This window comes from Rhodococcus sp. P4_F5 (assembly GCF_056401315.1).
Genome location: NZ_JBFUJP010000010.1, coordinates 7,501 through 65,171 on the forward strand (window position 1 = coordinate 7,501; position 57,671 = coordinate 65,171).

The 57,671-nt window shown below is 69.2% G+C and carries 51 protein-coding genes (1 of these 51 running past the window's edge); 10 read left to right on the forward strand and 41 right to left on the reverse strand.

Translation table 11 applies throughout. The features are described from left to right. Nucleotides 1-41 precede the first annotated feature (41 nt). Together AC1DU4_RS06995 and eccCa are read right to left on the reverse strand one after the other, a co-directional pair. Entirely contained in the window at nt 42-1,532 is a 1,491-nt protein-coding gene (locus AC1DU4_RS06995) for a type VII secretion-associated protein (RefSeq protein ID WP_477838356.1), read from the reverse strand. Then, a complete protein-coding gene (eccCa, locus tag AC1DU4_RS07000) occupies nt 1,514-5,509 on the reverse strand; it encodes a type VII secretion protein EccCa (protein WP_477838358.1) in 3,996 nt (1,331 codons plus the stop codon). The genes AC1DU4_RS06995 and eccCa overlap by 19 nt, the downstream gene beginning before the upstream one ends. A gap of 197 nt (nt 5,510-5,706) precedes the next feature. On the opposite strand from eccCa, the gene eccD reads away from it, so the two are divergent. Both eccD and mycP read left to right on the forward strand, forming a co-directional pair. After that, nucleotides 5,707-7,191, forward strand: a complete 1,485-nt coding sequence (eccD, locus tag AC1DU4_RS07005; RefSeq protein ID WP_477838360.1) for a type VII secretion integral membrane protein EccD — start codon at nt 5,707-5,709, stop codon at nt 7,189-7,191. Beyond that, nucleotides 7,188-8,570 carry a type VII secretion-associated serine protease mycosin gene (gene mycP / locus AC1DU4_RS07010; RefSeq protein WP_477838362.1) on the forward strand — a complete coding sequence of 461 codons (1,383 nt, stop codon included), beginning with the start codon at nt 7,188-7,190 and terminating at the stop codon, nt 8,568-8,570. The genes eccD and mycP overlap by 4 nt, the downstream gene beginning before the upstream one ends. Here the strand turns inward: mycP and eccB are convergent. Next, nucleotides 8,537-10,003 (reverse strand): type VII secretion protein EccB, encoded by a 1,467-nt coding sequence (gene eccB / locus AC1DU4_RS07015; protein WP_477838364.1) that lies wholly within the window; start codon nt 10,001-10,003, stop codon nt 8,537-8,539. The two genes, mycP and eccB, sit on opposite strands and share 34 nt — an antisense overlap. Nucleotides 10,004-10,129: 126 nt before the next feature. Between eccB and eccE the strand changes: the two genes are divergently transcribed. Beyond that, nucleotides 10,130-11,806 carry a type VII secretion protein EccE gene (gene eccE, locus AC1DU4_RS07020; RefSeq protein WP_477838365.1) on the forward strand — a complete coding sequence of 559 codons (1,677 nt, stop codon included), beginning with the start codon at nt 10,130-10,132 and terminating at the stop codon, nt 11,804-11,806. A gap of 11 nt (nt 11,807-11,817) precedes the next feature. On the opposite strand, the gene AC1DU4_RS07025 is transcribed toward eccE, so the two are convergent. The 3 genes from AC1DU4_RS07025 to AC1DU4_RS07035 form a co-directional block, all read right to left on the reverse strand. Next, complete coding sequence (locus AC1DU4_RS07025; protein WP_477838367.1) at nt 11,818-12,381, reverse strand: NADPH-dependent FMN reductase; 564 nt, start codon at nt 12,379-12,381, stop codon at nt 11,818-11,820. 103 nt (nt 12,382-12,484) lie between these two features. Continuing rightward, nucleotides 12,485-13,399 (reverse strand): Ig-like domain-containing protein, encoded by a 915-nt coding sequence (locus AC1DU4_RS07030; protein WP_477838369.1) that lies wholly within the window; start codon nt 13,397-13,399, stop codon nt 12,485-12,487. 168 nt (nt 13,400-13,567) lie between these two features. Continuing rightward, nucleotides 13,568-14,143 carry a TetR/AcrR family transcriptional regulator gene (locus AC1DU4_RS07035; protein ID WP_477838371.1) on the reverse strand — a complete coding sequence of 192 codons (576 nt, stop codon included), beginning with the start codon at nt 14,141-14,143 and terminating at the stop codon, nt 13,568-13,570. Between the two features lie 57 nt (nt 14,144-14,200). On the opposite strand from AC1DU4_RS07035, the gene AC1DU4_RS07040 reads away from it, so the two are divergent. Next, nucleotides 14,201-15,343, forward strand: a complete 1,143-nt coding sequence (locus AC1DU4_RS07040; RefSeq protein WP_477838373.1) for an acyl-CoA dehydrogenase family protein — start codon at nt 14,201-14,203, stop codon at nt 15,341-15,343. A gap of 172 nt (nt 15,344-15,515) precedes the next feature. Next, nucleotides 15,516-15,881 (forward strand): PAS domain S-box protein, encoded by a 366-nt coding sequence (locus tag AC1DU4_RS07045; protein WP_477838375.1) that lies wholly within the window; start codon nt 15,516-15,518, stop codon nt 15,879-15,881. A gap of 40 nt (nt 15,882-15,921) precedes the next feature. Here AC1DU4_RS07045 and truA read toward each other — a convergent pair whose 3' ends face one another. The 8 genes from truA to infA form a co-directional block, all read right to left on the reverse strand. After that, nucleotides 15,922-16,776, reverse strand: a complete 855-nt coding sequence (gene truA / locus AC1DU4_RS07050) for a tRNA pseudouridine(38-40) synthase TruA (RefSeq protein WP_477838451.1) — start codon at nt 16,774-16,776, stop codon at nt 15,922-15,924. Between the two features lie 23 nt (nt 16,777-16,799). Further along, a complete protein-coding gene (gene rplQ, locus AC1DU4_RS07055) occupies nt 16,800-17,303 on the reverse strand; it encodes a 50S ribosomal protein L17 (protein ID WP_477838377.1) in 504 nt (167 codons plus the stop codon). 35 nt (nt 17,304-17,338) lie between these two features. Then, nucleotides 17,339-18,403 carry a DNA-directed RNA polymerase subunit alpha gene (locus AC1DU4_RS07060; protein ID WP_072845916.1) on the reverse strand — a complete coding sequence of 355 codons (1,065 nt, stop codon included), beginning with the start codon at nt 18,401-18,403 and terminating at the stop codon, nt 17,339-17,341. 115 nt (nt 18,404-18,518) lie between these two features. Beyond that, entirely contained in the window at nt 18,519-19,124 is a 606-nt protein-coding gene (gene rpsD, locus AC1DU4_RS07065) for a 30S ribosomal protein S4 (protein WP_477838380.1), read from the reverse strand. Nucleotides 19,125-19,145: 21 nt separating this feature from the next. Continuing rightward, nucleotides 19,146-19,559, reverse strand: a complete 414-nt coding sequence (rpsK, locus tag AC1DU4_RS07070; RefSeq protein ID WP_072845918.1) for a 30S ribosomal protein S11 — start codon at nt 19,557-19,559, stop codon at nt 19,146-19,148. After that, a complete protein-coding gene (gene rpsM / locus AC1DU4_RS07075) occupies nt 19,559-19,933 on the reverse strand; it encodes a 30S ribosomal protein S13 (RefSeq protein WP_477838382.1) in 375 nt (124 codons plus the stop codon). Before rpsM ends, rpsK begins: the two co-directional genes overlap by 1 nt. Nucleotides 19,934-20,159: 226 nt before the next feature. Next, nucleotides 20,160-20,273, reverse strand: a complete 114-nt coding sequence (gene rpmJ, locus AC1DU4_RS07080; protein ID WP_003938068.1) for a 50S ribosomal protein L36 — start codon at nt 20,271-20,273, stop codon at nt 20,160-20,162. 80 nt (nt 20,274-20,353) lie between these two features. Next, nucleotides 20,354-20,575, reverse strand: coding sequence for a translation initiation factor IF-1 (gene infA / locus AC1DU4_RS07085; RefSeq protein WP_003418601.1), 222 nt, complete (start codon nt 20,573-20,575; stop codon nt 20,354-20,356). Nucleotides 20,576-20,776: 201 nt separating this feature from the next. Between infA and dtd the strand changes: the two genes are divergently transcribed. Continuing rightward, nucleotides 20,777-21,208, forward strand: a complete 432-nt coding sequence (dtd, locus tag AC1DU4_RS07090; protein ID WP_072845920.1) for a D-aminoacyl-tRNA deacylase — start codon at nt 20,777-20,779, stop codon at nt 21,206-21,208. A gap of 32 nt (nt 21,209-21,240) precedes the next feature. Here dtd and AC1DU4_RS07095 read toward each other — a convergent pair whose 3' ends face one another. The 25 genes from AC1DU4_RS07095 to rpsJ all read right to left on the reverse strand — a co-directional run bounded on the left by AC1DU4_RS07095 (nt 21,241) and on the right by rpsJ (nt 34,523). Then, the gene (locus tag AC1DU4_RS07095; RefSeq protein ID WP_477838391.1) at nt 21,241-21,552 is read right to left on the reverse strand and encodes a hypothetical protein; all 312 of its coding nucleotides are present in this window, start codon (nt 21,550-21,552) and stop codon (nt 21,241-21,243) included. Nucleotides 21,553-21,750: 198 nt separating this feature from the next. Further along, nucleotides 21,751-22,545, reverse strand: a complete 795-nt coding sequence (gene map / locus AC1DU4_RS07100) for a type I methionyl aminopeptidase (protein WP_072845922.1) — start codon at nt 22,543-22,545, stop codon at nt 21,751-21,753. 61 nt (nt 22,546-22,606) lie between these two features. After that, nucleotides 22,607-23,152 (reverse strand): adenylate kinase, encoded by a 546-nt coding sequence (locus AC1DU4_RS07105; protein WP_072845923.1) that lies wholly within the window; start codon nt 23,150-23,152, stop codon nt 22,607-22,609. Continuing rightward, complete coding sequence (gene secY, locus AC1DU4_RS07110) at nt 23,149-24,462, reverse strand: preprotein translocase subunit SecY (RefSeq protein WP_477838393.1); 1,314 nt, start codon at nt 24,460-24,462, stop codon at nt 23,149-23,151. The genes AC1DU4_RS07105 and secY overlap by 4 nt, the downstream gene beginning before the upstream one ends. 248 nt (nt 24,463-24,710) lie before the next feature. Next, a complete protein-coding gene (gene rplO, locus AC1DU4_RS07115) occupies nt 24,711-25,154 on the reverse strand; it encodes a 50S ribosomal protein L15 (protein ID WP_072845925.1) in 444 nt (147 codons plus the stop codon). Nucleotides 25,155-25,156: 2 nt separating this feature from the next. Beyond that, complete coding sequence (gene rpmD / locus AC1DU4_RS07120; RefSeq protein WP_072845926.1) at nt 25,157-25,336, reverse strand: 50S ribosomal protein L30; 180 nt, start codon at nt 25,334-25,336, stop codon at nt 25,157-25,159. After that, nucleotides 25,336-25,992: a 30S ribosomal protein S5 gene (gene rpsE, locus AC1DU4_RS07125; protein WP_072845927.1), complete on the reverse strand. Its 657-nt coding sequence runs from the start codon at nt 25,990-25,992 to the stop codon at nt 25,336-25,338. Before rpsE ends, rpmD begins: the two co-directional genes overlap by 1 nt. A gap of 31 nt (nt 25,993-26,023) precedes the next feature. Continuing rightward, nucleotides 26,024-26,431, reverse strand: coding sequence for a 50S ribosomal protein L18 (gene rplR, locus AC1DU4_RS07130; RefSeq protein ID WP_072845928.1), 408 nt, complete (start codon nt 26,429-26,431; stop codon nt 26,024-26,026). A 1-nt stretch (nt 26,432) separates the two neighbouring features. Next, the gene (gene rplF / locus AC1DU4_RS07135) at nt 26,433-26,972 is read right to left on the reverse strand and encodes a 50S ribosomal protein L6 (RefSeq protein ID WP_477838397.1); all 540 of its coding nucleotides are present in this window, start codon (nt 26,970-26,972) and stop codon (nt 26,433-26,435) included. A gap of 14 nt (nt 26,973-26,986) precedes the next feature. Continuing rightward, a complete protein-coding gene (rpsH, locus tag AC1DU4_RS07140; protein ID WP_072845930.1) occupies nt 26,987-27,385 on the reverse strand; it encodes a 30S ribosomal protein S8 in 399 nt (132 codons plus the stop codon). Nucleotides 27,386-27,538: 153 nt separating this feature from the next. Next, nucleotides 27,539-27,724 (reverse strand): type Z 30S ribosomal protein S14, encoded by a 186-nt coding sequence (locus tag AC1DU4_RS07145; protein WP_072845931.1) that lies wholly within the window; start codon nt 27,722-27,724, stop codon nt 27,539-27,541. A 3-nt stretch (nt 27,725-27,727) separates the two neighbouring features. After that, nucleotides 27,728-28,294 (reverse strand): 50S ribosomal protein L5, encoded by a 567-nt coding sequence (gene rplE / locus AC1DU4_RS07150; RefSeq protein WP_072845932.1) that lies wholly within the window; start codon nt 28,292-28,294, stop codon nt 27,728-27,730. A gap of 1 nt (nt 28,295) precedes the next feature. Next, nucleotides 28,296-28,610: a 50S ribosomal protein L24 gene (gene rplX, locus AC1DU4_RS07155; protein ID WP_072845933.1), complete on the reverse strand. Its 315-nt coding sequence runs from the start codon at nt 28,608-28,610 to the stop codon at nt 28,296-28,298. Next, complete coding sequence (gene rplN / locus AC1DU4_RS07160) at nt 28,610-28,978, reverse strand: 50S ribosomal protein L14 (protein ID WP_072845934.1); 369 nt, start codon at nt 28,976-28,978, stop codon at nt 28,610-28,612. Before rplN ends, rplX begins: the two co-directional genes overlap by 1 nt. Before the next feature lie 256 nt (nt 28,979-29,234). Further along, a complete protein-coding gene (gene rpsQ / locus AC1DU4_RS07165; RefSeq protein ID WP_072845935.1) occupies nt 29,235-29,522 on the reverse strand; it encodes a 30S ribosomal protein S17 in 288 nt (95 codons plus the stop codon). Continuing rightward, entirely contained in the window at nt 29,519-29,755 is a 237-nt protein-coding gene (gene rpmC, locus AC1DU4_RS07170; RefSeq protein ID WP_072845936.1) for a 50S ribosomal protein L29, read from the reverse strand. The genes rpsQ and rpmC overlap by 4 nt, the downstream gene beginning before the upstream one ends. Continuing rightward, complete coding sequence (rplP, locus tag AC1DU4_RS07175; RefSeq protein ID WP_072845937.1) at nt 29,755-30,171, reverse strand: 50S ribosomal protein L16; 417 nt, start codon at nt 30,169-30,171, stop codon at nt 29,755-29,757. Before rplP ends, rpmC begins: the two co-directional genes overlap by 1 nt. Before the next feature lie 4 nt (nt 30,172-30,175). Beyond that, complete coding sequence (gene rpsC, locus AC1DU4_RS07180) at nt 30,176-30,982, reverse strand: 30S ribosomal protein S3 (RefSeq protein ID WP_477838401.1); 807 nt, start codon at nt 30,980-30,982, stop codon at nt 30,176-30,178. Continuing rightward, a complete protein-coding gene (gene rplV, locus AC1DU4_RS07185) occupies nt 30,982-31,386 on the reverse strand; it encodes a 50S ribosomal protein L22 (RefSeq protein WP_072845939.1) in 405 nt (134 codons plus the stop codon). The genes rpsC and rplV overlap by 1 nt, the downstream gene beginning before the upstream one ends. Then, nucleotides 31,383-31,664, reverse strand: a complete 282-nt coding sequence (gene rpsS, locus AC1DU4_RS07190; protein WP_003940820.1) for a 30S ribosomal protein S19 — start codon at nt 31,662-31,664, stop codon at nt 31,383-31,385. The genes rplV and rpsS overlap by 4 nt, the downstream gene beginning before the upstream one ends. A gap of 18 nt (nt 31,665-31,682) precedes the next feature. Next, nucleotides 31,683-32,522, reverse strand: coding sequence for a 50S ribosomal protein L2 (gene rplB / locus AC1DU4_RS07195; protein WP_072845940.1), 840 nt, complete (start codon nt 32,520-32,522; stop codon nt 31,683-31,685). Between the two features lie 39 nt (nt 32,523-32,561). Further along, nucleotides 32,562-32,867, reverse strand: coding sequence for a 50S ribosomal protein L23 (gene rplW, locus AC1DU4_RS07200; RefSeq protein WP_072845941.1), 306 nt, complete (start codon nt 32,865-32,867; stop codon nt 32,562-32,564). Next, nucleotides 32,864-33,544, reverse strand: coding sequence for a 50S ribosomal protein L4 (rplD, locus tag AC1DU4_RS07205; protein ID WP_072845942.1), 681 nt, complete (start codon nt 33,542-33,544; stop codon nt 32,864-32,866). Before rplD ends, rplW begins: the two co-directional genes overlap by 4 nt. After that, on the reverse strand, nt 33,541-34,197 hold the full coding sequence (gene rplC / locus AC1DU4_RS07210) for a 50S ribosomal protein L3 (protein ID WP_072845943.1): 657 nt from the start codon (nt 34,195-34,197) through the stop codon (nt 33,541-33,543). The genes rplD and rplC overlap by 4 nt, the downstream gene beginning before the upstream one ends. A gap of 20 nt (nt 34,198-34,217) precedes the next feature. Next, complete coding sequence (gene rpsJ, locus AC1DU4_RS07215; protein WP_003938093.1) at nt 34,218-34,523, reverse strand: 30S ribosomal protein S10; 306 nt, start codon at nt 34,521-34,523, stop codon at nt 34,218-34,220. A 522-nt stretch (nt 34,524-35,045) separates the two neighbouring features. Here rpsJ and AC1DU4_RS07220 point away from each other — a divergent pair. Then, nucleotides 35,046-35,534, forward strand: coding sequence for a hotdog fold domain-containing protein (locus AC1DU4_RS07220; RefSeq protein WP_477838405.1), 489 nt, complete (start codon nt 35,046-35,048; stop codon nt 35,532-35,534). A gap of 24 nt (nt 35,535-35,558) precedes the next feature. Here AC1DU4_RS07220 and AC1DU4_RS07225 read toward each other — a convergent pair whose 3' ends face one another. Then, a complete protein-coding gene (locus tag AC1DU4_RS07225) occupies nt 35,559-36,350 on the reverse strand; it encodes an oxygenase MpaB family protein (RefSeq protein WP_477838407.1) in 792 nt (263 codons plus the stop codon). A gap of 533 nt (nt 36,351-36,883) precedes the next feature. Here AC1DU4_RS07225 and AC1DU4_RS07230 point away from each other — a divergent pair. The 3 genes from AC1DU4_RS07230 (at nt 36,884) to AC1DU4_RS07240 (ending at nt 39,569) form a co-directional block, all read left to right on the forward strand. Next, nucleotides 36,884-37,852, forward strand: coding sequence for an ATP-binding cassette domain-containing protein (locus AC1DU4_RS07230; RefSeq protein ID WP_477838409.1), 969 nt, complete (start codon nt 36,884-36,886; stop codon nt 37,850-37,852). 110 nt (nt 37,853-37,962) lie between these two features. Next, nucleotides 37,963-38,706, forward strand: coding sequence for an ABC transporter permease (locus AC1DU4_RS07235; RefSeq protein WP_477838411.1), 744 nt, complete (start codon nt 37,963-37,965; stop codon nt 38,704-38,706). Then, nucleotides 38,703-39,569: an ABC transporter permease gene (locus AC1DU4_RS07240; RefSeq protein WP_477838413.1), complete on the forward strand. Its 867-nt coding sequence runs from the start codon at nt 38,703-38,705 to the stop codon at nt 39,567-39,569. The genes AC1DU4_RS07235 and AC1DU4_RS07240 overlap by 4 nt, the downstream gene beginning before the upstream one ends. Before the next feature lie 479 nt (nt 39,570-40,048). On the opposite strand, the gene AC1DU4_RS07245 is transcribed toward AC1DU4_RS07240, so the two are convergent. Beyond that, nucleotides 40,049-57,671, reverse strand: the 3' portion of a protein-coding gene (locus AC1DU4_RS07245; protein WP_477838415.1) for a non-ribosomal peptide synthase/polyketide synthase. Its footprint extends 8,765 nt past the window's final position; only the last 17,623 of its 26,388 coding nucleotides appear in the window; the start codon falls outside the window, past its right edge; its stop codon occupies nt 40,049-40,051.

Below are 57,671 nucleotides of genomic sequence, written 5' to 3' on the forward strand. Positions count from 1 at the left end.
TCCGCCCGACCCCGGGCAATTTCCCCAGGAACCGACCCTCCTCATCCGAGCGTCACCGAGGTCGACCGAATCGCCTGGTCGCAGGCCCCCGCGAGGTCCTCCCAGCGGTCGGCGAGCGACTGGCAGCCGACGCTCACCTGCAGGCCGTCCGCGACGTACACGTGCCACCGCACCTCCGAGTCCGGGTCGGGGATCTCCCGGTACGTCAATGCCTCTCGCCCGTCCGCCGGCGCCCGTTCGAGGGACCGGAACACCCCGGGCCGCTCGGCGATGCGCTGCCGCAACGTCCGCGCCACCGCGTCCAGATCCGCACCGGGCGTGAGTTCCTTCTGCACCAACAGGATTCGCGCCGGACCGCCGTCGTCACGCACCAGCTCGAGCCGGTCCGGACGGCGGCCGGCCACGCGCTCACCCCAGCCCGGCGGCACGGCCAGTTCGACCCGGCCCACCGCCCCGCGCTCGGTCGTCGGGGCAACCTGCTGGGCCACGGGGGGTTCGGCGACAACGGATTCGGCCGGACCGGCGGCCGGCGCCGGCCACGCCGCCGTGGAACCCGCCGTCGCAGTCCCGTCCTGCGAGTGGAGGACGCCGGCACCCACCACGGCCAGTCCCGTGATCGCGGCCACCGCAGCCAACGCCGCGGCCACCCTCCGGCGACCGGGACTGCCACCGCGCGACGGAGCCGGGTCTGCCGGCTCCCGCCGGGCAGCCTCGGGTAGCGCCGTCGGCAGCGTCGCCGACACGAGCGCCAAGGCACCCGCGACCACCTCGGCGCCGGAGACCTCGGTCGCCACTGTCGCGGTGCGCCCACCCGATTCCAGGGCGCGCAGCAGGACCTGCCCCGTCCCGGCGGGCACTTCACCGGTCACCAGCACCCGCGCCGGCCAGCGCGGGCACGCGGCGACCAGTGCCGCCACCCACTCCCCCGCCCGCCCGGGCTCACCCGTCGCCGTGGCACTGTCCGTCGGGCCCCCTTCCCCTCCACCGAGACACAGGTCCGCCGACCCCCACTCGCCGAGGTGGACGCAGTCCGGGGACCCCGACACGCTGGCCGTCGAGGCGAGCAAGCCCACTTCGAGGACCGCCACCTCGCTGTCGGCACCCGCCGCCCGGCGCACCGCGTCCGGCACCGAGACCAGGGTGACCTCCCGTCCCACGGTGCGACCGGCCGCGGACAGCGCTCCGCGCCGACCGCGCCCCCAGTTCGCGGGGTGGGTGAGGACCACGAGGTCCGCGTGTCGGTCCAGTCCGCAACCAGCCGCCGCGTGCGTGACCAGTCCGGCCAGCACCTCCGTCATCGGGAAGACGCCCTCACCGAGCGCGAGGTAGCGGTCGTCCAGGTACCGGATCGGGTGTCGCTCGAACACCGCCGACTCCGACAGGCCGAGCCCCATGCCGAACACCAGTCCCGCAGCGGATGCGGACACCGTTGCGGGGCAGAAGAATTCCGCCGCGCCGGATCGCGCCCACAGGGCCGACTCGGTGAGGTGAATCGCCAGCACCCGCGCCGCCGTCACATCGGGTCCAGCCACGCGACCTGTATGAGGGAGGTGGCGGACCGGGTGACGAACGTGCCGCGACCGGCAGGCATCTCGCTCGCCCGGACCGCGCCGACCAGCGCGCCCTCGTCGCGGCTGCCGCTCATCACCACCCCGATGGGCACCAGTTCCCGCAACCGGGCGAGCACCGGCTCGTACAGTGCGCGGGCGGCTCCACCGGTCCGCCGGGCGACCAGCAGGTGCAGACCGATGTCCCGCGCATGCGGCAGGTAGTCCAGCAGCGGCGCCAACGGGTTTCCGCTGGAGGTGGCCACGAGGTCGTAGTCGTCGACGACGACGTAGATCTCCGGGCCGCTCCACCAGGAACGTTCCCGCAGCTGCCGCTGGGTCACCTCCGGACCCGGCATGCGTCCGGCCAGGATCCCGGCGAGCTCGGTGATCATCGTGGAGAGCGTTGCCGCCGATGCGGCGTACCCCGCGAGGTGGTCACCCTCGACGGCGCCGAGCATGGTCCGCCGGTAGTCGGCCACGATGATCTTCGCCTGCCCCGGGGTGTTCGACTCGACGATGCCCGCACAGATCCCGCGGAGCAGGGTCGTCTTGCCGCTCGCGCCGTCCCCGAACACCAGCAGGTGCGGCTGGTCGGCGAGGTCGACGTAGGCCGGGGCCAGGTCCGCCTCGCCGATGCCGATCGGGACCCGTCGGCGCGGCGCCTCCCGGTCGGCCGGGGGCCACTGGGCTGCGGCCAGCATCGCCGTCCGCGCACACCGCTCCGGCAGCATCCGGACCGGCGGGGCCGTCTCTCCGGCCGCCGCCGCGACCACCCGCGCCACCGTGTCCGCGACCCCTGCGGTGAGGTCGACACTGCGCGGGACGCCGTCCACCCGGGGCAACGCCGTCAGCAGGTGCAGGCCGTCGCGGGTCATACCCCGTCCCGGCCTGCCCTCCGGTACTCGGGATGCCTTGGCCCGTCCCATGTCCGAGTCCGACGGGTCGCCGAGCCGGAGCTCGATCCTGGTCCCCAGCTGGTCCTTGAGGGCCGGACGGATCTCGCCCCAGCGGGAGGCCGTGACCACCACGTGGACGCCGAAGGACAGGCCCTGGCCGGCGAGCGCACCGATCTGAGCCTCCAGCGGCTCGAAGTCCTGCCGGATGCCCGGCCAGCCGTCGATCACCAGGAACACGTCGCCGAAGGGGTCCGCCGCGACCGCGTCGGCGTCGGACCCGCCAGCTCCACGCAGCCGCCGGAACTCGGCCATCGAGTCGATGCCGAGCTCGCGGAACCGCTGTTCGCGCCGCCGGAGCACGGTGCTCACCTCCGCGACGGTACGCCGGACCCGGTCCACGTCGAGGCGGTTGGCGACCGAGCCGACGTGCGGCACCCCGGCCAGCCCCGCCAGCGTGCCGCCGCCGAAGTCGAGGCAGTAGAACTGCACCTGCCGCGGCGAATGTGTCAGTGCCAGTGACAGGATCAGCGTTCGCAGCGCGGTGGACTTTCCGGACTGCGGACCCCCGACCACGGCGACATTGCCATGCGAACCCGACAGGTCCACCACCAGTGGGGCGCGGCGCTGGTCGAAGGGGCGGTCCACCACGCCGACCGTCGCCCGCAGGCCCGCCGGCGTGGACGCGGGTTCGAGCGGCCCCGGCAGGATCTGGTCAAGTGTCGGCGGATCGGTCAGCGGCGGCAGCCACACCTCGTGCGCCGCGGGACCGCAGCCTCGGACCCCCTCGACGACGGCCTCGAGCACCGTCCGCCCGGATTCCTCGGCCGGTATCGGCTCTGGAGGCGGCTGCGCGGGCCGCTCGATCAGCCAGGCCGCCAACGGAACCGGAGCCGCGGTGAACGGTCGCGGCAGCAGGTCCGTCGCCGCCGACGACTCCCCGAGCGGAGCCCCGGGGCGGCCGGCCGGGCACGGGCCCGAGACGTACGCGGCAGCGAAGCGCACGATCTCCGCCGAGTCGCACTTGAGATAGCCCGAGCCCGGCGTCGCGGGCAAGTGGTATGCATCCGGCACGCCGAGCACGGTCCGGGACTCGTTGGCGGAGAACGTCTTGAGACCGATGCGGTACGACAGGTGGCTGTCGAGTCCGCGGAGCTTGCCCTCCTCCAGTCGCTGGCTCGCGAGCAGCAGGTGCATGTGCAGCGAGCGGCCCAACCGGCCGATCGCCACGAACAGGTCCGCGAACTCCGGTTGCTGACTGAGCAGTTCGGAGAACTCGTCGACGACGATGAACAACGCGGGCAGCGGAGCCAGGTCCGCGCCCGCGGCCCGGGCCTTCTCGTAGTCGGACACGTTGGCGAAATTGCCCGCCGAACGCAGCAGTTCCTGGCGGCGGTTCATCTCGCCCGCCAGGGCGTCACGCATCCGGTCGACCATCGCCAGTTCCTCGGCCAGGTTGGTGATCACCGCCGCGACGTGTGGCGCCCGGTCGAGGCCCAGAAAGGTCGCACCGCCCTTGAAGTCGACCAGCACCAGATTCAGCGCCGCGGGTGAGTGGGTGGCGATCAGTCCCAGCACCAGGGTGCGGAGGAACTCTGACTTCCCGGATCCGGTTGCCCCGATACACAACCCGTGCGGACCCATCCCGTTCTCGGCAGCCTCCTTGAGGTCGATCTCCACCGTCGAGCCGTCGGCCCCGACCCCGATCGGCACCCGCAGCCTCTCGCGGGGCGGGCGGGGAGCCCATGCGATCTGGGGGTCGAAGGCCGCCACGTCTGAGATCCCGAGCAGTTGCTGCCAACTCGCGGTCGGCGGGCCGTCCTCGGCGTCGGACTCGGTGCCCGCCGCCGCGACAGCCCGGTACGGGGCAAGTCGCCTCGCCGCCGTCTCGGCCTGCTCGACGCTGCGCCGGTCGGCGACGGCAAAGGTCTCCACCCCGGATCCGGTTCGGGCGCCGAGAGACACTTCGCCGGGTGAGGCGCGGTCCAGGACCAGTTCGATCCCGCGGGCGGCCACCAGCGACGGGCAGAATCCCGTCAGGTCCACCACCGTGACCGAGTCCAACCCGTCGGCAAACCGGCTCTCGCCGTCGAGGACGCCGCCGTCGACCACGACCACCAGTTGGACGACACCCGCCACCGCCGGCGCACCACGGGAGTACCCGGCACGCATCGAGAACTGCGAGTACAGCGTGGCGTCGAGTTCCGTCAGCGAGCCGAACACCATCCGGCTCACGCCGGCGCCGTCGACCACCTCCGGGTTCGCGGCGTGCGGGAGCCACTTGGCCCACTCCCACTCGGTTGCGGTGTCCGGCCCGCACAGGATCGCGACCCTGACCTGGTCGGGACCGTGAAAAGTACACAGCTGCAGCAGCATCGAGCGAACCAGGTCACGACCGGCGGACCTGTCGCCGCTCACGCCGAGGGCCGCGAAGCCACGCAGGGACACCGACGTCGGCAGCGCGGGCACCACGGAGTGGGTGCGGACGAACCGGCGCAGCGACACGGCCGCGACCGGCTCGAGGTCCTCCACCGGCCCGGTCTCGGGGGCGATCAGCCTGGTGGCCAGTCGCTGGCTGCCCGCCCCGACGCGGACATGGCAGTAGTCGACGTCGTTGACCCGGCGCTCCCACATCCGGTCGGTGCCGGCCAGCGTCCACAGCAGGTCCGGGTCGGGGTGAGTCCACTCGAGCGCACGGCACTGCTGGTTGCCGGTGTCGTAGACGTCGCGCCGCAACTGGTCCAGGTACCGCAGGTAGTCCTTGCGGTCCTCGTCGATCTCCGCCGACCTGGTGCCACCGCCGCGGCCGCCACCGAGCATGCCCAGCATCGAGACGACCATCATCACCGGGAACAGCAGCGACATCGGGTTCGCCGCCATCCCCGAGGTGAACATCAGCGCCACCATGCCGAGCACGGCGACGACCATCACCAGCGGCAGCATCTTGGCGAGCAGGTTCCCGGGCACCACCTTCGGGACCTCGGGAGGCGACTGCAGGCTGAGTTCGCCGCCGGGAACGCGCGGCACCTCCCGCCGCGCCTTGCGTACGAAACGCACAGTGCTCACGCGCGTTCACCCCCATGGTCGTCGCGTTGCCCCGACGCCCGTCCCGCCCCCCGGGACGATGCATCGACGACGAACGGTAACCGATCGAATTCCCACAACGCGGCGAACCGTCGAATCCGGTTGTCGTAGAGTGCGTCCGTGTTCCGTCGAGGAACGCCGCAGGTGGGGACCTGCGTGGCAGGGGGGAACTTCCGGGGATGAACAACATTGACGTGGCCGGGCGGCCGACGAACGGGTCCGGCACCGCGCAGTCCGACCTGTGCCGGCTGTCGGTGCGCACCGAACACACTCAGGTCGACCTCGCGGTGCCGCACGCCGTGTCGGTGGCGATGATCGTCCCCGGCATCGTCGACCTGATCGACCAGCACGCCCCGTTCGGACAACACTGCACCGCAGACCTTTTCGGCGTCGGCGAGGGCCGCACGGAGGCAATCCAGTGGGCGTTGTCCCGGCTGGGTCAGGCGCCCCTGGATGCCGCGCGGACCCTCGCCGAGCACGGGGTGYGCGACGGCGAACTCCTCGTCCTGACGCCCACGGAGCGCGCCGCGCCACCGCCACTGTTCGACGATCTCATGCACAACGTCGCGGCCGCCGACGCGGACCGCCACCGGCGATGGGGGCCGGGGCCGGCGCGGGCCATGGGCGCGGTGGTCGCCGCCGCGGCCGCCGTCGTCGGTTCCGCGACGCTGTTGACGGCGAGGTCCACCGCCGACAGCGTCGCCGGGGCCCTGGCCGCGCTGGTGGTCGCGGTGCTCGCGCTCACCGCGGGCGCCCTGGTCAGCCGGGTGTACCGGGACCGGTACGCCGCGACCGCACTCGTCGGGTGCGCGCTGCCGCTTGCCTTCACCGCCGGCGCGCTGATGGTGCCCGGCCACCTCGGGGCCGCCCACCTGTTCCTCGGGTCGGTGGCCTGCGGGGTCTTCGCGGTGCTGGCCGTCCGGGCCGGCGGGGTGGGACTCGCGTTGTGCACCGCGACCGCGACGGGCGCGGTCCTGGCGGGCGCGGCGGCTGCCGCCGGGATGCTGACCGACCAGCCCCGCCACGTGATCGGCGCGGTGCTCGGTGCTGCGGCCCTCGCCGGACTGGCGATCGCGCCACGCCTGTCGATTCTGCTGGCGGCGCTGCCGCTACCACCGGTCCCCTCGCCCGGGACGCCGTTGGACCCGGACGAGCCCGACTCGGACGCGGGTGGTGTGCCCGCCGCGTTCGAGGGCCTGCAGACCCGTGCCCGGCGGGCGCACCGGCACCTCACCGGTCTGGTCTCCGCGATGGCCCTGACGACAGTCGCCGGCGCGCTGATGTCCGCGCGACTGTTCGCCGACGACGGGATCTACTGGCCCGGAACGATGTTCGCATCCGTCTGTGCGGTGGTGCTGATGCTGCGCGGACGCGGCCACTCCAGTCTCGCCCCGGCCGCCGCCCTCATCGGGTCGGGCGCCGCGACGCTCGCGCTGCTCGTCACCGGCGCGGCGGTCGCCGGCACCGGCCCGTCGCTCGCCCTGTTCGCGCTGGCGGTGCTCGGCGCGGGTGCCGCACTCACGCTCGGCATGCTCGCCCCCGAACACGCCTTCTCGCCGGTGACGCGCCGCAGCGTCGAGATCGTCGACTACGCGGCCATCGCGGCGGTGGTCCCGTTGGCCTGCTGGGTGTCCGGCCTGTTCGCGACGATGCGCGGGCTGTGACCGCCCGCGTCCGCCGACTCGCGACCGTCGCCGCGGTCGCCGGGGCGGTCGCGCTCGGTCCCGGCACCGCGGGCGCCGTACTGCCACCCGTTGTCGACCCGGGCCGACTGCCACCGAACTCGGCACCCACCGCGCCCGCGACCGAGCTCCGCGACCCCTGCACGGCAACCTCCGCGGTGGCCGACCTGGCGCAGGTCCCCGTCCCGCAACGCGCCCTCGACCTGGAATCCGTGTGGCCGTTGACAACCGGTCGCGGGCAGCTCGTCGCCGTCATCGACACCGGCGTATCACCGCACCAACGGCTGCCAGGTCTGGTCCCCGGCGGCGACTATGTCTCCACCGGAGACGGCACCGAGGACTGCGACGCCCACGRCACACTGGTCGCCGGGATCGTCGCGGCGACCCACGACGCCGCGACCGGGTTCGCCGGTGTGGCCCCGGACGCCCGCATCCTGAGTATCCGCCAGTCCAGCAACCTCTACCGGGAGACCGGCGGCGCCCGAGATGCCGAGGGCCGCAATGCCCGCGGCGTCGGCACCATCGGCACCCTCGCGAGCGCGATCCGACGCGCCGCGGACCTGGGTGCCACCGTCATCAACATCTCGGAGGTCGCCTGCCTGCCCGCGGGCTCGGGGGACGGCGGAGTCCTCGGGGCCGCGGTGGACTACGCGGCGCGGGTCAAGGACGCCGTGATCGTCGCGGCCGCGGGAAACCTCGACACCGAGGCATGCCGGGCGTCGAACCCGCCGCCGGATCCCGCCCGGCCGCACGCAGACCCGTGGGAGGCGGTCACCACGGTCGCCACCCCCGCCTGGTACGACGACCAGGTCCTCGCCGTCGGCTCAGTCGACCCGGGCGGGGCCGCGTCTGCCTTCACCGTGCCGGGCCCCTGGGTGGACGTCGCGGCGCCGGGCACCGGCATCGCCTCGCTGGACCCACGCCGGACGGGACCCGAGGGGGTCACCGACTCCACCGACGGCGGCGCGGTGCAGGGCACCAGTTTTGCCGCACCGTATGTCGCGGGCACCGCCGCGCTGGTCCGGGCCCGCGATCCGCATCTCACCGCGCGGCAGGTGATGGACCGGATCGAGGCCACCGCCCACGCGCCCGCCACCGGCTGGGACCCGTACATCGGTCACGGCGTGGTCGACCCGATGGCCGCGGTGACCGCGGAGAAGACACTGACCCCGACCGGGCGCGAGCCGCGGTCGAGAGCGGTGGCGGCCCCCGATGCGCCGCCGCCTCCCGACCACCGCGCACGCGACGCCTCGATGATCGGCGCGACCGCGGTGGGCGCGTCGCTCGGGATCGGGCTGCTCGCGTCGCTGCCGCTCCGCCGCGTCCGTCAGCGAGCGGGGTCGGGTACCACCACCGGGTGATCGTCCGGCGCCACCCCGTCATGAGCGAGGAACGCGGCCTCTCGCCCCAGCGTGGGCCCCGGCGCCAGCAGCGACAGGATGGGCCACGGTACCGGCGCGCCGGGGGCGGTCAGACCGAGAGCCTTTGCCGCGTCGTCGTTCTCGACTCCGTAGCGCACCCCGGTGTCGGCCACGAAGAACAGTGCGCCACGGCGCTCACTGGACGCCGCGATGCCCGTGGAGTGGACCAGACCACCGTTGCCCGGACGCAGGTAGACGGCATCGGCCTTGTCCCCGGCGCCGTCGGCCTGGGCCAGCATGACGGGACGAGCACCGTCGGGCAGCGGCAGCGTGTTCCCGGCGATCACGCTGACCGTCGCGCGCAGCCCGCCCGGCGCCGCGGCGGCGCCCGGCACCGGATTCCACGACAGGCAGCTGACGGGACTGCCGGCCACCCCGACCAACTCCGGCGGCATCGACGGAAAGGTCGACACGGCAAGGTCGTTCGCCTCCGGCAACCTGGACACGACGTCGGGAGTGACCGAGTCCGTGCCAGCGGCGCCCTGCGAATCGGAGTACCGGATGAGGCCGGCGGTGGCCTGACTGATCCGTTGCAGCCCGCCGCGCAACAGGACGTAGAACCGGGTCTCCTGCGCGTCCTGCACCTGCACGACCGATCCGATGGTCTTGCCCGGCAGCGAGTACGGCGGCTGCTCCCCCGCACCCTCGATGACGGGCGGCGTCAGCCCCGGCGCCTCCGGGATGGCCTCGAGCAACCCTGCGCTGACCGGCCGCGGCTCGATCCCGTCGAGACCGAAGGCCAACGCGACCGCGTGATCCGCCGGGTCGATCCGGGCCCGGGTACCGGCGTGGACAAGGAACGTACCGTCGCCTGCGCGCACCAGCAGTGCCTGCGAGTCGGTGAGCGTGGACACCTGCTCGCCGAGCACCGGGTCACCGGCCAGCACCGCGGTGCTCACGGCCCTGTTGCCGCCGGCGGCGACGGCGTCGCAGACCGTCCAGGCGACCGCGTCCCCGTCCGGAAGTGCCGACGGCGCACCGGGAATGCCCATCAGGGCGCCCCGTGGCCGGCTGCCGAGCTCGGATTCCTTCACGATCGCCGGGGTCGCGGCGCTGCCGGTGACCAGTCGTGCGGACGCCAGGTTGAGGACGGGGTGCAGCACGTCCTCGACCACGACGAACATGGCGCCCGAGTCCTTGCCGACGACAATCGAGGCGTCGCCGATCTTGTCCTGCGGCCGGATCAGCGCGAGTGCGGCACACCCGGCCAGTCCCAGTACCGCGAGGACGGCCCCCACCGTCATCGCCCTCGACTGGGATCGCATCGGGTCGTGCAGCATTCGCACGTCCCGACGCACCAGCGCGTGCTCCATCCGTCGCACCAGAAAGCGGTATCCGCTCACCTGGACACGCGTAGTCGGCTGTGCGGCCATGGTCCCTCCCCCGTAACGGCGCACATTACGGGGGCACACAGTACAGTGGCCGTCGGCCGGTGCATGGGGGAATGCCCGGCCGTGGGGAACACATCGCATGGGGATGCGTGGTGGGGGGAATCGGGGATGATCGTGTTTCGACGCTTGGGGCGACGTCGGCCGGTGCAGCCGGACATGACGGTCCGGGTACTGGTGTGCGCTCAGTTGCTGGGGGTGGCTGCGGCTTTGGCGGCCGCGGTGACCGGGCTGCGCTGGTGGCAGTCTCTGCTGCTGGGCGCCGCGGCCGCGGCCGCCGCGATGACGCCGTTCCGGGGACGCAGCCTRCTGTCGTGGTGCGCCGCCGCCTGCGCCTTCCCGATGCGGCGGGTCCGGACGGCGGTCTCCGCCACGAACTTCCGGTCCCCTGGCGGTCCCGTCGTCGGGCTCGGATGGGACCTCGACCCGTCCGGCCGAGGAGCCGCCGTCGCCGCGGTCGTCGAGATGCTGCCGCCCCCGGGAAGCCACACCGAGATGTCCCGGAAGGGTTGCGAGCCGTCTCACCGGCTGCCGGTGGCCGCCATCGCGGAATCGTTGAACCACCACGACCTCTGTCTCAGCGGCATCGACATCGTCAGCCACGGCGCCCGGGTGTGTGAGGGCACTACCGCCGCCGATGTGTACGACCAGTTGATCGGACCGCTCCCGGCTACCGCTCGCCGCACGGTCTGGTTGGTGCTCCGGTTCGACGCCGCCGCCGAGTCAGAGGCGGTGGCCCGTCGGGGCGGTGGCGCGACGGGCGCCGCGCGAGCGGCATCCGTCGCCGCCCGCCGGATGGTCCGCACCCTGGAGGCCGCGGGCTGCCCGGCACGAGTCCTCGACGCCGCCGAGATCGACGCGGCGGCAATGCAGGTCACCCGTGGCGTGCGGCCCTGGTCTTTCGCCCGCGCCTGGAGCCAGGTACCCCTGCCCGGCGCCTGCAACACCGGCTACGGAATCAACCCACGGGCACTGTCCGAGGACCTGCTGACCGAACTCTGGGCACAGCCCGGCCTCGGCACCACCGTCGCGCTACGGCTGCGCCCGGGCCGCCGGCCGGGCGCGGTGCGGATCGGCGCGTCGTGCCGGCTGACCACCCGGACCCGCCCCGACCGGCTCGAGACGCCGGGGCTGGTGACCATGTCGGGCCGGCACGCCGACGCACTCGCGTCGGTCCTGCCCGCCGCGCCCGACCATCTCGACTCGCTGACCGGCTTCGCAGAAATCGACGCGAACCGCCTCGATGCCCTGGTGCTGCCGACCGCGGGGTGCGGGCAGCTGATCGGGTCCGCCGACGACGGGCGGGCGGTCGCCACCCGCATCGTCGGTCCGGAGATCGGCGCGGTCGAGGTGATCGGCGAGCTGTACCTCGCCCGACAGCTGGTCCTGCGCGCGATCGCCACCGGCGCACGGGTACTCGTCTGCTCGGCYCGCCCGCAGGACTGGGCTCGACTGGTCGACGCCATCGCCGGTCCGGACCGGGTACGCCTGACCAACGAGACGCGGATCGACCCGCGTTTCACCGCGGTGCTCTTCGACGGCATCGAGCCGGTCGAGCTCGGTCCCGGCGTCACCGCGATCCGACTGCTGGAACGGCCAGGGCCCCCGACGCTCGCGCCGCCGGACGTCACCGTCGTCCAGCCCGGATCGCGGGGAGATCGAATCGTGTTACGGACCAAGGAGACTCGTCGTGAGCTGACCCTGGTCACCATTGCGGAGGAGACCGCGTTCCTGGGGAGCCCGCAACCCGCAGCGGCGGTGCCCGGTGCCCTCGTTCCCGCGTCCTGAGCCCGGCCGCGTCAGCCCGGGTACGGCCGGGCCGCGCGCGCCGACCGCGCGGCGTCCGCCCACCAGGCCAGCTGGTCGAGCAGTCGGGCGGCGCCGTCGATCGCCGCGCCGTCCTCGGTCTCCCCGTCCGGGCCGAACCTCTTGCGGGCCTGGTGAAAACTCACCGTCTGCCGGATCGTGACCATGTGCACCTCGGCCACCACCTGACGCAGTTGCTCGGTCGCGCGTAACCCGCCGGACAGGCCGCCGTACGAGACGAACCCGACCGGCTTCGCCCGCCACTCCTGCTTGGCGCTGTCCACCGCGTTCTTGAGGGCAGCCGGGTAGCCGTGGTTGTACTCCGGCGTCACCATCACGAACGCCTCCGCCGAGGCGATCCGCTCGCGGAACCGGTCCGACTCGGCGGTGGCCGAGAGATCCTGCGGCAACTCGACGTCGGCGAGATCCAGGACCTCGGTGTCGAAGGCCGGATGATCCCGAGCCCGCCGGACGAACCACTCGGCGACGACGGGGGCGAATCTGCCCTCCCGGACACTGCCGACGATCACTTCCAGCCGAATAGGTTCTGTCACCACACCCCATCGAACCACGGGACGGGCGACGGCCGGACACGACGAGGCCCCCTGCCCGGGCGGGTCAGGGAGCCTCGTCACGACCTGGCGCTACGCGATGGTGCTGTTACGAACCGAACAACCGGCCCAGCGAACCGGCGGACCCGGTGCCGCCGTCGCCGTCGCCATCGCCGTCGTCAGCCACGGACACCTGCGTGGTCAGTGTCGGCGAGACGGACGCGGCGTGCCGGTCCGAGCCGGAGAAGCGGGCCGAGATCCGGTGGGCGCCCACCGAGTCGAAGCTGTGCGAGAGCGTTGCCTTGCCGTCGACGACGCCGACCGGCTCACCGAGCGGGACCTCGCCGTCGGTGAACTGCACGGTGCCGCCGGCGGGCGTCGGGGCCACCGTGGCCATGAGGTCGACCGCGGAGCCCACGGTTGCGGCGCCGGGCACCTCCAACCCGGTGGTGGTGGCGATGTCCCGCGCCTCGACGGTGACGTTCACACCGATGGGGTTGAAGGTCGTCGCCCCGAGCCAGGTGCCCACCTGGAACGAGAGCCCACTGTCGAACGTCCCGGCCCGCGCGGCATCCGGAACCTTGTAGGTGACCTCGAACGTCACGTCCTTGTTCTCGCTCAGCCAACGGTCCGAGACCAGCCACGAACCCGACACGGACAGACTGTTGTTCGCATTGTCCAACGACGGCGTCACCGGGTACGTCGACGAGCCCGAGGTCAGCCCCGAGGCCGTGACCTTCGCACTGCCGGCCACGTACTCGAACCCGGCCGGATGCACGTCGGTGATGTTCTCGAGGTACCGGTCCACGGCACTGGTCACCTCGAACACCGTCTTGTACGTCACCGTGGCGCCGCGCTCCGCGCTGCCCGGCGAGACACTCTTGGTGACCTTGACGTTGTCGGTTGTCTTGGTCGCCGAGGTCGGCGCCGCGGACGCGGCCCCGCTGCCGGCGACGAGTCCGACTGCCACCACCGCAGCGGCGCTGACGACCGCCGCTACCCGGCGAATCACGGTTTGGGGCATGGGGGTTCCTCCATGGTTCAGACGGGGCCTGCCGCACGAAGGTCGCATCGCGACGGCTGCTGCCGGGCGGCGCGGCGAGCGACAACTGCCAGTGTTCATACAGTTATACAGTTGCAAACATCGTTTCCCCTGTTCAGGGTTCACTCGCCGTCAGATTGCAAGACCCTGTCAGATCGCAAGACCGTGGGTGACCAGCGCGGCCAGCTCCTCGTACGCCTGCGCGTCGCCGAGTCCGGTCGACTCGGCGACCTGCCTGCGCTGGATCCGCACCATCGTCGACGCCGTCACCTCGGCGACGAACGCCGCGTGGACGTCCCGGAACTCGCCGGCCCGGACCCCCTCGGTGATGAGGTCCTGCACTCGACCCGCCGCGTAGCGGGTGTTCTGCTCGTAGACCTCCCTGGCGGCCACGTTCGCGGCGAGGTCCTCCATGAACTGCGTCGACGCCGGGCGCAGCTGCTCGCCGACCGCTTCCAGGTAGGTCCGAATGCGGTCTCGGGCGCCGCTCGCCCCGGCTAGTCGCTCCTCCACCCGCTCGGTCGCACCTCGGAAGAAGTGGACGGTCGCGGCGCGGACGAGCTGTTCCTTGCTGGCCGCCAGTCCGTAGAGCGTGGACTTCGAGCACTGCAGCCTGGTCGCCAACTCGTCGAGGGTGAGGTGGGCGAAACCCTCCGCCAACAGCAGCTCGACGAGCTGGTCGAGCAGCTGAGCCTTGCGGGCCGCGCCACGCACCTGGGTTGCCATACATATAACAGTACTGCAGTATCGATGCCAGTACCGTTACTGACCCGAGGAGAGCGCATGCCCGTCGAACGACTGCTGCCCAGCCAGGAAGCTCACGACCTGATCGAGCTGACCCGCGACGTAGCAGACAAGGTGCTGCGCCCCAAGGTCGACGCACACGAGAAGTCCGAGACCTTCCCCGATGGCGTGTTCCCCGCACTCGGTCGCGCGGGGCTGCTGAGCCTGCCGTATCCCGAGGAGTTCGGCGGCGGCGGCCAGCCCTACGAGGTGTACCTCCAGGTACTCGAGGAGCTGGCGGCGCGCTGGGCGGCCGTGGCCGTGGCAACCAGCGTCCACAGCCTGTCCTGCTTCGCGCTCGCCACTCACGGCACCACCGAGCAGCAGGCCAAGTGGCTGCCGGACATGTTGAGCGGCAACACCATCGGCGCCTACAGCCTCTCCGAGCCGCAGGCCGGCTCCGACGCGGCCGCGCTCACCTGCAAGGCCACCGCCGTCGACGGCGGGTTCCGGATCAACGGCTCGAAAGCGTGGATCACCAACGGCGGTCGCGCCGACTTCTACACGCTCTTCGCCCGCACCAGCGACGACGGACCGCGCGGGATCTCCTGCTTCCTGGTCGATTCCGCGACCGAGGGCCTGAGCTTCGGCAAGCCCGAGGAGAAGATGGGACTGCGGGCGGTGCCGACCACCTCCGCGCACTACGACGACGCCTTCGTCGACGCCGAGCGCCTCATCGGACAGACCGGCCAGGGCCTGCCGATCGCGTTCAGCGCGCTCGACTCGGGCCGACTCGGCATCGCCGCCGTCGCGGTCGGGCTCGCCCAGGGCGCACTCGACGACGCGGTTGCATATGCCAAGGAGCGCAAGGCATTCGGCAAGCGCATCATCGACCACCAGGGGCTCGGCTTCCTCCTTGCCGACATGGCCGCCGCCGTGGACTCTGCGCGCGCCACCTACCTCGACGCCGCACGGCGACGCGACGCCGGGTTGCCGTACTCACGCCAGGCGAGTGTGGCCAAGCTGATCGCCACCGACGCCGCCATGAAGGTCACGACCGACGCTGTCCAGGTCTTCGGCGGCTACGGCTACACCCAGGACTTCCCGGTCGAGCGGTACATGCGCGAAGCCAAGATCACCCAGATCTTCGAGGGCACCAACCAGATCCAGCGCCTGGTGATCGCACGGTCGCTCGCCGGCTGACCGGCTCGCCACTCTTGCCGCGCCGGTCGCACACCGGCGCGGCAAGCGTCATGTGTCGCGCATCACGTTGCGCGCCCACGTCGCCCGCTGACACATTGTCGTGCAAGGCTCACGACGCTGGGCCGAGCCAAGACTCAGGCCAGTCGGGAGGTCGCGGGTGTCATCGAATTCCGTGAGTGCGATCAGTGGCGCCCACTATCGCTCTCTGATCCAGAACGTCGACATGCCGGTCATCGTGCACCAGAGCGACGACCACGTGGTCGACGTCAACCGCGCCTTCGCGGAACTGCTCGGGTACACGCTGCCCGAGGCCCGCGCGCTCGGCCCGCGAGAGTTCGTGCACCCGCGACTGATGGCCGAACACGACCAGGGGCAGCACCGGTTGATCTCGGGGGCGCAACTGGACCTCGCCGCCGACTACGACCTCGTCCGCAAGGACGGCGGCGTCATCCGGGCCCGGGTGAAGAAGTCGGTCGCGCGGCACAACGCGGAGACCGTGGTGATGACGGTGATCGAGGGAACTCCGCTGTCGCTGTGACCGCCCGCTCGGCGGCTCCGTCCGCGGCTGGGACGAGGACTCAGTCCCCGCAGCACCCGCCCGGCACCGTGCGCACCTCTCGGGTCGCCGCGTTGCGCGCGGCCAGTTCCTCGTTCGGCGGGTAGTCGACGGCCACCAGGCTGAGCCCGTGCGCGGGTGCCACCAGCACCGAACTCGACCGGGACCGCTCCTGCAGCAGGGCAATCGTCCACTCCGGGGTGCGGCGACCCTCGCCGACCGCGATCATCGCGCCGACGAGACTGCGCACCATCGACCAGCAGAAGGCATCGGCACTGACGTAGGCCGTGACGATGTCACCCTCACGTGACCAGTCGAAGCGCTGCAACTCGCGGACGGTCGTCGCGTTCTCCTTGCGCCGGCAGAAGGCGGCGAAGTCGTGCAGACCGAGCAGCCCGCGGGACGCCTCACGCATCGCGTCGAGGTCGAGCGTCTTGGGCACCGACACGGTGTCGCGGGCACGCAGCGGTTCGGCGCCGTAGCGGGCGGTGGTGATCCGGTACTCGTAGTGCCGGCGGATGGCAGAGAACCGGGCGTCGAACTCGGCCGGCACCTCGGTGACCGCCTTGACCCGCACGTCCGGCGGCAGGAAGCGCGCGAGCCTGCGCACCAGGCGCTCCGGTTCGGCGGGCGCGGCGGCCACGKACACGTCCAAGTGCGCGACCTGGCCGCTGGCGTGTACGCCCGCGTCGGTGCGGCCGGCGACGGTCAGCTGCACGGGCTCGCGCAGGATCGTCGAGAGCGCCTGCTCGAGCACGCCGCAGACCGTCCGCAGGCCGGGCTGTCGGGCCCAGCCGGAGAAGTCGGTCCCGTCGTAGGTGATGTCGAGGCGAAAGCGAACGAACCCGCCGTCCCTGGAAGGGGCGGCGGGTTCGATCGAGGGTTCTGACGCGTTCAGCGTTAGTCCTTCTTGGCCTCGTCGGCCTCGACGACCTCGGCCTCGACCTCGGGGGTCTCGACCTCGGCCTCGACGGCCTGCTCCTCGACGGCCGGAGCTGCCTGCGAAGCCTGCACGCGACGTGCGCGGTCGGCCTCGGAGGTCACGGTCTGCTCCTTGACGAGCTCGATGATTGCCATCGGCGCGTTGTCACCCTTGCGGGGGACCGTCTTGATGATGCGGGTGTAGCCGCCGTTGCGCTCCGCGTAGAACGGACCGATCTCCGCGAACAGGGTGTGCACGACATCCTTGTTGCGGATGACCTTCAGCACCTCACGACGGTGAGCCAGCGTGCCGGCCTTCGCGTGCGTGATGAGCTTCTCGGCGTAAGGCCGCACGGCCTTCGCCTTGGCCTCGGTGGTGGTGATGCGGCCGTGCTCGAAGAGCGCGGTGGCCAGGTTGGCGTAGATCGCCTTCTGGTGGGAAGCCGACCCGCCGAAGCGGGCACCCTTCTTGGGCTTGGGCATGATGAATCTCCTAGTGAAGAACCTAAAGAGCTGGTCTACAGCTGTTCGGTCTCGGCGTAATCCTGGTCGTTGCCGTCGGTGTCGTTGAAGGCACCCGCATCCGTGTCGCTCCACGTACCGGTGGCGGCGTCATAGCCGGCAACGGTGCTGGGGTCGAACGAGGCCGGGCTGTCCTTCAGGGCCAGGCCGAGCGAATGCAGCTTGACCTTCACCTCGTCGATGGACTTCTGACCGAAGTTGCGGATGTCCAGCAGATCGGACTCGGTGCGACCAACCAGCTCGCCGACGGTGTGAACACCCTCGCGCTTGAGGCAGTTGTAGGAACGGACCGTCAGGTCCAGGTCCTCGATCGGCAGTCCGAAGGAAGCGATGTGATCGGCCTCGGCGGGCGAGGGTCCGATCTCGATGCCTTCTGCTTCGACGTTCAGCTCACGGGCCAGGCCGAAGAGCTCAACCAGGGTCTTGCCCGCCGAGGCGAGCGCGTCCCGCGCGGTGATGGAGTTCTTGGTCTCCACGTCCAGCACGAGCCGATCGAAGTCGGTGCGCTGCTCGACGCGGGTGGCCTCCACCTTGTAGGTGACCTTGAGCACGGGCGAGTAGATCGAGTCGACCGGGATACGGCCGATCTCGGCGCCGGACGCCTTGTTCTGGACGGCGGGGACGTAGCCGCGACCGCGCTCGACAACGAGCTCGATCTCCAGCTTTCCCTTGTCGTTCAGGGTGGCGATGTGCAGATCCGGGTTGTTCACCGTGACGCCGGCCGGGGGCACGATGTCGCCTGCGGTCACAGCGCCGGGGCCCTGCTTGCGGACGTACATGGTGACCGGCTCGTCCTCTTCGGAGCTCACGACGAGGCCCTTGAGGTTCAGGATGATGTCGGTGACGTCTTCCTTCACACCCGGGACGGTGGTGAACTCGTGCAGGACGCCGTCGATACGGATGCTGGTGACAGCAGCGCCGGGGATCGACGACAGCAGGGTGCGGCGAAGCGAGTTGCCGAGGGTGTACCCGAAGCCGGGCTCAAGGGGCTCGATGACGAACTTCGAGCGGTTGTCAGCGATGACCTCTTCGGTCAGCGTGGGTCGCTGAGAAATGAGCATTCGTTTTCCTCCTGTACGGGCGTCCGCTATTTGACGCCGCGATGGATGGTGCCTGGGGCACTCGTGCGCCTCCCCGGTGACCGCAGCCACCGGAAAGGCGCACGAATGGAAGGCATTACTTCGAGTACAGCTCCACGATCAGCTGCTCCTGCAGCGGAACGTCGATCTGTGCGCGCTCGGGCTCCTGGTGGACCAGGACGCGGAGGCGACCCGGGACAACCTGCAGCCAACCGGGGACCGGACGGTCGCCGACGGTCTCGCGGGCAACCTGGAACGGMAGSGTGSWSAGCGACTTCTCCTTGACATCGATGATGTCGTACTGSGAGACGCGGTAGCTCGGGATGTCRACCTTCTTGTTGTTCACGAGAAGGTGRCCGTGGCTCACGAGCTGACGGGCCTGACGACGGGTACGGGCCAGGCCGGCGCGGTACACGACGTTGTCGAGACGGGTCTCGAGGATGCGGAGCAGGTTCTCGCCGGTCTTGCCCGGGCGACGAACCGCTTCCTTGTAGTAGCGGACGAACTGCTTCTCCATGACGCCGTAGGTGAAGCGAGCCTTCTGCTTCTCCTGCAGCTGGAGCAGGTACTCGCTCTCCTTGATCCGCGCGCGGCCGTGCTGGCCCGGCGGGTAGGGGCGGCGCTCGAATGCCTGGTCGCCTCCAACGAGGTCGACGCGCAGACGACGCGACTTGCGGGTCATGGGGCCGGTATAACGTGCCATTTTCTAAACCTTTCCTTCCCGCTAGACCCGACGCCGCTTGGGCGGACGGCAGCCGTTGTGCGGCTGGGGGGTGACGTCAGAGATGGTGCCGACCTCGAGGCCTGCGGCCTGCAGCGAGCGGATTGCGGTCTCGCGTCCCGAGCCGGGGCCCTTGACGAACACGTCGACCTTCTTCACACCGTGCTCCTGCGCCTTGCGGGCAGCGCTCTCGGCGGCCAGCTGCGCGGCGAACGGGGTGGACTTACGCGAGCCCTTGAAACCGACGTGTCCCGAGGACGCCCACGAGATGACGTTTCCGGCCGGGTCCGTGATGGACACGATGGTGTTGTTGAAGGTGCTCTTGATGTGAGCGGCACCGTGCGGGACGTTCTTCTTGTCCCTGCGACGCGCCTTCTGGGTCTTCTTGGGACCGGTGCTACGAGACTTGGGGGGCATTACTTCGCCTTCTTCTTGCCGRCAATGGTGCGCTTCGGGCCCTTGCGGGTACGGGCGTTGGTCTTGGTGCGCTGACCACGCACGGGCAGACCACGACGGTGGCGCAGGCCCTGGTAGCAGCCGATCTCGATCTTGCGACGGATGTCCGCCTGAACCTCGCGGCGAAGGTCACCCTCGACCTTCAGCGACTCCTCGATGTACTCGCGGAGCTTGGCCAGGTCCTCGTCGCCCAGATCCTTGCTGCGCAGATCCGGGTTGACACCGGTCGCGGCAAGGATCTCCTTGGAGCGGGTACGGCCGACGCCGTAGATGTAAGTCAGTGCGATCTCCATACGCTTTTCGCGAGGAAGATCAACACCTGCGAGACGTGCCATGAGGCATTTCCTATCGGTGTGCGGAGGTCTGCTCCCAGCCCGTCCCCTGTGTCCTCTGATTGCTCAGAGCGTCTTTCAACTAACTCAGTGGGGCCCCGGCCTCCGTGCCGGGGGTCTACCGATGCGTGCCTGTTGGGTCGGAACCCGAGGGCCGTCGCACCGGCTGGTACTGGGAGGTCTTCTTGTCAGTTGCGTCGGGCAAGCCGATCGCAAGTCGTGCAGGTGGTTATCCCTGACGCTGCTTGTGACGCAGGTTCTCGCAGATCACCATGACCCGGCCGTTACGACGGATCACCTTGCACTTCTCGCAGATCTTCTTGACGCTCGGCTGAACCTTCACGTCTGTCTAATCTCCTGTGTGTCGCCCACCGGGGGTGGACATAGTTCTTCCCGGGCCAGGTGTGGCCCGGGGAGCTTTCGTTACTTGTACCGGTAGACGATGCGACCGCGAGAAAGGTCGTAGGGCGACAGCTCTACGACGACACGGTCTTCCGGCAGGATGCGAATGTAGTGCTGACGCATCTTGCCGCTGATGTGCGCGAGCACCTTGTGGCCGTTCTCGAGCTCAATGCGAAACATTGCATTGGGCAGCGGTTCGACCACGCGACCCTCGACCTCGATGGCCCCGTCTTTCTTAGCCATATCCTCCGCGATCCGTTGGTGGGCATCGTTCTCCGTTACGGTGGTGCCCAAGCGTTACTGAACCGGACGAACGCAGGCCTCGCACGCAAGCGCGAGCCCATTCGACCGGCACGCAGGACGCACCATTGATCTAGCTTACCGGAGTTCCCTCACCAGGCCAAATGTGCCCCGCGGAACCGCAGCCGGTGAAAGGACCGACCCGTGCGTGCCGTCGTGCAACGAGTGACCTCCGCCTCGGTCGAGGTCGACGGCCAGATCGTCGCCACGATCGACCCCGACACCCAGGGACTGCTGGTCCTGCTCGGGGTGGGACACGACGACGACTCGGCAGCGGCCGCAGCCCTCGCCGCGAAGGTGTGGAAGCTACGCATTCTGGACGGTGAACGCTCCGCCTCCGACGTCGCGGCACCGATCCTGGTCGTCAGCCAGTTCACGCTGCTCGCCGACACCCGAAAGAGCCGGCGACCGTCCTGGTCGGCGGCCGCGCCCCGCGCCGTCGCGGAACCACTGGTCGACGCGTTCGCCGACGCACTGCGCGGGCTCGGCGCCGACGTCGCGACCGGTCACTTCGGCGCACACATGAAGGTGGCCTCGGTCAACGACGGGCCGGTCACGCTGCTCCTCGAGTCCTGACACCGGCCGCCACGACGAGCCGGGCCGCCGCCTCAGCCGATGCCGATCTCCGGGTCAGGGGCGATGGCGACCGCCGGGCGGTCGCACTGCGGGTCGTACGCGAGGGTCTCGTAGTCGCACCACTGCGGACGGGCCGAGTCCTCCGCCGGCAGGTCGCACTCGGGACCGAGGTTGACGACGATGCCGCGGCACTGCAGCGGCGGACTGCTGGGGTCCGCCCCGGTTCCGAGTTCGACGGGGGGCGGGGAGGGCGCGTCGGGGGCGGAGGCGAACGCCGGTTGGGCGGCGCCGAGACACAGGAACAGGGCGAACGGCGCGGCGGCGACGAGTCGGTTGACGGACATGATCGAGATCCTCTCTGGTCGGGACTGGACACCTTCGACAGTGGTCGACGGCCTCCGTCACAACCAGTCCCCCGCGGTCGGAGTCCCCTGCCCCCGCCGGTGCCGGAATTCCCCCCGCGGAGTGGTTGACACGACAAAGGACAAGGCACCCACGGCCGGGAACGGCCGTGGGTGCCTTGCCTGCTGCGCGTGCGCCCGCTACTCGGGGCGCAGGGTGAGGATTCGCGGGCCGTCCTCGGTCACCGCGACGGTGTGCTCCCAATGCGCCGCCCGGGAGCCGTCGGTGGTGACGACAGTCCAGTCGTCGTCGAGCACCTCGGTCTCGGTGGTGCCGAGGGTCAGCATCGGCTCGATGGCCAGCACGGAGCCGACGACCAGCTCCGGCCCCTTGCCCGGCTTGCCCTCGTTCGCGAGGAACGGGTCCATGTGCATCTCGCGCCCGATGCCGTGACCGCCGTAGCCGTCGACGATGCCGTAGCGACGGCCGTGTGCCTGCTCCGCGGCCAGGGTGCCCAACTCGATCGCGTGGGAGACGTCGGTCAAGCGGTTACCCGCCAGCATCGCCGCGATGCCGGCCTCCATCGACAGCCGGGTGGCCTCGCTGAGGTCACGGTCCGCGTCGAGGTACTCCCCCACCGCGAACGTCCACGCCGAGTCGCCGTGCCAGCCGTCGAGGATGGCCCCGCAGTCGATCGAAACGAGGTCGCCCTCGACGAGGATGTCCTCGGCGGACGGGATGCCGTGCACCACACGGTCGTTGACCGACGAACAGATCGACCCGGTGAAGCCGTGGTACCCGAGGAACGAGGGCACCGCCCCCGCGTCCCGGATGGTCTGTTCGGCGAGCCGGTCCAGTTCCAGCGTGCTCACGCCGGGCTTGGCGGCATCCCGGACCGCGACCAGGGTCGCGCCGACGATGGCCCCGGCCGCGGCCATGGCATCGAGCTCACCGGCGGTGCGGAACGGGACGACCTTCTTGCGACGGAACCCCACGAAAACCTCTTACCTTGTACTTGTCGAGCTTGGAGTCTTGTCGAACTTGGACGAGCGGTGGTTACTTACCGAGTGCGGCGAGCGCACGGGCGTTGACCTCGTCGACCTCGCCGACCGCGTCCACCGTGACGACGGTACCCGCGTAGTGGTCGAGCAGCGGTGCGGTCTCCTCGCGGTAGACGCGCATCCGGTTGCGGATGACGTCCTCGGTGTCGTCGGCGCGGCCCCGGGCGAGCATGCGCTCGACCACGACGTCGTCGGCGACGTCGAAGGCCAGCACCCCGTCCAGCTTGGCATCGAGGTCGGCGAGGATCTTCTCGAGCGCGAGCGCCTGGTCCACCGTGCGCGGGAAGCCGTCGAGCAGGAACCCGTTGACCGCGTCCGGCTCGGCGACGCGCGCCTTGACCATGTTGTTGGTGATCTCGCTGGGCACCAGGTCGCCGGCGTCCATGTACTTCTTCGCCTCGAGGCCGAGCGCGGTCTGCTGACCGATGTTCGCGCGGAACAGATCGCCCGTCGAGATGGCCGGAACGCCGAGCTTCTCCGACAGGATGGCGGCCTGAGTGCCCTTACCGGCACCGGGAGGACCAAGGAGGACAAGTCTCACTTGAGGAACCCTTCGTAGTTGCGCTGCATGAGTTGGCTCTCGATCTGCTTGACGGTGTCGAGGCCGACACTGACCAGAATCAGGACCGCCGCACCACCGAAGATGCTGCTACCCGACGCCCCCTGGGAGAGGAAGAGGTTCGGCAGCACTGCGATGAGACCGAGATAGATCGCGCCCGGCAGTGTGATGCGGCTGAGCACGTAGTTGAGGTAGTCCGCCGTCGGGCGGCCCGGGCGGATGCCCGGGATGAACCCGCCGTACTTCTTCATCTCGTCCGCGCGCTCTTCGGGGTTGAAGGTGATCGCGACGTAGAAGTAGGTGAAGAAGACGATGAGCAGGAAGTAGATGAGGATGTAGACCGGGTTGGAGGGGTTCACCAGGTACTCCTGGATGATCCGCTGCCACCAACTCGGATCCGCGGCCGTGCTCGAACCGGTGAGCTGCGCGATCAGGTTCGGCAGGTACAGCAGCGAGGACGCGAAGATCACCGGGATGACGCCGGCCTGGTTGACCTTGAGCGGGAGGTACGTCGACGAGCCGCCGTACATCTTCCGGCCGACCATCCGCTTGGCGTACTGCACCGGGATACGGCGCTGGCCCTGCTCGACGAACACCACGCCGGCAATGAGCACGAGGACCGCCACCAGCACGAGGGCGAAGATGAGGCCGCCGCGGCTGTCGAGGATGGCACCACCCTCCGAGGGAAGTCGCGAGGCGATGCCCGAGAAGATCAGCAGCGACATGCCGTTGCCGACGCCGCGCTCGGTGATCAGCTCGCCGAACCACATCACCAGGGCCGCACCGGCCGTCATCACCAGCACGATGATGACCAGACCGAAGATCGACTGGTCGTCGATGATCTCCTGCTGGCAACCCTGCAACAGCTGACCACGCGCCGCGAGCGCGACGATGCCGGTCGACTGGAGGATGGCGAGCGCGATGGAGAGGTAACGCGTGTACTGCGTCATCTTGACCTGGCCCGATTCGCCCTCCTTGCGGAGTTCCTCGAACCTCGGGATGACCACGGTCAGCAACTGCACGATGATGCTTGCCGTGATGTACGGCATGATGCCGATCGCGAACACCGACAGCTGCAGCAACGCGCCGCCGGAGAACAGGTTGATCAGCGAGTAGATACCCGCAGACTCACCACCGGAGATCTGGTCGATACAGGCCGTGACGTTCGCATAGTTGACACCGGGCGACGGCAGTGTTGCACCGAAGCGGTACAAGGCGATCAGGCCCAGGGTGAAGAGGATCTTCCGCCTCAGGTCGGGAGTCCTGAAGGCCGAGACAAAGGCGGAAAGCAAAGATCCTCCTGGCACGACGGGTTGTCGCGAGCGATTTGCTCGGCTGGCTAGATGAACTCTAGAACACTAGCAGTGAGGGCACGGCGAGCAGCCCGGCATACACAGATTGGTCTGCCGTCAGCGCTGTACCTCGGGGCGCGCATCTTTGGCAACGCGGCCCGAAGTACGGACTATACAGAACGCCGATGGCCGCAGCACTGCCCTTGCGGACAGTGACTGCGGCCATCGGATATCCGGTCAGAGACCGATCACAGCTCGGTGGTGGTCCCACCTGCAGCAGCGATCTTCTCCTTGGCGGAACCGGTGAACTTGTTCACGGTGACCTGAACGGCAACCGTGAGCTCTCCGTCGCCGAGAACCTTGACGAGCTCGTTCTTGCGAACGGCGCCGGCCTCGACGAGCTCCTGAACACCGATCGTGCCGCCGTTCGGGAACAGTCGGGCGATGTCGCCGACGTTCACGACCTGGTACTCGGTGCGGAACGGGTTCTTGAAGCCCTTGAGCTTGGGCAGACGCATGTGCAGCGGCATCTGTCCACCCTCGAAGGCGGCCGGCACGTTCTTACGAGCCTTGGTGCCCTTGGTACCGCGACCCGCGGTCTTGCCACGCTTGCCGCCCTCACCACGACCGACGCGAATCTTGTCGGACTTGGATCCCGGTGCGGGGCGCAGGTGGTGCAGTTTGATGGTCATGGTTAGACCTCCTCAACGGTTACGAGGTGGCGCACCACGTTGATCAGACCGCGGTTCTGTGCGTTGTCCTCACGAACAACGGTCTGACGGATGCCCTTGAGACCGAGCGTGCGCAGAGAATCCTTCTGGTTCTGCTTGGTCCCGATGGTGCTCTTGATCTGGGTGACCTTGAGATCTGCCATTACTTCACACTCCCAGCCTGTGCGCGAGCGCGCAGCATGCCGGCGGGGGCAACCTCTTCGAGGGTCAGGCCGCGGCGAGCCGCAACTTCCTCGGGACGCTGCAGACCCTTGAGCGCAGCAACGGTCGCGTGAACGACGTTGATGGCGTTGTCGCTACCGAGCGACTTCGACAGGATGTCCGCGATACCCGCGCACTCCAGCACGGCACGCACCGCGCCACCGGCAATGACACCGGTACCCGGGCTGGCCGGACGGAGCATGACCACACCGGCCGCCGCCTCACCCTGGATCGGGTGGGTGATGGTGGAGCCGATCATCGGGACGCGGAAGAAGCTCTTGCGAGCCTCCTCGACACCCTTCTGGATGGCCGCGGGAACTTCCTTGGCCTTGCCGTAGCCGACGCCGACGAGTCCGTTGCCGTCGCCCACGATGACCAGAGCGGTGAAGCTGAAGCGACGACCACCCTTGACGACCTTGGAGACACGGTTGATGGTGACAACGCGCTCGATGAAGTTCGACTTCTCGGCCGACTGGCCACCGCGACGATCGTCACGGCCGCCGCCACGACGGTCGCCGCCGCCACGGTTGTCCCCGGTGTTGGGGCCATTCTGTCCGGCGGGTCCGCTGCCGCCGTCACGCCTCTGACGTCCCGGCATCAGACTGTCCTTCCGTTCGAAATGTTGGTCATCAGAACTTCAACCCGCTTTCGCGGGCTGCATCCGCGAGTGCCGCGATGCGACCGTGGTAGCCGTGTCCACCGTGGTCGAAGACCACGGCTTCGATGCCGGCGGCCTTGGCGCGCTCGGCGATCAGCTGACCCACCTTGGCGCTGAGGGCCTTCTTGTCGCCCTCCGCGCCACGGATGTCGGCCTCGATGGTCGACGCCGCCGCCAGCGTGTGGCCGGCGAGGTCGTCCACGAGCTGCACGTGGATGTGGCGAGAAGACCGGTTGACGACCAGGCGAGGACGCTCGGGCGTGCCGGAGATCTTCTTGCGAAGACGGAAGTGACGACGCGTCTTCGCGAGACGACGCGTGGTGGACGCATCCTTGCCCAGCGGAATCCGCTTGGCTTTCTGGTTTGCAGTCTGGCTCATATCACTTACCCGTCTTTCCGACCTTGCGGCGGATCTGCTCACCCTCGTAGCGAACGCCCTTGCCCTTGTAGGGGTCGGGGCGACGCAGACGACGGATGTTGGCCGAGATCTGGCCGACCTTCTGCTTGTCGATGCCGGACACCGAGAACCGGGTGGGCGACTCGACCACGAAGGTGATGCCCTCCGGCGCCTCGATCGGCACGGGGTGGCTGTAGCCCAGGGCGAACTCGAGGTCCTTGCCCTTCAGTGCGACGCGGTAGCCGACGCCGTGAATCTCCATCTTGGTGGTGTAACCCTCGGTGACACCGGTGATGAGGTTCGCGACCAGGGTGCGCGAGAGGCCGTGCAGCGCGCGGCTGCGACGCTCGTCGTCCGGACGGGTGACCAGAACGGCACCGTCCTCGCCCTTGGTGATGGCGATCGGCTCGGAGACCGTCAGCGAGAGGGCGCCCTTGGGGCCCTTCACCGAGATGTCCTGGCCATCGATGGTGACGTCAACGCCCGCGGGGACGGTGACCGGAATCTTTCCAATACGCGACATTGTGGTGGCCTCCCTTACCAGACGTAGGCGAGGACTTCGCCGCCCACGCCCTGCTTGGCCGCCTGACGATCCGTGAGCAGGCCGGATGACGTGGAGATGATCGCCACGCCGAGGCCGCCCAGGACCTTGGGCAGGTTGGTGGACTTCGCGTAAACCCGGAGACCGGGCTTGGAAACGCGCCGGACGCCCGCGAGGCTGCGCTCTCGGCTGGGTCCGTACTTCAGGTCGACGATGAGGGTCTTGCCCACCTCGGCGTCCTCGGTACGGAAGTCGGAGATGTAACCCTCGCGCTTGAGGATCTCGGCGATGTTCGCCTTGATCTTCGAGTGGGGAAGCTTCACCTCGTCGTGAAACGCCGTGTTGGCGTTGCGCAGACGAGTCAAGAAGTCTGCGATCGGATCGGTCATGGTCATAGGGGTGACCTGTTCACCTTTCTCGCAGTGGTTCCCATGCAACACCGTTCCGTGGCCGGTGACCTCTCGGTCACCGGCCACGGCCGGCCGTGGGCCTACCGCGAAGGGGTTTTCCTATTGAACTGGCTCACGGCTGCGAGCCAGAAGTCTGTGCTACCAGGAGCTCTTGTGAACGCCGGGCAGCTCGCCCGCGTGGGCCATCTCGCGCAGGCAGATTCGGCACAGGCCGAACTTGCGGAACACCGAGTGGGGCCGGCCGCACCGCTGGCAGCGGGTGTAGGCGCGCACCGCGAACTTCGGCTTCTTGTTGGCCTTGTTGACCAGTGCCTTCTTCGCCATGGCTCAGTTCTCCTTGAACGGGAAGCCGAGGTGCTTGAGCAGGGCACGGCCTTCTTCGTTGTTGGTGGCGGTCGTCACGACGGTGATGTCCATACCGCGCGGGCGATCGATCTTGTCCACATCGATCTCGTGGAACATCGACTGCTCGTTGAGACCGAAGGTGTAGTTGCCGTTGCCGTCGAACTGCGTGCCCGACAGGCCGCGGAAGTCCCTGATACGGGGCAGCGCGATGGACACGAGACGGTCCAGGAACTCCCACATGCGGTCGCCACGGAGGGTGACGCGCGCGCCGATGGGCATGCCCTCGCGGAGCTTGAACTGCGCGATGGACTTGCGAGCCTTGCGGATCTCCGGCTTCTGGCCGGTGATCAGCTCGAGGTCGGTGACCGCACCGTTGATGAGCTTCGCGTCACGGGCGGCGTCGCCGACACCCATGTTGACGACGACCTTGACGACGCCGGGGATCTGCATGACGTTCGCGTAGGCGAACTCCGCGTTCAGCGCGTCCTTGATCTCCGCGCGGTAGCGGGCCTTCAGACGCGGCTGGATCTTGTTCTCAGTGCTAGTCATCTCAGATGTCCTTCCCGTTCTTACGGGAGATCCGAACCCGCTTGCCGTTGTCATCGGTCCGGTAACCCACGCGAGTGGCGTTGCCGTCCGAGTCCACGACCTGCACGTTCGAGACGTGGATCGGGGCCTCCTGCGTGACGATGCCGCCGACGGAGGCGCCACGCTCGTTCGCGGAGACCGCGGTGTGCTTCTTGATCCGGTTCACGCCCTCGACGAGGACCTTGTCGGTCGCGGGGAAGGCCTTGATGACCTTGCCCTTCGCGCCCTTGTCCTTGCCGGCGATGACCAGAACGGTGTCACCCTTGTGCACCTTCATCACAGCACCTCCGGGGCGAGCGAGACGATCTTCATGAACTTCTTGTCGCGCAGCTCGCGGCCGACGGGGCCGAAGATGCGGGTACCGCGGGGATCGTGGTCAGGCTTGATGAGAACGGCAGCGTTCTCATCGAACTTGATGTACGAACCGTCCGGACGGCGACGCTCCTTGGTGGTGCGAACGATGACCGCCTTGACGATCTCGCCCTTCTTGATGTTGCCACCGGGGATGGCGTCCTTGACGGTTCCGACGATGATGTCGCCGATCCCGGCGTAGCGACGAGACGATCCGCCGAGAACGCGGATGCAGAGAATCTCCTTGGCACCCGTGTTGTCGGCGACACGCAGTCGCGACTCCTGCTGGATCACTGATCTCTCCTAAGACCTGGATTTTCTTACGCAGCGGATACCGACCCGATGCGCGCGGCCTGTTGCCCCACCCACCCGCATGCGGACACGCGGAGGCACAGGCAACCGCTCTAGTGTAGGGAACTGCAGGGCCGATGCCAAATCGACCCCACTCCCCCGCACCCGAGCTGACCTGGCACCGGCGTCGGTAAACCACTCTGAAATGGCAGCGGCCCGCCCCCGACGGGGAGCGGGCCGCTGCACGGTACTGCTGTTCCTACTTGGCCTTCTCGAGCACCTCGACCAGACGCCAGCGCTTGGTCGCCGACAGCGGTCGGGTCTCCATCAGCTGGACGCGGTCGCCGACGCCGGCGACGCTGTTCTCGTCGTGCGCCTTGACCTTGGTGGTACGGCGGATGATCTTGCCGTAGAGCGGGTGCTTGACCCGGTCCTCGAGCTCGACCACGATGGTCTTCTCCATCTTGTCGGAGACCACGTAGCCGATGCGGGTCTTGCGCATGCCGCGCTCTTCACTCACTGCGCTGTCCTTCTGGTTCTCACTCATGCCGCGTCACCCGCATCGGGTCCGGCGGCGAGACCGAGCTCACGCTCACGCATGACGGTGTAGACACGCGCGATCTCGTGGCGGACGGTCCGCAGACGACGGTTGTTGTCCAACTGACCGGTCGCCATCTGGAAGCGCAGGTTGAACAGCTCTTCCTTTGACTCGCGGAGCCGGGTGACCAGCTCCTCTTCCGTGAGCTCGCGGAGCTCTGCGGCTGGGGTTCCAGTAGCCATCAGAACTGCTCCTCCCTCGTGACGATCCGGCACTTGCAGGGGAGCTTGTGCATCGCGCGGGTCAGGGCCTCGCGAGCAGTCTCCTCGTTGGGGTACGTCATCTCGAACATGACGCGGCCCGGCTTGACGTTCGCGATCCACCACTCGGGCGAACCCTTACCGGAACCCATTCGGGTCTCGGCAGGCTTCTTCGTGAGCGGGCGATCCGGGAAGATGTTGATCCAGATCTTGCCGCCACGCTTGATGTGGCGCGTCATCGCGATACGAGCGGACTCGATCTGACGGTTGGTGATGTAGGCGGGCTCGAGAGCCTGGATGCCGTAGTCACCGAAGGTCACCTGGGTGCCACCCTTGGCGGCACCGGTACGGCTCGGGTGGTGCTGCTTGCGGTGCTTGACCCGACGGGGGATCAACATAGCGTCAGCCCTCCTGATTCGTGTCGGTGGAAACCGGAGCCTCAGCGGTCGCGGTTGCGGCGCGACCGGCCTCGGTGCTGGTCGCGGTGGTGCCCGAGGCACCGGAGCGACGCGGACGCGAGGGACGCTCGCGGCGCGGGCGGTCGCCGGCCGGGGCTGCGCTGGCGGTGACCTCACGCTTGCCGCCGACGATGTCGCCCTTGTAGATCCAGACCTTCACGCCGATGCGGCCGAAGGTGGTCTTGGCCTCGTAGAGCCCGTAGTCGATGTCCGCACGCAGCGTGTGCAGCGGAACCCGACCCTCGCGGTAGAACTCCGAGCGGGACATCTCGGCACCGCCGAGACGACCGGAGCACTGCACCCGGATGCCCTTGACGTTGGGCTGACGCATCGCAGACTGGATTGCCTTACGCATGGCGCGACGGAACGCGACACGGTTCGACAGCTGCTCGGCGACACCCTGGGCCACGAGCTGGGCCTCGGCCTCGGCGTTCTTGACCTCGAGGATGTTCAGCTGAACCTGCTTGCCGGTCAGCTTCTCCAGCTCGGCGCGGATGCGATCGGCCTCGGCGCCGCGGCGGCCGATGACGATGCCCGGACGAGCGGTGTGGATGTCGACGCGAACCCGGTCACGGGTGCGCTCGATCTCCACCTTCGCGATGCCGGCCCGCTCCATGCCCGTGGCGAGGAGCTTGCGGATGGCGACATCTTCCTTGACGTACTCCGCGTACTGCTTGTCTGCGTACCAGCGAGACTTCCAGTCGGTCGTAATGCCGAGGCGGAAGCCGTGCGGGTTGATTTTCTGGCCCACTATCGAGCACTTCCCTTCCGGCGATTACGGGTCGCGGCGCCGGCCTTGGGCAGGCTCTCCACGATGACCGTGATGTGGCTGGTGCGCTTGCGGATCCGGAACGCACGTCCCTGTGCACGCGGCTGGAACCGCTTGAGGGTCGCGCCCTCGTCCACGTACGCCGTCGCAACGACGAGCGTGCTGGGGTCCAGGTCCAGGTTGTTCTCGGCGTTCGCAGCTGCGCTGGCGATCACCTTCGCAACCGGCTCGCTGGCGGCCTGCGGCGCGAACCGCAGGATGTTCAGCGCGTCCTCGACCGAGCGCCCGCGAACCAGGTCCACGACACGACGCGCCTTCATCGGCGTCACGCGCACGTGGCGCGCGATTGCCTTGGCGGTCGGGTTGGCGGTTTCGGTGTTACTCATCGCCTCTTCGCCTTCCGATCATCCTTGATGTGACCCTTGAACGTGCGGGTCGGTGCGAACTCTCCGAGCTTGTGTCCAACCATCGAGTCGGAGACAAACACGGGAACGTGCTTACGGCCGTCGTGCACCGCGAACGTGTGCCCGATGAAATCCGGGATGATCGTGGAACGACGGGACCAGGTCTTGATGACCTGCTTGGTTCCCTTCTCGTTCTGCACGTCCACCTTCGCAAGGAGGTGGTCATCGACGAACGGGCCCTTCTTAAGGCTGCGTGGCATCCTTCACTCCCTCCTTGACTAGCGCTTGTTCTTGCCGGAACGGCGGCGACGGACGATGAGCTTGTCGCTCGGCTTGTTGGGCTTGCGGGTACGGCCCTCAGGCTGTCCCCACGGGCTGACCGGGTGGCGTCCACCGGAGGTCTTGCCCTCGCCACCACCGTGCGGGTGGTCGACCGGGTTCATCACGACACCACGGACGGTCGGGCGCTTGCCCTTCCAGCGCATACGGCCGGCCTTGCCCCAGTTGATGTTCGACTGCTCGGCGTTGCCGACCTCGCCGACCGACGCGCGGCAACGCACGTCGACGCGACGGATCTCACCGGAAGGCATACGCAGGGTCGCGTACGCGCCCTCCTTGCCCAGCAGCTGGATGCTGGCACCGGCGGAGCGGGCCATCTTGGCGCCGCCACCCGGACGCAGCTCCACCGCATGCACGGTGGTACCGGTCGGGATGTTGCGCAGCGGCAGGTTGTTGCCCGGCTTGATGTCGGCTCCGACACCGGACTCGACCTTCGCACCCTGCTTGAGGTCCTTCGGCGCGATGATGTAGCGCTTCTCACCGTCGGCGTAGTGCAGCAGGGCGATGTTCGCCGTGCGGTTGGGGTCGTACTCGATGTGAGCGACCTTGGCCGGCACGCCGTCCTTGTCGTTACGACGGAAATCGATCAGCCGGTAGGCGCGCTTGTGGCCGCCACCCTTGTGTCGAGTGGTGATTCGACCGTGGGCGTTACGACCACCGCGACCATGCAGCGGGCGAATAAGCGACTTCTCGGGAGTCGACCGAGTGATCTCGGCGAAGTCCGAGACGCTCGAGCCACGACGGCCCGGGGTAGTCGGCTTGTACTTACGGATTGCCATGAGTCTTCTCGTCCTCTATGTCTCGTCAAGTCCCGGCGCTTACGCGACCGGTCCTCCGAAGATCTCGATGGGCTTGCTGTCGGCCGAGAGGGTCACGAGCGCGCGCTTGGTGTCCTTGCGCTTGCCGAAACCGAACTTCGTCCGCTTGCGCTTGCCCTGACGGTTGGCCGTGTTGACGCTGGTCACCTTGACGCCGAAGACCTTCTCGACGGCAATCTTGATCTGCGTCTTGTTCGAGTCCGGGTGCACCAGGAAGGTGTAAGTACCCTCCTCGATCAGTCCGTAGGACTTCTCGGAGATCACCGGGGCCAGCAAGATGTCGCGGGGGTCAGCGATGGTGCTCACTTGCTCTCCTCCTTGCTGTCTGCCTGGGCGGACTCGGCCGGCCCGTGGATGAACGCGTTGAGCGCCTCGACGCTGAACACGACATCGTCGCTGTTGAGCACGTCGTACGTGTTCAGCTGGTCGGGTGCGATGGGGTGCACGCCTTCCAGGTTGTGCACGCTCTTCCAGGCTGCGATGTCCTCGCGGCCCACGACGAGCAGGACCTTCTTGCGATCGGAGATCTCGCCGAGGAACTTCTTCGCGCCCTTGGTGGACGGAGTCTGCCCGGCGACGAGCTCGGTGATCACGTGGATGCGCTCGTTGCGTGCCCGGTCGGAGAGTGCACCGCGCAGGGCGGCGGCAATCATCTTCTTGGGCGTGCGCTGCGCGTAGTTGCGCGGCTGCGGGCCGTGCACGATGCCACCACCGGCGAACTGCGGAGCGCGGGTCGAACCCTGACGGGCGCGGCCGGTGCCCTTCTGACGGTACGGCTTCTTGCCACCACCGCGAACCTCGCCGCGGGTCTTGGTGGAGTGCGTGCCCTGACGTGCCGCAGCGAGCTGCGCGACGACGACCTGGTGCATCAGCGAGATGTTGGCCGTCACGTCGAAGAGCTCGGCGGGAAGGTCGACGGTCCCGTTGGTGCCGCCGTCGGCGGTGCGGACGTCGAGGGTCAGCTTGGTTGCGGTCTCGGTCATGCGGACGCACCACCCTTCACTGCGGTCTTGACGATCACGAGGCCACCCTTGCGGCCCGGGATCGCACCCTTGATGAGCAGCAGACCGTTCTCGGCATCCACCTTGTGGACCGAGAGGTTCTGCGTCGTGATGCGGTCGCTACCCATGCGACCCGCCATGCGCATGCCCTTGAACACGCGGCCGGGGGTGGCGCAACCACCGATGGAACCGGGGCGACGGTGCACGGCCTGGGTGCCGTGCGAGGCGCCCTGACCCTTGAAGCCGTGACGCTTCATGACACCGGCGTAGCCCTTGCCCTTGCTGGTGCCGGTGACGTCGACGTAGCCGCCGTCCTCGAACAGCTCGGCGGTGAGCTCCTGGCCGACCTCGTACTCGGAGGTGTCGGCAACGCGGAGCTCGACGACGTGGCGACGCGGGGTGACGCCGGCCTTGGCGAACTGGCCGGCCTCCGGCTTGTTCACCTTGCGCGGGTCGATGGCGCCGAACGCGAGCTGCACGGCGCTGTAGCCGTCACGCTCTTCGGTACGGATCTGGGTGACGACGTTGGGCCCAGCCTTGACGACGGTCACCGGGACGACCCGGTTGTTCTCGTCGAAGACCTGGGTCATGCCGAGCTTCGTGCCCAGGATTCCCTTGATCTTGTTCTCAGTCATTGTTTTTGTCTCCGCCGCGCTCACTGGATGTTGACATCAACGCTGGCCGGCAGATCGATGCGCATGAGGGCATCGACTGTCTTGGGCGTCGGGTCGAGGATGTCAATCAGCCGCTTGTGGGTACGCATCTCGAAGTGCTCGCGCGAGTCCTTGTACTTGTGCGGCGAGCGGATGACGCAGTACACATTCTTTTCGGTCGGCAACGGCACCGGTCCAACGACACGGGCCCCGGTACGGGTCACCGTCTCGACGATCTTGCGCGCTGACGCATCGATCGCCTCATGGTCGTAGGCCTTGAGCCTGATGCGGATCTTCTGTCCCGCCACGCTTGTGTCCTCTTCCTTGCCGAATAGGCCCTTGTAGACCCGGGGGGCTACTTCGTTCACGTAGACCCGGCTGGGGCTACCTCGTCTGCACAGTTCCTGCCCAGCCCATGAGTGTCCGAACGTTGGCGATCGCAAAAAGAATCCGATCCCGATCGAAAGAATCCGATCCGCTGCCGCTGTTCATCTGTCATGGATCTCCGACACACGCGGTCGGGCGTGTCGCCCTCCCACTCATTCTCCGATCCACGCTTTCGCGCCGATCTGAAGAATGTGCACCGGATGCGCTCGTAATGAGCACCTGGTGGTACTGCTTCCGTCTTGCACTGGTTCTGACCAGGCCTCCCGGGACTTTCATCCCTGGCACGCCGGGTGCATGACCCTCACTCGCCCGACGCAGGCCGCAAAACAGCACGTCCCGGGTCAAGGCAACCTGAACAGTATGCCGCAGACCGGCAACGAGTTCAACTCCTCGCCGACGCCGACTGGGTCACGTCAATCTTACTCCAGAGTAAGATCGGTGGCATGGCCACCCAGACCCCCTCCCCCAGCCCGACGTACCGCAGCTGGCTCCGACTGCCGGACAACGCACTTCGCCCCGCACTGTTCTCACTGGGCATGTGCGCCCGGGTGCCGTACTTCGCAACCGTGCTCCCCCGCGTCACCGCGCTCGAGCCGGGGCGGTGCGAGGTGCGGGCCCCGAAATGGTGGGGCGTGCACAACCACATCGGGACGTTCCACGCGATCGCCGCCTGCAATCTCGCCGAGGCCGCCATGGGCATGCTCGCCGAGGCGACCGTCCCCACCACGCACCGCTGGATCCCGAAGGCGATGAACACCCGGTACCTGGCCAAGGCCGAGTCCGGGCTGCGCGCGGTCGCGTCGTTGCCGGCACTGCCCCGGTTCGATGAGATCACCTCGGGCACCGAGCTCACCGTGCCGGTCGCGATCTACGACAAGTCCGGCACCGAGGTGGTGCACGCCGACATCACCATCTGGCTGACGCCCGCCTGACCCGGCCGCCGCCGGCACCCGCGGTCAGGCCTCGATACCGCCGCGGGTACGCAGCCGGCGGCGCATGTCCCACAGGTAGACGGTCTTGGGCGCGTGCCGCACTGCGGCGGGGATCCGCGGGTACACCCACGAGAGCAGCGTCATCACCCGCTCGAACCGGCGCTGGTCCCGCGCCGTCCACGGCAACTCGAACTTCTCGCGCAGCTGCGCCGGCAACAACCCGGTGGTGAGCCAGCGATACGCCGGCAGGTTCCAGCGGATCAGCATCGGCGCCTTCACCGGATGGAACAGGTCCCGGGAGGTCGCCCGCACCTGTGCGTCCACCTCGACACGGTCGAGCTCTTCCTTCCAGTAGGCGGCAAACGCGGCGCGGTCGCGCGGCCACATCCCGGCCGGCACCTGCAGCGCGGTCCCGAGCACCGCATACTCCCGGTACAGCGCGTCCGCATTCGCGTCGTCGAGCGGGCCGAAGAGCCGCTCGTAGAGGCTCACAGCACTCTCGTAGAGCGTTGCCGCCACCCACAGCTGCAGTTCGGGGTCGAAGGCGTTGTAGTTCTCCGCACGAACCTTCGCGTGCGCCTTGTTCACCATCCGCACCACCGCGGCGCGCTCGGCCTCGGTCCCGTAGACCACCGCATAGATGTAGGTCATCGTGGTCCGCAGCCGGTCGACCGAGCGGTAGGCGAAGTCGCTGTGGTCCGCGACGCCGTGCCCGACGCCCTCGTTGGCAATCTGCAGCAGGATCGCCCGGCCGCCGGCGGCGAGCATGACGCCCTCGCCGGCGAGATCCTCGATGTGTACGGCGCGACGGCTCATGCGATTGATGAAACCACAGCAGTTCTCGGTTCACCAGCATCCGGACGAAACCGCCGCATCAAGACTCTCAACTGCAGCAACACAATCATCTCCACCGCGCGCGGAGGAGATTCACCGTTAACTTCTGACATCCGGCACGCTCGGTCGGCGGACGCGGACGCCTGCGAGGGGTTCCCCGGGGGTTCGGGACCGGGTGCGTGCGGAGGCCCCGGACGACACCCCTGCTACAACTTGACCACCTCGGGTGAGTCGAATCGGTGGCGCCGGCGCCGACCAGGAATCGGGCAAGGCGCGTCACACAGCGACATTCGGACCGGGTTCGATCGACCCACCGTGTCCTTGCCCACCACCCGCAGTGATTCCTGCCATTCGGCGAGAGTGCGCACGCCGGCTGGCCGACCGCGTACAGGACATTCAGTGCCTATCGATCCGTACCCGCCGAGTGTTACCAACCTGTTCGCCACCAGCCGAACCCGCCGAATTCACAGCCCGGACAGCCTCCGCATACAGGTACCCATGACATACTCGCGGGCATGCCTTCACCCCACTCTGCGGTCCTCGTCGAGGGAATCCGCAAGTCCTTCGGTGACGTGAAAGCGCTTCAGGGGGTCAGCTTCGAGGTGCCGCGCGGCACTGTGCTCGGGATTCTCGGGCCGAACGGCGCTGGTAAGACGACCACGGTCAACGTGCTCTCCACCTTGCTGCGCCCCGATTCCGGACGCGCGCTGGTCGCCGGCCACGACGTGGCGACCCAGGGCGCGTCGGTTCGGCGTTCGATCATGATGACGGGCCAGTACGCCGCCCTCGACGAATCGCTCAACGGCCGGGAGAACCTGATTCTCTTCGGCCGGCTGATGGGCCTGAATCGGCAGGCCGCCAAGACTCGGGCTGAAGAGTTGCTGAACCAGTTCGACCTCGTCTACGCCGCGGAACGCAAGGTGTCCGGCTACTCCGGCGGCATGCGCCGGCGAGTGGACATCGCCTGCGGGCTGGTGACCCGCCCCGAGGTGGTGTTCCTCGACGAGCCGACCACCGGCCTGGACCCGCGCAGCCGCCAGGGAGTGTGGACGCTGGTGCAAGACCTCAAGAACGAGGGCATCACCGTCCTCCTCACCACCCAGTACCTCGAGGAAGCCGACGTCCTCAGCGACAACATCGTCGTGATCGACAAGGGCACCGTGATCGCCGAGGGCACGGCGGACCAACTCAAGGAACGGACCGGCGGCAGCTTCTGCGAGGTCGTCCCGATGCGACTCGAGGACCTGCCGAGGGTCTACGCGGTCCTCACCAGCCTCGCCCCCCCGGAGTACATCACCGAGACCGCTCACGACCGGCTGTCGATTCCCGCGCAGTACGGCGCCCAGACGCTGGCCGAGGCGCTGCGTCGGCTCGACATCGCCAGGATCCCACTGGCGGACATCGCGCTGCGCCGACCGTCGCTCGACGACGTCTTCCTGGCCCTGACGGGCAAACCCCAGGTCTCCGAGGACGAGGAGTCATGACCGCGATCACGGCCGGCACCACCAGAACCTCGGACGAGGGCCGACCGCCGGAGCCACGTTCGAGGACCGTCGCGCGGACCGGCCGCCACCGTCGGCCCGAACTGTCTAGCATGCAGCAATGGCTGGCACTGTCCGGCCGAAGCCTGCGCAGCATGTGGACCACCGGACAGTTCCTCATCGCCGTGCTGGCCCCCGCCATCTTCACCATCGGCTTCTACCTGCCGCTGAGGCTGGTGATGCGATTCCAGGGCATCGACTACGCACAGTTCGTGATGCCGATCATCGTCCTGCAGGCAATGGCCTTCACCGCCATCTCGGCCGCCGGCCGGGCGGCCCTCGAAGCATCGAACGGCATGAACGACCGGTTCCAGACGATGCCGATCTTCGCCGGCGTGCCGCTGATGTCAAGGATGACCGCCGCGCTGGTGCACTGCACGGTCTCGTTGATCGCCGCGCTCGCGTACGGCCACATGATCGGCTTCCGATTCGATGGCGGCACCACCAACACCGTGCTGTTCCTCGCAATGTCCCTGGCGATCGCGATGACGTTGTCCTTGATGGGTGACCTGATCGGCACCCTGAGCAAGAGCCCGGCAATGACCAGTCAGGCGCTGACGCTGCCGCAGCTGATCCTCGGCATGTTCTCGGCCGGCTTCGTGCCCGTCGCACAGTTCCCGAGCTGGTCGCAGTGGTTCGTCCGAAACCAGCCGATCTCCCAGTTCGCCATCTCCATGCGGGACATCGCCGCCGGCACGATCACCATGCACGTGCTCACACCGGCCCTGCTGTGGTGTGCAGGGCTGGCACTGGTGTTTGCTCCGCTGACGGTGTGGGCGAGTGTGAGGCGAGGATGACCGACCTCCACTCCGCCCCCGCGCCGGTAGTAGCGCCTGAGTCGGTGGCGCTCCGTTTCCCGGTGCCCACCGAGGTGTACCCCGAGACGTCGTGGAAGGCGCTCGTCACCCACAGCAAGATCCAGACCTGGCGACTGCTCCTCAGATCGGCCAAGGACCCGTTCACCATGCTGCAGGCCATCGTCTACCCGTCGGTCATGCTGGTGATGTTCTGGGCGGTGCTGGGGATCTCGGTCACCAAGGCCACCGGTGTCAACAGCGTCTACGGGTACGCCCCGATGCTTGCCCTGGTCGGCGCGATGTTCGGGTCGATGGCCAGCGGCCTCCATCTCAAGGAGGAATGGCGCAAGGGCCTCTTGGCTCGGTTCTGGATCCTGCCCACCCACCGGGCCGCGGGCATGGTCAGCCGGCTGATCTCCGAGGCCGTGCGGATCGTGTTGACCACCGTGCTGATCATGTTGGTCGGCGTACTTCTCGGCTTCCGATTCGGCCAGGGATTCCTGGCAGGTGTGCTTCTGCTGCTGGTCCCGCTGCTGATGGGTGTGGGGTTCGCGACCATGGTCACCGCGCTGTCGGTGAACTTCGCCAAGCTGCCGCTGGTGGAACTGCTGTCCCTGGTCTGCACCCTGCTCATGTTCTTCAACTCGGGCTTCGTGCCGACCGCCGCCTATCCGGTCTGGCTGCAGGGTTTCGTCGAGAACCAACCGATGTCCACCGCCATCGACGCGATGCGTGGCCTCAGTCTCGGCGGGCCGGTAGCCGAGCCGCTGATCAAGACGACGCTGTGGTCGCTCGGCGCGATCGCCATCTTCGCCTGGCCCGCAATCAACGGCTACAAGCGCGCCGCCGGAACGCCCATCTGATCCAGTCAGACGCCCCGTCCCCTCGGATGTGGGTGACATCGGGCCCGGGAGAACGGCCAGTTGCCGCGGTATGTTCACCGATCCGCGCTGAGGCGGCCCGGACGGCGGCTGCGCCCACGCCGGAGGTCGAGTAACCGCCCCGGCAGACTTCGCGCGCAGCGCCGAGAGACAGCCGGATGCGCGAGGGCCGCGGCGGTGACGGTCGGCGCGCATGTCTGCGCCGAGAAGTGGACCCGCGCTGCGTCGACGGTGCCGGTGCCGGTGCCGGTATCGATGAGATCCTGGCGTGGCTGGAGACGCTGCTGACGTCTCACCACTGCGCGAGCGACGGCCTCCGCTGGGCATGTCGCGGCGTCGTTCACTCCCACCGCGTACCGCTCTTCCCCGGCGACCGAGCGGCAAGCCATGCTGTCGACGAAATCCGACTGTGGTGAGCCCCCGCCCGGAAGGACCGGGGCTCACCACCTCGACCTGTCGGGTCAGCCGAGCGCCTCCCGCAACCGCGGACCGATCACCGCGAGAGCGTCGGGGCTGAGCATCGACCAGTGCGTGACCGGCACCGGGGTGTGCACGATCTCCCCGGTCACTGCGCCCGCCCACGACTGCGGTCCCACCGTGTCATCAGCCCGGTCCCGGGCCGCGGTGAACAGCAGCAGGTCGGCGTCGACCGGCTTGGGCACGTATGCCCGCATCAGCTCCGTCGAGACGGCCGCCGTATCCACCATCGACTTCAGCCACTGCTCAGTCACCCCGGCCAGTGGGCCGTCGCCGGTGCCACGCAGCAACTCGAGCAGATCCTCGATGCCGGCGGTCTCCGGATCCAGTCCGCCCACTGCCTCGATGCCGAAACCGCCGAGGATCTCCCCGGTGCTGACGGTGCCCGTCCCGAGCGCGTCCGCCGACCCGCCGGCGAAACTGTCCAGCATGGCGAGCAGGTCCACCCGCTGCCCCGCGTCCTGCAACTGTGCTGCCATCGCATGCGCGATGACGCCGCCGAGCGACCAGCCCACCAGCCGGTACGGTCCCTCCGGCTGCACGGTGCGGATCTCGGCGACGTAGCGTGCCGCGATCTCCTCGATCGAGGACGGCACGACGGTGTCCCCCGATGCGGCCGGCGACTGCAGTCCGTAGACCGGGACGCGGCCACCGAGCGCGGTCGCGAGCCCCGAGTACGCCCACGACAACCCGAGCACCGGGTGCACCGCGAACACGGGCACGCTACCGGCCGGGGTCCCGGCCACCGGACGGATCGGCAGCAGCACGTCGAACATGTCCACGGCGGGCGTGGTGCCGGTCCGCTCGGCGTCGACCGCGGCCGCGATACCTGCCGGGGTCGGGTCGAGGAACACAGCCCGCAACGGCACCGGCACTCCGAGGACCTCGGTGAGCCGGGACATCACCCGGGTCGCGGTCAGCGAGTTTCCGCCGAGGTCGAAGAACGACGCGTCGACCGACACCTGTTCGAGCCCGAGCACCTCGGCCAGTACCGCGGCCACCGCGATCTCCGTCTCCGTCGTCGGGGCCCGGTACTCACCGGTGTCTCCGAACTCCGGAACCGGCAACTGCTTCCGGTCGAGCTTGCCGCTCGCGTTGAGCGGGAACTCGTCGAGGACGACCACCGCGTTCGGAACCATGTAGACGGGCAGGGCGGCGCCGACGAATGTCTTGAGCTCGTCCGACTGCACCGACTGCCCACCCTCCGGCACCACGTAGGCCACCAGCTGATCGCCCGTCCGCTTGTCCTGGACCACCAGCACCGCGGTCTGCAGGACCGCCGGATGTGCGAGCACCGCCGACTCGATCTCCTCGAGCTCGATCCGCTGACCCCGCAGCTTGACCTGGAAGTCGGTGCGCCCGATGTACTCGAGCACCCCGTCCGAACGGCGCCGCACCAGGTCACCGGTCCGGTACATTCGCTCCCCGCCGGGCGCCGCTCCGAAGGGGTTGGCGACGAAGCGGTCCGAGGTCAGGTCCGGTCGGGTCAGGTAACCGCGGGCCAGCTGCGGGCCACCGATGTAGAGCTCGCCCGCGACACCCTCCGGGGTCGGACGCAGCCCGGCATCGAGCACGTACGCCTGCACGTTCCACTGCGGCAGACCGATCGGCGTGGTGACGGTGTCCTCGGCGCGCGAGCGCCAGTTGGTCACCGAGACCGCCGCCTCGGTCGGCCCGTACATGTTGTGCAGGTCGGCAGGCGTGAGCTGGTACCACCGCGCCACGGTCTCCGGCGGCAGTGCCTCGCCGATCACGAACGCCCGCCGCAGCGTGCGCAGTGCCTCGGCCTCCACCACCGCGACGAACACGCCGAGCGGTGACGGCACGAAGGTCGCCGTGGTCACCGAGTACTCGGCGATCAGCTTCGCCAGGTACGTCGGGTCCTTGTGTCCGTCCGGCTTGGCGATGACCAGCCGGGCGCCGTTCTGCAGGCCCCAGAAGAACTCCCAGACCGACACGTCGAAGGTCATCGCGATCTGCTGGAGCACGACGTCGTCGGTGCCGAGACCGTACTCGGACTGCTTCCACACCAGCTGGTTGACGATCGCCCGATGCGTCAGCTCGACGCCCTTCGGCTTGCCGGTCGACCCCGACGTGAACATCACGTAAGCCGCGTTGTCCAGGTGCAGCGGGGCCCGTCGGTCCGCGTCGACAATCGGTGCCGCGTCGTAGCCCGAAGTGTCCAGACTGTCGATCTCGAGCACAGTGAGCCGCGGGTCAACCTCGAACCGGTCCCGCGTGGTGGTCAGCACGCACACCGGATCAGCCGTCGCCAGCACGTAGTCGGTGCGATCCGCCGGATGGTCCGGGTCGATCGGCACGTAGGCACCGCCGGCCTTGACGATCGCGTACATGCCGACCATCAGCTCCAGCGAACGCCTGATGCCCAGACCCACCATCGACTCCGGACCGACGCCGAGGTCGATCAGGTGCCGGGCCAGCCTGTTGGCCCGCGCGTCGAACTCGGCGTAGGTCAGCTCCTCGCCCTCGAACACCAACGCCACCGCGTCCGGCGTCCGTCGAACCTGGGCGTCGAACAGGTCGGCCAGGGTGGCCGAGGGAACGGGGTGATCGGTGGCGTTCCACTCGTCGAGCTGACGCAACTCGGAGTCCGAGAGCACCTCGAGTTCGGCAACCGTGCTCTGCGGCGCCGCCACCAGGGTGGCCAGCACCCGGTCGATCCGGTCCACCACGGACTGCATGTCCGCACGGGTGAACACGTCCGGCAGGAACTTGGCGTCCATCCGAATGCCGTCGTTGACCTCGACGAACAGCGACAGCGGGAACGTGTTGGCGTCTTCGCCCTCCACACCCAGCAGCCGCATGCCGTCGATGTCTGTGACATCTGCTCCTGCGGCATCCACCGGGTAGGACTCGAACACCGTGATGGTGTCGAATACCGCGCCGGCACCCGCGCGCTGCTGGATGGTGGGAAGCCCCACGAAGTGGTGGTCGAGCAGGTCCGCCTGCTCGACCTGCACCCGGGAGAGCAGCTGAGTCAGGGTCTCGCCCCGGTCCAGCCGCACCCGTACAGGCAGCGTGTTGATGAACATGCCGACCATCGACTCGACACCGGACAGTGCCGCCGGACGCCCCGACACCGTGGCGCCGAACACCACGTCGTCCCGGCCGATCAGCCGCGAGAGCACCAGGCCCCACACCGTCTGCACGACGGTGTTCAGCGTGACCCCCAGGTCCCGCGCGAGGGCCGAGAGCTCGGCGGTGCGGTCGGCAGCGAGTTCGAGCTGGACCACGTCCGGCATCACGGACTGCGAACGGCCGCGGTCCGCAGAGGCGAGCAGCGTCGGATCCTCGGCGCCCTCGAGCGAGCCGGCCCACGCCTCCAGGGAGGCATCGGCGTCCCGCTCCGACAACCACTCCAGGAAGTCCCGGTAGGAGCGGACCGGCGGCAGCATCGAGCCGTCGCCGTGCGTCGCGTAGAGCACCACCAGGTCCTTGAGGATCAGCGGCATCGACCAGCCGTCCACCAGGATGTGGTGGGTGGTCATCACTAGGTCGTAGTTGCCGTCCGGCTTCCCGATCAGCGTGAACCGCATCAGCGGCGGCGCCGTCAGGTCGAACCGGGCGACCCGGTCCTGCTCCAGCAGTTCCTGCCTCCGGGCCTGCATCTCGTCGGCGCCGAAGCCAGTCAGGTCGACGCGGCGGAACTGCACCGGCGCGTCCTCCACGACCACCTGCAGGGCATTGCCGTGCTCGTCGTGGACGAAGCCGGCCCGCAGGTTCGGGTACCGGTCCACCAGCGCCTGCGCGGCGGCCCGCATCCGATCTGCGTCCACGACTCCGCCGAGCCCGATCGCCAACTGCGAGGTGTACACGTCCAGCGACGTCGAACTCTCAGCCAGCACCGCGTGGAAGAGCATGCCCTGCTGCAACGAGGTCAACGACCAGACGTCTGCCAGCGTCGGGTAGCGCGCCTCCAGCTTGTCGATCTCGCCCTGGCTGATCGAGACCAGCGGCAGGTCGGACGGCGTGAACGCGGGCGTCCGCGGACGGTCGTCCGGCGTTGCCCACTGCGCCAAGGCGTCGAGTGCACGGACCCACAGGTCTGCGAACTCCGAGACCTCGGCCTCGGTGAGCAGGCTCGACGGGTACGCGAACGACGCCGTCAAGCGGGTCCCTGCCACCTCGGCGTTGATGTCGACCGCGGCCGCGGCCGGCATGTCGTCGTCCGCCACGGCCGTTGCCGACAGCTCACCCGCGGGTGCGGGCAGCCAACCGATCGGCAGGCCCCCGCCGGTCTCCTCGCCACCCGACATCTTCCCGAGGTAGTTGAAACCGATCTGCGGCAGCTGGTGCACGGACAACTCCGGTGCCGTCCGCGGGTTCAGGTATCGCAGCAGGCCGTATCCCATGCCCTTGTCCGGCACGGCCAGCAACTGTTCCTTGACCGTCTTGAGCGCGGCGGCCACCGAGTCGCCACCGGCGAGCGCGTCGTCGACGTCGACGCCCGCCAGGTCCAGGCGCAGCGGGAACATGCTGGTGAACCAGCCGACGGTGCGGGAGAGGTCCGCGCCGGGCAGCAGGTCGTCCTCGCGGCCGTGGCCCTCGAGCTTGATCAACGTGGACGCCACGTCCTCCTGGCCGCGAGTCCGACGCCAGGCCGTGGTGGCCAGCGCCAGGGCCGCGAGCAGGCCGTCGTTGACCCCGCCGCGAACGGCCGCGGGCACTGCGGTGAGCAGCGCGTCGGTGGTCCGTTCGGACAGCGTCACCCGAACCTGGGCGACCTCCGAGAACAGGTCGACCGTCGGGTCCAGCGGACGCTGCGTCAGCAGCGGGTCCGCAGTCCCCACCACCGAACGCCAGTAGTCCGCCTCCGCCTCGCGCCGGGGACTGACCGCCTCCTCCGCGAGGCCGTGGGCCCAGCGGCGCATCGAGGTCCCGACGGGGGCCAGTGCGGGCTCCGCGCCGGCCGCCACGGACTGCCAGGCCGTGATGAGGTCACCGACCAGGATCCGCCAGGACACGCCGTCCACCACGAGGTGGTGCGCGACGAGCAGCAGTCGGCCGGTCCCCGAAGTGCCGGGCGCCGGATCGAACCAGACGTACCGGATCACCGAACCCGATGTCAGGTCCAGCGCGGCCGCGGCCGCCTCCATCGCAGGCGCGGCGAGGGCGTCGAAGCCCGGGGTGCCGGGCAGCGCGGAGTCGTCGAACTCGACCCGCTCGACCAGTGCGTCGACGTCCACGGACGCGCTCACCCGCGCCACCGGCGGGCCGTCGACAACGGGAATCGACGCACGCAGCATGTCGTGCCGCGCGGTGACCGCGGCCAGCGTGGCAGTCAGTCGGGCACGGTCGACACCGTCGGGCAGTGCCAGGTAGGCCGGCATCAGCAGCCGGTCGTGCCGGCCCGACCGCTCGGTCATCCAGCGCATGATCGGGGTCAGCGGCAGGTCGCCGACGCCGCCACCCGGCAGCTCGGCCAGCGTGACGATCTCGGCGCCCTCCGAGACGAGGGTCGCGACCTGCGCGAGGGCCGCCACGGTCTTGCGCTCGAAGACGTCCCGTGTGCGGATCACCAGACCCGCAGCCTTGGCCCGCGCCACCAACTGGATGGACACGATGGAGTCGCCGCCGAGTGCGAAGAAGGAGTCCGCCACGCTGACCCGGTCGACCCCGAGGACCTCGGCGAACAGACCGGCGAGAAGCTCCTCCGCCGGGGTGGAAGGCGCGACACAGGTGGTCACCGAAGAGCCGAAGTCCGGCTCCGGCAACGCCTTCCGGTCGACCTTGCCGTTGACGGTCAGCGGGATCGCGTCGAGTACGACGATCGCCGACGGCACCATGTGCGAGGGCAGCGTCCGCCCCACGAATTCGGTCAGCGCAACCGGATCGACCGTTCGACCGGACACCGGCACCACGTAGGCAGCCAGAACCGTCGCACCGGACGGTCCCGTGCGGCCCACCGTGACGGCGAACTCCACCGACTCGTGTGCCGACAGCGCCGCGTCGATCTCGCCGAGTTCGATACGGAATCCGCGCACCTTCACCTGGAAGTCGCTGCGGCCCACGTACTCGATCTCGAGTCCGGCGGTCGCATCCCCCGTCGCTGCGCTCGCCCCGGTCACATCCCCCGTCGCTGCGCTCGCCCCGGTCACATCCCCCGTCGCTGCGCTCGCCCCGGAGCCCTCCACCCAGCGCACCACGTCGCCGGTCCGGTACATCCGGTCACCGGCCTCCCCGAACGGGTTGGCCACGAAGCGGTCCGACGTGAGTGACGGACGGTTCAGGTAACCGCGGGCCATCTGGACACCGGAGACGTAGAGCTCCCCGGCCACGCCCACCGGCACCGGGTGCAGACGCCGGTCCAGGACCATCGCGGACATGCCGCGGATCGGACCACCGATGGTGAGCCTGTCCGCGGTGGTCAAGGCCCGGCTGATCGCGACCATGATGATCGTCTCGGTGGGGCCGTACCCGTTGTAGAAGTTGCGCCCCGGCGCCCAGACCTCGACCAGGCTGTCGGGGACCGCCTCGCCTCCGGCAACAAGGTGCTGCAGGCAGTCGAGTCCGTCGGGCGAGAGCGATGCCAACGCGCCGGGCGTGATGAACGCGTGGGTCGCGCCGCCCGCGGTGATGACCTCGGCCAGTTCGCCGCCTCCGTACACTCCCGGCGGCACGATCACCAGCGCGGCACCCGCGCTGACCGCGAGCAGCAACTCGAGCATGGACGCGTCGAAGCTCGGCGACGAGAAGTGCAGTGCGCGGGACTTCGCGGTCACCGAGTAGCGCTCACGCTGCTCGGTTGCAAAGTTCTTCAGGCCCTCGTGGCTGACCACGACGCCCTTCGGCAGACCGGTCGATCCGGACGTGTAGATCACGTACGCCGCATGGTCCACCGACACCGGGATGCGGCGGTCGGCGTCGGTGACCTCGGCGACGGACTGTCGTCCCCACAGCTCGAGGAAGTCGGGGTCGTCGAGCACCAACCACTCGGCGGCCGGCAGACCCCCGAAGTTCTCGGAGTCGGTCAGACCCAGCACCGCACCCGAGTCGGTGACCATGTGCTCGATCCGCTCCGGCGGGTATGCCGGGTCCATGGGCACGAAGGCCGCCCCGGACTTGACCACCGCCCACAACGCCACCTGCGACTCGATCGAGCGCGGCAACGCCAGCGCGACGAACGACTCGGCACCGACACCCCGCTCGATCAGCAGCCGTGCCAGGGCGTTCGAACGGTCGTCGAGCTCGCCGTAGCTGAGCGTGCGGTCGCCGAACACCAGCGCGACGGCGTCCCGGTCGACAGCGGCCTCGGCCAGCATCGCGGGCAGCGTCACTGCCGACGTGCCCGCCGGCCCGGAAACCGGCGCCAGCGCCGCCCGCTCCGCCCCGTCGGTGACCTCGACGTCGCCAACCGCGACGACCGGATCCGACGCGATCGCGTCGAGCACTCGGAGCAGGCGTTCGGAGAGCACCCGGACCGCGTCCGCATCGACGAGTTCGGGGGCGTGGATCAGCTTGAGCCGCAACGTCGCACCCAGGCCGGCGGTGAGCGTGACCGGGTAGTGGGCGGCGTCGGCGCCGCCGAACCCGGTCACCCGCATACCGGCGATGTCGGTCTCCGCGGTCGCACCCGCCATGTCGACGGGGAACGACTCGAACACCGCGAGGGTGTCGAACATCGCGGCCTCGCCCGCGGCGCGCTGGATGTCGGTCAGGCCCACGTAGTGGTGGTCGAGCAGCGACATCTGCTCGCCCTGCAGCCGCACCAGCAGCTCGGCCACGGTCTCCGCCGGGTCGAGGTGCACCCGCACCGGGACCGTGTTGATGAACAGTCCGATCATCGACTCCACGCCGGCGATCTCCGGCGGCCGACCCGACACGGTGGCACCGAAGACCACGTCCTCGCGGCCGGTGAGTGCGCCGAGCAGGATCGCCCACGCGCTCTGCACCACGGTGTTCGGCGTCACGCCCAGCTCACGTGCCCGCTCGACCAGCCGTGCCGTCTGCTCCTCGGACACTTCGGTGTGGAACTGGCCGGCAATGCTGTCCTGCTGCCGGCCCCGGTCACCCGAGACCAGCAGGGTCGGACCGTCCACGCCGGACAACGAATCCGCCCAGGCCTGCCGGGAGCGGCCGAGGTCCTGCTCGTCCAGCCAGGTCAGGAAGTCCCGGTAGGTCCGGACCGAGGGCAGCACGGAGCCGTCGCCGTCGGCGGCGTACAGCACCAGCAGTTCCTTGAGCAGCAACGGAGTGGACCATCCGTCGATCACGATGTGGTGATTGGTCATCACCAGCTCGTAGTTCCCCTCACCGAGAGTGAAGAACGTGAACCGGATCAGCGGCGGCTGGGCGAGGTCGAACTTGGCCAGCGCGTCGGCCTCGAGGATCCGGGCCTGTTCGGCCGCACGCTCCGCCGGCGCCAGCGCCGACAGGTCGACGACGGTCATCGGCAGCTCGACCCGGTCGAGCACCACCTGGACCACGGCCCCGGACTCGTCGGCGACGAACGCGGTACGGAAGCTCGCGTGCCGGTCGATCAGTGCCTGGCCGGCGCGGCGCATCCGCTCCGCGTCCACGACACCGCCGAGCCGCAGCGACATCTGTGCCGTGTAGACGTCGACGGCCTCCTCGGAAAGCTCCGCATGGAAGAACATGCCGTACTGCAGCGGGGACAGCGACCACACGTCGGAAAGTTCCGGGAAGCGCTGCTCGAACCATTCGATCTGGCGCTGGGTCAGCGAGACCAGCGGCAGGTCGGACGGGGTGAGCCCACCCGCACCGGGTTCGGCGGCACAGGTTGCCACCGCGGTCAGGGCGTCGCGCCAGAGCTCGGCCAACTCGGTGACCTCGGCGGTGCTGAGCACCCCGGTCGGGAACGTGAACCCGGCCGTCAGCCGTTCCTCGTTGTCGACCTGCGCGGCGACGGCGTTGATGTCGAGCGCGGTCGTCTCCATGTCGGCGTCCAGCGCGGAGCCGAGCTGGAAGCCGTCGTCGGCGGGCACCCAGCCCATCGCCCGCAGTTCGTCGGTGATCTCGACTGCGCCGGTGCGACCCAGGTAGTTGAACCCGATCTGCGGAGCCGCGTATCCGGCCAGCTCCTCGGCGGTTGCCGAGTTGAGGTAGCGCAGCAGCCCGTAGCCGATGCCCTTGTCCGGCACCGCGCGCAACTGCTCCTTGATCAGCTTGACCGCGGCACCCGTCGCGGGCCCGCCGGCGAACGCCGCGTCGATGTCGACGTCGGCAAGATCCAGGCGCACCGGGAAGAGCGAAGTGAACCAGCCGACGGTGCCGGAGAGGTCGGCGCCGGGGACGGCGTCCTCCTCGCGGCCGTGACCCTCGAGCCCGATCAGCGTCGCGGATTCGGTGATGCCGCGACGTGCACGCCACCGGGCCGTGGCAAGCGCCAGCGCCGCGAGCAGTCCGTCGTTGACACCACCGCCGAAGACCTCCGGCACCGTGGTCAACAGGGCCGCGGTGGTCTCCGCGGACACCGTCAACCGGACCGTCTCGACGGTCGCGATTACGTCGACCGCGGGGTCGACCGGACGTGCGCCGAGTACCGGGTCCGGCCCGGCGAGCACGCCGCGCCAGTGATCGAGCTCCGCGACCCGCTGCGGGGACGCCGCGGCCTCGACCAGTCCGTGCGCCCAGCGCCGCACCGAGGTGACCGGCCCGGTCAGCTCGGGCTGCTGACCGGAGACCAGCCGACCCCAGGCAGCGGCGAAGTCCGGCAACAGGATTCGCCAGGAGACACCGTCGACCGCCAGGTGGTGGACCATCATGAGCAGCCGGCCGTTGGCGGAGGCGTCCGCCGGGTCGAACCACACGAACTGGGCAACCACGCCGGCCTCCGGGGCGAGCCGATCCGCGGCGGCGTCGAACTCGGCCCGGACCAGCTCGGCGAAGTCGTCGGACCCGGTGGCCGCGAACTCGACGCGACGGATGAGCCCGGCCGCGTCGACGGAGCCGGGCGCGGCGAACTCGAGAACTGGCGCGCCGTCCGTGCCGGCGACCCACCGCATCCGCAGCGCGTCGTGCCGGTCGACCACGGCTTCGACAGTCGCAGCCACCGTGGCCGCGTCGATGCCCACCGGAAGTGTCACGTACGCCGTCTGGGAGAACCGCGAGTGCCCGCCGGCCTGCTCGGCCATGTGATGCATGATCGGCGTCAACGGGGCCTGGCCCACGCCGCCGCCGGGCAGCTCGGCCAGCACCGTCGCGGTGGCCGCGGACGCGGCAACCCGCGCCAGCGCCGCGACGGTCTTGTGCTCGAACACCTGCTTGGCGGTGAGCACCAGCCCCGCTGCCTTGGCACGCGAGACCAACTGGATCGACATGATGCTGTCGCCACCGAGCGCGAAGAACGACTCGTCGGCACCGACCCGGTCCACGCCGAGCACCTCTGCGAACACCCGGGCGAGGGTGTTCTCGGTGGGGTTGGCGGGCGCCACGTACTCGGCCGTCGCGGCGGTGAACTCCGGTTCCGGCAGTGCCCGCCGGTCCAGCTTGCCGTTGACGGTCAGCGGCATCGCCGCGAGCACCACAAGCGCGTCGGGGACCATGTACGCGGGCAGCACTCGGGCGGCCCGGGCGGTCAGCTCGGCGACGTCGACAATCGCTCCGGCGACCGGCACCACGTAGCCCGCCAGCCGCTGGCCTCGATCGGTGTCCACGGCCAGGACGACGGCCTGGTCGACGGCCTCGTCACCGAGCAGGACCGACTCGATCTCCCCGAGCTCGATGCGCAGACCACGCACCTTCACCTGGAAGTCGGTGCGGCCCAGGTACTCCAACTCGCCGGCCGCGTTCCAGCGGGCCAGGTCGCCGGTGCGGTACATGGCCGCACCCGGCGCGCCGAACGGGTTCGCGACGAACCGCTCGGCGGACAGATCGGGGCGCCCGTGGTAACCGCGGGCCAGCTGCGCGCCGGCCAGGTACAGCTCACCGGCGGCACCGCCGACCACCGGACGCAGGCGGGTGTCGAGCACGTAGGCCTGGGTGTTCCAGACCGGACCACCGATCGGGACGGTGCCGGTCTCGGTGCCGTCGGTACGGAAGACGGTAGAGACGACGGTGACCTCGGTCGGGCCGTACTGGTTGTCCAGCACCGCGTCCGAGACCCGGTGGGTGCGTGCGGACAGCTCCGGCGGCAGCGCCTCGCCGCCGACGGAGAGCATCCGCACCGACTCCGGCAGCCCCTGCCCGCCCTCGCCGACCAACAGCGCCAGCATCGACGGCACGAAGTCCAGGGAGGTCACGCCCCAGCGCCGAATCGTCTCGACCAGGTACTCGGGATCACGATGCCCGTCGGGGCGCGCGATCACCAGGCGGGCGCCGGAGATGAAGGGCAGGTACAGCTCCCACACCGAGGCGTCGAAGACCACCGGGGTCTTGTGCAGACCGACGTCGTCGGAACCGAACCCGTACTCCCCCTGCATCCACAGCAGGAAGTTCACGACGGCGCGGTGCTCGATGGTCACGCCCTTCGGGGTGCCCGTCGAGCCCGAGGTGAAGATCAGGTAGGCCGCGTTCTCCGGCCGCAGCGGCGCGCGCCGCTCGGCGTCGGTGACCGGCGTACCGGCGTACCCGTCGAGTTCGACCGCGTCCAACTCGAGTACCGGCACGCCCACGGGCAGACCGGTGGCGTCGGCACGGGTGCTCAGCACACACACCGGCTCGGCGAGGGCAAACACCGCGGCCAGTCGCTCGGCCGGCTGCTCCGGGTCCACGGGCACGTAGGCGCCGCCGGCCTTGAGCACCGCGTACATGCCCACCAGCAGTTCCATCGACCGCCGGGCCGCGAGGACGACCCGCTGYTCCGGGCCGACACCCATCGAGATCAGGTGCCGGGCCAGGCGGTTCGCCCGGTCGTCGAACTCCGCGAAGCTCAGCGTCCGGTCCTCGAAGGTGAACGCCGGCGCCTGCGGGGTGCGGGCGGCCGCCTCGTCGATCAGCTGCGTCAGCGTGACGGCGGGCAGCGGCACGGTGGTGCGGTTCGGTGCGTGCAGCGACCGCTCCAGGTCGGCGGTGTCGAGCACCTCGACGTCACCGATCGCCCGCTGCGGATCCGCCACCACCTCGGTGAGGATCCGGACGTACCACCGCGCCATGGACTCGACGCTCGCGCGGTCGAACAGGTCACTCACGTAACGGAACACGCCCGCATAGCCGTCCGGCGTGCCGTCCGCGGCCACCCGCGGCGACAGCGCCAGCTCCAGGTCGTCCTTGGCCTCGCCCAGGTCGGACGCCAGCGCCTCGACCGTCAGGCCCGGCAGCTCGAAGGTCGCGGACTCCATGTTCTCCACGCCGAACGAGACCTGCACCAGCGGCGCGTAGGAGGTCGACCGTGGCGGGTTGAGTACCTCGACCAGCCTCTCGAAAGGCACGTCGGTGTGCGAGAAGGCCTGCAGGTCCGCCTCGCGGGTGGTGGCCAGCACCTCCGCGAAGGTGGCCGCCGGGGCGATCGGGGTGCGCAGCACCAGCGTGTTGACGAACATGCCCACGATCGGGTCGAGCGCCTCCTCGCCGCGACCGGCGACCGCGGTGCCCACCGCGATGTCCTCGGCCCCGGTCAGCCGCTGCAGCAGCACCGCGAACACGGCGTGCAGCACCATGAACGGCGTCGCGGCGGCCGACCTGGCCAATGCGTCGACCTGCGTGGCCAGCTCCGCCGGCACCTCGAAGGCCACCCTGCCGCCGGCCGTGGTGCGGGCCGGGCGGGGCCGGTCCAGCGGCAGCTCGAGCAGGTCCGGCAGCCCGGCCAGTGCGTCGCGCCAGTGCGCGATCTGCTGGGACAGCACCGACTGCGGGTCCGACTCGGACCCGAACACCTCGCGCTGCCAGAGCGCGAAGTCCGCGTACTGGACCGCGAGCGGCTCCCACTGCGGTGCGGTACCGGCGGTGCGGGAGAGGTAGGCCATCATCACGTCACGGGCCAGCGGTGCCATCGACGCACCGTCGGCGCTGATGTGGTGCACCACCATCAGCAGCACATGCTGGTCCGGCGCCAGTGCCAACAGCGCGGCCCGTGCCGGCACCTCGGTGGTGACGTCGAATCCGCGGGCGCCGAACTCCAGCGCCCGGGCGGTCAGCTCGGCCTCGGTGACCGAGACCTGTTCCAGCCGCACGCCCGACTCGGCAACCCCCAGAACCACCTGCTGCGGGTGACCGGCGGCGTCGGCGGGGAACACGGTACGCAGGGACTCGTGTCGTTCCACCACGTCCCGCAGCGCCGCCTCCATGGCAACCACGTCCAGCGCGCCGGTCAGCCGGACGCCGAGCGGGATGTTGTAGGTGGCCGCCGCGGTGTCGTACTGGTTGAGGAACCACATCCGCTGCTGCGCGAGCGAGAGCGGGATCCGCTCGCCCCGCGGCCGAGCCGTCAGCTCCGGCCGGTCCGTGGCCCCGGCGAGCACCGACACGCGTGCGGCGAGCGCCACCACGGTGGGGGCGTCGAAGAGCATCCGGACACCGACTCGGACACCGAGTGCGGCTCCGACCCGGGCTGCCACCCGGGTGGCCACCAGCGAGTTGCCACCCAGGTCGAAGAAGTTCTGGTCGACCGAGACCCGATCGACTCCGAGGACGTCCGCGAAGACGGCCGCGATGACCTCCTCGACCGGATTCCGCGGCGCGACGAACTCGCCTGACAGCTCAAATACCGGCTCCGGCAATCCCTTACGATCGAACTTGCCGTTGGTGGTCATCGGGATCTCGTCGAGTTCGACGAGGGTGGACGGCACCATGTGTGCGGGCAGGTTCCCTGCCGCATGGCCGAGGAGCCGCGTGCGGTCCAGTTCGTGGCCCGCCGTCGGCAGCACGTACGCCACCAGCACCGCGGTACCGCTCGGCAGGGTGTGCGCGATGGTCGCGACGAAGTCCACCTCGGGCAGTTCGCCGAGCACGTTGTCGATCTCGCCGAGCTCGACGCGCAGGCCGCGCACCTTCACCTGGAAGTCACTGCGACCGATGTATTCCAGTTCACCGGCCGGCGTCCAGCGCACCACGTCACCGGTGCGGTACATGCGGTCACCGGTGCCGCCGAACGGGTGGGCGACGAACCGGTCCGCGGTCTGGGCGAACCGGTCGTGGTAGCCACGGGCCAGGTCCGGCCCGGCGAGATACAGCTCGCCGAGCACCCCGACCGGCACCGGCCGTAGCCTGGCGTCGAGCACCAGTGCGGAGACCCCGGCCATCGGCGCGCCGATGGTGACGGGCTCACCGGCCACCAGCGGCTCGGTGCAGGTCACGACCATGGTCGTCTCGGTCGGACCGTACGCGTTGTGGAAGGTCCTCCCCGGCGCCCACCGCGAGGTCAGCTCGGGGGTGCACACGTCACCGCCGACCATGACGGCACGCACGCTCTCGAGACCCGTGGGATCCACGGTGGCCAACGCCGTCGGGGTCATGATCATCCCGGTCACCCGCTCCGCGCGGACCAGTTCGGCAAGTTCCTCACCGCCGAAGACGTCCGCGGGGGCAACGACCAGTGTGGCGCCGACACGGAACGCGGAGAGCAACTCCGCCACGGAGGCGTCGAAGTTCGGCGCGCACACGTGCAGCAACCGCGACTCGCTGGTGGCGCCGTACCGCTGCACGATGTCGGCCAGGAAGGTCGCGAAGCCGCGGTGCGTCACCAACACGCCCTTCGGCTTACCGGTCGAACCCGACGTGTAGATGACGTATGCAGTGTTGTCGACGTGCACCGGGCCGGCCAGCTCGCCCGCCTCGACACGGTCGGCGGACCGACCTGCCACTGCGGCCGCGGTCAGGGCGTCATCGAGAACCACCGCGTGCACACCGGCCGGCAACCGGTCCGTGTGCTCGCCGACGGTCACCACGGCGACCGCGCGCGAGTCCTGCACCATCTCCGCGATCCGATCGAGCGGGTAGCGCGGGTCGACCGGCATGTAGGCGGCCCCGGTCTTGGCGATCGCCCAGATCGCCAGCACCGACTCGAGCGAACGCCTCAGTACGAAGCCGACGACGGTCTCGGGGCCGGCGCCGCATTCGATCAGTTCGCGGGCCAGTCGGTTCGAGCGTTCATCGAGCTCGCGGTAGGTCCAGACCGTCTCGCCGTAGACCAGCGCGTCGGCTTCCGGGTCCAGCTGAACGGCCTCGCCGAACAACGCGGCCATGGTGTACGGCGCGGTCTCCACGGGCGCGGGCGTGGTCAGCTCGCGACGTTCCTCCGCCGCGAGCACCTCGAGCGCGCCGATCGCGGTGCTCGGGGCCGCCACCACCGCACGCAGGATCCTCACGAATCGATCCACGAACGACCGCGCGGTGGACTCGTCGAACAGGTCGGTGGCGTAGTCGAGCAGGGCGGAGATGCCTGCTGCCCCGCCGTCGACGTCCGGGTCCTCGCCGAGGCTGAGCTGCAGGTCGCTCTTGGCAACGGTCAGCGGCGAGTCGACGATGCTGACCTCGAGACCCGGCAGCGCAAAGGTGGCGCGCTCGTTGTTGGCCAGCGACAGCCCGACCTGGAACAGCGGCGTGTGTGCCCTCGAGCGCGGCACGTCGAGCACCTCGACAAGCCGCTCGAACGGGACCTCGGCGTTGCTGAAGGCATCGACGTCTGCGGAGCGGACAGCACCGAGCAGATCGGCGAAGCTCTGATCCGAATCGAGCGTCGTGCGCAGCACCAGCGTGTTGACGAACATGCCGACCAGGTCGTCGAGCGCCTTCTCACCACGGCCGGCAACGGGGGTGCCGATCACAATGTCGTGCTGACCGCTGAGCCGCTCGAGCAGCACCGCGTACGCCGCGTGCAGCACCATGAAGAGGCTCGCCCCGTGGGCACGGGCCAGGTCCCGGAGCTCCCGGTGCAGGTCCGCGTCGAGGCGGAATTCGACAGCCTTGCCCCGGAAGGACGGTTCGGCCGGACGAACCCGGTCGGTGGGCAGCTCGAGCACCTCCGGAATACCCTCGAGCCGGTCGCGCCAGTACCCGATCTGACGGGACACCGTCGAGTCCGGATCGGACTCGTCACCGAGCGCTTCGCGCTGCCAGATGCTGAAGTCCGCGTACTGGATCTCCAGCGGCGCCCACGCCGGCGCCGTACCGGCGGCCCGGGCGAGATAGGCCGTGATGAGATCGCGCGCCATCGGTGCCACCGAGGCGCCGTCGGACGAGATGTGATGCATCGAGACGAGCAGCACATGCTCAGTGTCGGAGATCGCGAAAATTCGCACTCGCCAAGGGATCTCGGCCGACACATCGAAGCCGAGGGTGGCGAACGCGCGCATCTCGTCCATCACGTCACGCTCGGCGACGGGGACCACCTCGACCCCGAGATCGAGGTCGTCGAGGCCGAGGACCACCTGGTGCGGACCGGACTCGCTGTCCGGGAACACCGTGCGCAGCGACTCGTGACGGTCCAGCACGTCGGTGAGCGCGGTCCGCATCGCGCCGAGGTCGAGCGGCCCCGACAACCGGATCGCCCGGGGAATGTTGTAGGCGGGAGAATCGGTGTCGAACTGGTTGATGAACCACATCCTCTGCTGCGCCAACGACAGCGGGATCTGCTTGGGTCGCGGCCGCCGTACCAGCGCGGGACGGTTGCCGATTGCGGCGCCGGACCGTTCCACCCGGCGTGCGAGGCCGGCCACGGTCGGATCCTCGAACAGGTCCCGCAGGTTCACCGTGCCGCCCGAGGCCGCATTCACCCGGGCCACCGCACGGGTCGCCACCAGCGAATCGCCACCGAGTGCGAAGAAGCTGTCGGTGGCGGAGACTCGCGAAACCGACAACAGGTCACCGAAGACCGTCGCCACCATCTCCTCGGCGGCGGTGGCCGGCGCCCGGTAGTCCTCACCGCCCGAACCGAAGTCCGGGTCCGGCAGGGCCCGCCGGTCGAGCTTGCCGTTGACCGTCAGCGGCAACTCGTCGAGCACCAGTGCCGCCGCCGGCACCATGTAGTCCGGCAGCGCCCGCGCCGCGATCTCGAGGACCGCGGCCGGATCGAGCGCCGCGTCCGGCTCCGCCACCACGTACGCGACCAGGCGGTCGACCCCCTGCTCGCTCGTACGCAACAGCACCGCGCACCGACCCACCCGGGGGTCTGCTGCGATCACGCCCTCGATCTCGCCGAGCTCGATGCGGATACCACGCAGCTTGACCTGGAAGTCGCCGCGACCGACGTACTCGAGGGTGCCGTCCGCGCGCCGGGACACCAGGYCCCCGGTCCGGTACACCCGTCCGCCGGACGGACCGAAGGGATCTGCGACGAATCGTTCCGCACTCAGGTCGGGCCGCCCGACGTACCCACGGGCGACCTGTGCGCCGCCCAGATAGAGCTCACCTGTGACCCCGACCGGAACCTGTCGGAGCGCAGCGTCGAGCACGTAGGCAGTGACGTTCGCCTGCGGGGTGCCGATGGACACTCGCTGACCGGACACGTCCGCCGGCACGGTCCCCCACCGGGTTGCCGTGACCGTCGACTCGGTGGGGCCGTACTCGTTGTGCACCTCCGCGGAGCAGACCGCGGAGAAGTCGGCGAGCAGGCGCGGCGGCAGGGACTCGCCACCGCAGAACACCATGCGCAGCGAGTCGCACTCACCGGGCTCGATCGCCGAGACGAACACCTCGAGCATGCTGGGCACGAAGTGCATCGCGGTGATGCCGTGCTCCACCACGGCCTGA

Excerpts from the sequence above, each read along its gene's own strand:
- AC1DU4_RS07240 (WP_477838413.1), top strand. The coding sequence starts at position 38,703 with ATGACCGACCTCCACTCCGCCCCCGCGCCGGTAGTAGCGCCTGAGTCG.
- eccB (WP_477838364.1), bottom strand. The coding sequence starts at position 10,003 with ATGGCCGCACAGCCGACTACGCGTGTCCAGGTGAGCGGATACCGCTTT.
- rplC (WP_072845943.1), bottom strand. The coding sequence starts at position 34,197 with ATGACTGAGAACAAGATCAAGGGAATCCTGGGCACGAAGCTCGGCATG.
- rplB (WP_072845940.1), bottom strand. The coding sequence starts at position 32,522 with ATGGCAATCCGTAAGTACAAGCCGACTACCCCGGGCCGTCGTGGCTCG.
- AC1DU4_RS07030 (WP_477838369.1), bottom strand. The coding sequence starts at position 13,399 with ATGCCCCAAACCGTGATTCGCCGGGTAGCGGCGGTCGTCAGCGCCGCT.
- rplO (WP_072845925.1), bottom strand. The coding sequence starts at position 25,154 with ATGACCATCAAACTGCACCACCTGCGCCCCGCACCGGGATCCAAGTCC.
- AC1DU4_RS07225 (WP_477838407.1), bottom strand. The coding sequence starts at position 36,350 with ATGAGCCGTCGCGCCGTACACATCGAGGATCTCGCCGGCGAGGGCGTC.
- AC1DU4_RS07235 (WP_477838411.1), top strand. The coding sequence starts at position 37,963 with ATGCAGCAATGGCTGGCACTGTCCGGCCGAAGCCTGCGCAGCATGTGG.
- rplX (WP_072845933.1), bottom strand. The coding sequence starts at position 28,610 with ATGAAGGTGCACAAGGGTGACACCGTTCTGGTCATCGCCGGCAAGGAC.
- rpsQ (WP_072845935.1), bottom strand. The coding sequence starts at position 29,522 with ATGAGTGAGAACCAGAAGGACAGCGCAGTGAGTGAAGAGCGCGGCATG.
- infA (WP_003418601.1), bottom strand. The coding sequence starts at position 20,575 with ATGGCTAAGAAAGACGGGGCCATCGAGGTCGAGGGTCGCGTGGTCGAA.
- AC1DU4_RS07095 (WP_477838391.1), bottom strand. The coding sequence starts at position 21,552 with ATGTCCGTCAACCGACTCGTCGCCGCCGCGCCGTTCGCCCTGTTCCTG.
- rplQ (WP_477838377.1), bottom strand. The coding sequence starts at position 17,303 with ATGCCCAAGCCCAAGAAGGGTGCCCGCTTCGGCGGGTCGGCTTCCCAC.
- AC1DU4_RS07145 (WP_072845931.1), bottom strand. The coding sequence starts at position 27,724 with ATGGCGAAGAAGGCACTGGTCAACAAGGCCAACAAGAAGCCGAAGTTC.
- rplV (WP_072845939.1), bottom strand. The coding sequence starts at position 31,386 with ATGAGTAACACCGAAACCGCCAACCCGACCGCCAAGGCAATCGCGCGC.
- AC1DU4_RS07040 (WP_477838373.1), top strand. The coding sequence starts at position 14,201 with ATGCCCGTCGAACGACTGCTGCCCAGCCAGGAAGCTCACGACCTGATC.
- AC1DU4_RS07060 (WP_072845916.1), bottom strand. The coding sequence starts at position 18,403 with ATGCTCATTTCTCAGCGACCCACGCTGACCGAAGAGGTCATCGCTGAC.
- rpsE (WP_072845927.1), bottom strand. The coding sequence starts at position 25,992 with ATGCCGGGACGTCAGAGGCGTGACGGCGGCAGCGGACCCGCCGGACAG.
- rplF (WP_477838397.1), bottom strand. The coding sequence starts at position 26,972 with ATGTCGCGTATTGGAAAGATTCCGGTCACCGTCCCCGCGGGCGTTGAC.
- AC1DU4_RS07220 (WP_477838405.1), top strand. The coding sequence starts at position 35,046 with ATGGCCACCCAGACCCCCTCCCCCAGCCCGACGTACCGCAGCTGGCTC.
- rpsK (WP_072845918.1), bottom strand. The coding sequence starts at position 19,559 with ATGCCCCCCAAGTCTCGTAGCACCGGTCCCAAGAAGACCCAGAAGGCG.
- rplP (WP_072845937.1), bottom strand. The coding sequence starts at position 30,171 with ATGTTGATCCCCCGTCGGGTCAAGCACCGCAAGCAGCACCACCCGAGC.
- AC1DU4_RS07035 (WP_477838371.1), bottom strand. The coding sequence starts at position 14,143 with ATGGCAACCCAGGTGCGTGGCGCGGCCCGCAAGGCTCAGCTGCTCGAC.
- rplE (WP_072845932.1), bottom strand. The coding sequence starts at position 28,294 with ATGACTAGCACTGAGAACAAGATCCAGCCGCGTCTGAAGGCCCGCTAC.
- rpmD (WP_072845926.1), bottom strand. The coding sequence starts at position 25,336 with ATGGCAGATCTCAAGGTCACCCAGATCAAGAGCACCATCGGGACCAAG.
- rpsH (WP_072845930.1), bottom strand. The coding sequence starts at position 27,385 with ATGACCATGACCGATCCGATCGCAGACTTCTTGACTCGTCTGCGCAAC.
- rpsS (WP_003940820.1), bottom strand. The coding sequence starts at position 31,664 with ATGCCACGCAGCCTTAAGAAGGGCCCGTTCGTCGATGACCACCTCCTT.
- rplR (WP_072845928.1), bottom strand. The coding sequence starts at position 26,431 with ATGAGCCAGACTGCAAACCAGAAAGCCAAGCGGATTCCGCTGGGCAAG.
- AC1DU4_RS07230 (WP_477838409.1), top strand. The coding sequence starts at position 36,884 with ATGCCTTCACCCCACTCTGCGGTCCTCGTCGAGGGAATCCGCAAGTCC.
- rpmC (WP_072845936.1), bottom strand. The coding sequence starts at position 29,755 with ATGGCTACTGGAACCCCAGCCGCAGAGCTCCGCGAGCTCACGGAAGAG.
- rplD (WP_072845942.1), bottom strand. The coding sequence starts at position 33,544 with ATGACCGAGACCGCAACCAAGCTGACCCTCGACGTCCGCACCGCCGAC.